Annotated in this window: 45 protein-coding genes (1 of these 45 running past the window's edge); 22 read left to right on the top strand and 23 right to left on the bottom strand. The window is 72.0% G+C overall.

Annotation, left to right across the window (positions count from 1 at the left end; translation table 11 throughout):
• The 4 genes from ND747_RS12370 to ND747_RS30085 all read left to right on the top strand — a co-directional run.
• On the top strand, positions 1-1,590 hold the 3' portion of the coding sequence (locus ND747_RS12370) for an ABC transporter permease (protein ID WP_251733672.1). Its footprint begins 708 nt before the window's first position; the window shows 1,590 of its 2,298 coding nt (coding positions 709-2,298); the start codon falls outside the window, past its left edge; the stop codon is at positions 1,588-1,590.
• Positions 1,587-2,435: an ABC transporter ATP-binding protein gene (locus ND747_RS12365; protein WP_251733671.1), complete on the top strand. Its 849-nt coding sequence runs from the start codon at positions 1,587-1,589 to the stop codon at positions 2,433-2,435. Before ND747_RS12370 ends, ND747_RS12365 begins: the two co-directional genes overlap by 4 nt.
• Positions 2,432-3,127, top strand: a complete 696-nt coding sequence (locus tag ND747_RS12360; RefSeq protein WP_251733670.1) for an ABC transporter ATP-binding protein — start codon at positions 2,432-2,434, stop codon at positions 3,125-3,127. Before ND747_RS12365 ends, ND747_RS12360 begins: the two co-directional genes overlap by 4 nt.
• A gap of 351 nt (positions 3,128-3,478) precedes the next feature.
• Positions 3,479-3,730 carry an AAA family ATPase gene (locus ND747_RS30085; protein WP_374216216.1) on the top strand — a complete coding sequence of 84 codons (252 nt, stop codon included), beginning with the start codon at positions 3,479-3,481 and terminating at the stop codon, positions 3,728-3,730.
• A gap of 235 nt (positions 3,731-3,965) precedes the next feature.
• On the opposite strand, the gene ND747_RS12355 is transcribed toward ND747_RS30085, so the two are convergent.
• Both ND747_RS12355 and ND747_RS12350 read right to left on the bottom strand, forming a co-directional pair.
• Positions 3,966-5,318, bottom strand: a complete 1,353-nt coding sequence (locus tag ND747_RS12355; protein ID WP_251733669.1) for an ABC transporter substrate-binding protein — start codon at positions 5,316-5,318, stop codon at positions 3,966-3,968.
• A gap of 115 nt (positions 5,319-5,433) precedes the next feature.
• A complete protein-coding gene (locus tag ND747_RS12350; RefSeq protein WP_251733668.1) occupies positions 5,434-7,185 on the bottom strand; it encodes a hypothetical protein in 1,752 nt (583 codons plus the stop codon).
• Positions 7,186-7,418: 233 nt separating this feature from the next.
• Between ND747_RS12350 and ND747_RS12345 the strand changes: the two genes are divergently transcribed.
• The 3 genes from ND747_RS12345 to ND747_RS12335 all read left to right on the top strand — a co-directional run bounded on the left by ND747_RS12345 (position 7,419) and on the right by ND747_RS12335 (position 11,495).
• Positions 7,419-8,915 (top strand): acyltransferase, encoded by a 1,497-nt coding sequence (locus ND747_RS12345; protein WP_251733667.1) that lies wholly within the window; start codon positions 7,419-7,421, stop codon positions 8,913-8,915.
• A 1,437-nt stretch (positions 8,916-10,352) separates the two neighbouring features.
• Positions 10,353-10,796: a hypothetical protein gene (locus tag ND747_RS12340; protein ID WP_251733666.1), complete on the top strand. Its 444-nt coding sequence runs from the start codon at positions 10,353-10,355 to the stop codon at positions 10,794-10,796.
• Between the two features lie 276 nt (positions 10,797-11,072).
• Positions 11,073-11,495 carry a DUF2752 domain-containing protein gene (locus ND747_RS12335; protein ID WP_251733665.1) on the top strand — a complete coding sequence of 141 codons (423 nt, stop codon included), beginning with the start codon at positions 11,073-11,075 and terminating at the stop codon, positions 11,493-11,495.
• A 33-nt stretch (positions 11,496-11,528) separates the two neighbouring features.
• On the opposite strand, the gene ND747_RS12330 is transcribed toward ND747_RS12335, so the two are convergent.
• Complete coding sequence (locus tag ND747_RS12330) at positions 11,529-12,437, bottom strand: RNA methyltransferase (protein WP_251733664.1); 909 nt, start codon at positions 12,435-12,437, stop codon at positions 11,529-11,531.
• A 374-nt stretch (positions 12,438-12,811) separates the two neighbouring features.
• Between ND747_RS12330 and ND747_RS12325 the strand changes: the two genes are divergently transcribed.
• Positions 12,812-14,206, top strand: coding sequence for an aldolase/citrate lyase family protein (locus ND747_RS12325; protein ID WP_251733663.1), 1,395 nt, complete (start codon positions 12,812-12,814; stop codon positions 14,204-14,206).
• Between the two features lie 28 nt (positions 14,207-14,234).
• Here ND747_RS12325 and ND747_RS12320 read toward each other — a convergent pair whose 3' ends face one another.
• Positions 14,235-14,795 (bottom strand): DUF5994 family protein, encoded by a 561-nt coding sequence (locus ND747_RS12320; RefSeq protein WP_251733662.1) that lies wholly within the window; start codon positions 14,793-14,795, stop codon positions 14,235-14,237.
• A gap of 341 nt (positions 14,796-15,136) precedes the next feature.
• Between ND747_RS12320 and ND747_RS12315 the strand changes: the two genes are divergently transcribed.
• From ND747_RS12315 to ND747_RS12300, 4 genes are all read left to right on the top strand, one after another.
• Complete coding sequence (locus tag ND747_RS12315) at positions 15,137-16,285, top strand: inorganic phosphate transporter (protein WP_251733661.1); 1,149 nt, start codon at positions 15,137-15,139, stop codon at positions 16,283-16,285.
• Positions 16,286-16,367: 82 nt separating this feature from the next.
• A complete protein-coding gene (locus tag ND747_RS12310; protein WP_251733660.1) occupies positions 16,368-16,634 on the top strand; it encodes a hypothetical protein in 267 nt (88 codons plus the stop codon).
• 19 nt (positions 16,635-16,653) lie between these two features.
• On the top strand, positions 16,654-16,959 hold the full coding sequence (locus ND747_RS12305) for a DUF3349 domain-containing protein (RefSeq protein WP_251733659.1): 306 nt from the start codon (positions 16,654-16,656) through the stop codon (positions 16,957-16,959).
• 104 nt (positions 16,960-17,063) lie between these two features.
• The gene (locus ND747_RS12300) at positions 17,064-17,795 is read left to right on the top strand and encodes an FMN-binding negative transcriptional regulator (protein ID WP_251733658.1); all 732 of its coding nucleotides are present in this window, start codon (positions 17,064-17,066) and stop codon (positions 17,793-17,795) included.
• A gap of 6 nt (positions 17,796-17,801) precedes the next feature.
• On the opposite strand, the gene ND747_RS12295 is transcribed toward ND747_RS12300, so the two are convergent.
• On the bottom strand, positions 17,802-18,737 hold the full coding sequence (locus tag ND747_RS12295) for a LysR family transcriptional regulator (protein ID WP_251733657.1): 936 nt from the start codon (positions 18,735-18,737) through the stop codon (positions 17,802-17,804).
• 109 nt (positions 18,738-18,846) lie between these two features.
• Between ND747_RS12295 and ND747_RS12290 the strand changes: the two genes are divergently transcribed.
• Entirely contained in the window at positions 18,847-19,230 is a 384-nt protein-coding gene (locus ND747_RS12290; RefSeq protein WP_251733656.1) for a nuclear transport factor 2 family protein, read from the top strand.
• 36 nt (positions 19,231-19,266) lie between these two features.
• Here the strand turns inward: ND747_RS12290 and uraH are convergent, their stop codons facing one another.
• The 3 genes from uraH to allB are packed head-to-tail and all read right to left on the bottom strand — an operon-like array spanning position 19,267 to position 22,564.
• Complete coding sequence (gene uraH / locus ND747_RS12285) at positions 19,267-19,578, bottom strand: hydroxyisourate hydrolase (protein ID WP_251733655.1); 312 nt, start codon at positions 19,576-19,578, stop codon at positions 19,267-19,269.
• 4 nt (positions 19,579-19,582) lie between these two features.
• Positions 19,583-21,133, bottom strand: coding sequence for an allantoicase (locus tag ND747_RS12280; protein ID WP_251733654.1), 1,551 nt, complete (start codon positions 21,131-21,133; stop codon positions 19,583-19,585).
• Between the two features lie 33 nt (positions 21,134-21,166).
• A complete protein-coding gene (gene allB, locus ND747_RS12275) occupies positions 21,167-22,564 on the bottom strand; it encodes an allantoinase AllB (RefSeq protein WP_251733653.1) in 1,398 nt (465 codons plus the stop codon).
• A gap of 197 nt (positions 22,565-22,761) precedes the next feature.
• Here allB and ND747_RS12270 point away from each other — a divergent pair, with 197 nt between their 5' ends.
• A complete protein-coding gene (locus ND747_RS12270; RefSeq protein ID WP_251733652.1) occupies positions 22,762-23,922 on the top strand; it encodes an aromatic ring-hydroxylating dioxygenase subunit alpha in 1,161 nt (386 codons plus the stop codon).
• A 219-nt stretch (positions 23,923-24,141) separates the two neighbouring features.
• On the opposite strand, the gene ND747_RS12265 is transcribed toward ND747_RS12270, so the two are convergent.
• Positions 24,142-24,543 (bottom strand): MarR family transcriptional regulator, encoded by a 402-nt coding sequence (locus tag ND747_RS12265; protein ID WP_251733651.1) that lies wholly within the window; start codon positions 24,541-24,543, stop codon positions 24,142-24,144.
• Positions 24,544-24,844: 301 nt separating this feature from the next.
• On the opposite strand from ND747_RS12265, the gene ND747_RS12260 reads away from it, so the two are divergent.
• Complete coding sequence (locus ND747_RS12260; RefSeq protein WP_251733650.1) at positions 24,845-26,002, top strand: hypothetical protein; 1,158 nt, start codon at positions 24,845-24,847, stop codon at positions 26,000-26,002.
• On the opposite strand, the gene ND747_RS29340 is transcribed toward ND747_RS12260, so the two are convergent.
• The 5 genes from ND747_RS29340 to ND747_RS12235 all read right to left on the bottom strand — a co-directional run bounded on the left by ND747_RS29340 (position 25,955) and on the right by ND747_RS12235 (position 31,322).
• Positions 25,955-27,403, bottom strand: a complete 1,449-nt coding sequence (locus tag ND747_RS29340) for an adenine deaminase C-terminal domain-containing protein (protein WP_308204611.1) — start codon at positions 27,401-27,403, stop codon at positions 25,955-25,957. The two genes, ND747_RS12260 and ND747_RS29340, sit on opposite strands and share 48 nt — an antisense overlap.
• A gap of 268 nt (positions 27,404-27,671) precedes the next feature.
• On the bottom strand, positions 27,672-28,493 hold the full coding sequence (locus ND747_RS12250; protein WP_251733649.1) for an ABC transporter permease subunit: 822 nt from the start codon (positions 28,491-28,493) through the stop codon (positions 27,672-27,674).
• Positions 28,490-29,338 carry an ABC transporter permease gene (locus ND747_RS12245; RefSeq protein WP_251733648.1) on the bottom strand — a complete coding sequence of 283 codons (849 nt, stop codon included), beginning with the start codon at positions 29,336-29,338 and terminating at the stop codon, positions 28,490-28,492. Before ND747_RS12245 ends, ND747_RS12250 begins: the two co-directional genes overlap by 4 nt.
• The gene (locus ND747_RS12240) at positions 29,335-30,291 is read right to left on the bottom strand and encodes an ABC transporter ATP-binding protein (protein ID WP_251733647.1); all 957 of its coding nucleotides are present in this window, start codon (positions 30,289-30,291) and stop codon (positions 29,335-29,337) included. Before ND747_RS12240 ends, ND747_RS12245 begins: the two co-directional genes overlap by 4 nt.
• On the bottom strand, positions 30,288-31,322 hold the full coding sequence (locus ND747_RS12235; RefSeq protein ID WP_374216215.1) for an ABC transporter substrate-binding protein: 1,035 nt from the start codon (positions 31,320-31,322) through the stop codon (positions 30,288-30,290). The genes ND747_RS12240 and ND747_RS12235 overlap by 4 nt, the downstream gene beginning before the upstream one ends.
• A gap of 259 nt (positions 31,323-31,581) precedes the next feature.
• On the opposite strand from ND747_RS12235, the gene ND747_RS12230 reads away from it, so the two are divergent.
• From ND747_RS12230 to ND747_RS12220, 3 genes are read left to right on the top strand one after another with little or no spacing between them, the layout of a single operon-like run.
• Entirely contained in the window at positions 31,582-31,884 is a 303-nt protein-coding gene (locus ND747_RS12230) for an urease subunit gamma (RefSeq protein ID WP_251733645.1), read from the top strand.
• Complete coding sequence (locus ND747_RS12225) at positions 31,881-32,240, top strand: urease subunit beta (protein WP_308204610.1); 360 nt, start codon at positions 31,881-31,883, stop codon at positions 32,238-32,240. Before ND747_RS12230 ends, ND747_RS12225 begins: the two co-directional genes overlap by 4 nt.
• The gene (locus tag ND747_RS12220) at positions 32,237-33,976 is read left to right on the top strand and encodes an urease subunit alpha (protein ID WP_251733644.1); all 1,740 of its coding nucleotides are present in this window, start codon (positions 32,237-32,239) and stop codon (positions 33,974-33,976) included. The genes ND747_RS12225 and ND747_RS12220 overlap by 4 nt, the downstream gene beginning before the upstream one ends.
• Before the next feature lie 97 nt (positions 33,977-34,073).
• Here the strand turns inward: ND747_RS12220 and ND747_RS12215 are convergent, their stop codons facing one another.
• Entirely contained in the window at positions 34,074-35,045 is a 972-nt protein-coding gene (locus ND747_RS12215; protein ID WP_251733643.1) for a zinc-binding dehydrogenase, read from the bottom strand.
• Positions 35,046-35,051: 6 nt separating this feature from the next.
• Positions 35,052-35,588 (bottom strand): nuclear transport factor 2 family protein, encoded by a 537-nt coding sequence (locus ND747_RS12210; RefSeq protein ID WP_251733642.1) that lies wholly within the window; start codon positions 35,586-35,588, stop codon positions 35,052-35,054.
• 109 nt (positions 35,589-35,697) lie between these two features.
• Between ND747_RS12210 and ND747_RS12205 the strand changes: the two genes are divergently transcribed.
• The gene (locus ND747_RS12205) at positions 35,698-36,177 is read left to right on the top strand and encodes a MarR family winged helix-turn-helix transcriptional regulator (protein WP_251733641.1); all 480 of its coding nucleotides are present in this window, start codon (positions 35,698-35,700) and stop codon (positions 36,175-36,177) included.
• Between the two features lie 550 nt (positions 36,178-36,727).
• On the opposite strand, the gene ND747_RS12200 is transcribed toward ND747_RS12205, so the two are convergent.
• From ND747_RS12200 to ND747_RS12185, 4 genes are all read right to left on the bottom strand, one after another.
• On the bottom strand, positions 36,728-37,648 hold the full coding sequence (locus ND747_RS12200) for a phytanoyl-CoA dioxygenase family protein (protein WP_251733694.1): 921 nt from the start codon (positions 37,646-37,648) through the stop codon (positions 36,728-36,730).
• 210 nt (positions 37,649-37,858) lie between these two features.
• Positions 37,859-38,428: a sigma-70 family RNA polymerase sigma factor gene (locus ND747_RS12195; RefSeq protein ID WP_251733640.1), complete on the bottom strand. Its 570-nt coding sequence runs from the start codon at positions 38,426-38,428 to the stop codon at positions 37,859-37,861.
• Positions 38,429-38,633: 205 nt separating this feature from the next.
• Positions 38,634-41,330 carry a right-handed parallel beta-helix repeat-containing protein gene (locus ND747_RS12190; protein WP_251733639.1) on the bottom strand — a complete coding sequence of 899 codons (2,697 nt, stop codon included), beginning with the start codon at positions 41,328-41,330 and terminating at the stop codon, positions 38,634-38,636.
• 103 nt (positions 41,331-41,433) lie between these two features.
• Complete coding sequence (locus ND747_RS12185) at positions 41,434-49,236, bottom strand: hypothetical protein (protein ID WP_251733638.1); 7,803 nt, start codon at positions 49,234-49,236, stop codon at positions 41,434-41,436.
• 221 nt (positions 49,237-49,457) lie between these two features.
• On the opposite strand from ND747_RS12185, the gene ND747_RS12180 reads away from it, so the two are divergent.
• From ND747_RS12180 to ND747_RS12170, 3 genes are all read left to right on the top strand, one after another.
• Positions 49,458-50,471, top strand: a complete 1,014-nt coding sequence (locus ND747_RS12180) for a hypothetical protein (protein WP_251733637.1) — start codon at positions 49,458-49,460, stop codon at positions 50,469-50,471.
• 63 nt (positions 50,472-50,534) lie between these two features.
• Positions 50,535-50,828, top strand: coding sequence for a hypothetical protein (locus ND747_RS12175; RefSeq protein WP_251733636.1), 294 nt, complete (start codon positions 50,535-50,537; stop codon positions 50,826-50,828).
• A gap of 16 nt (positions 50,829-50,844) precedes the next feature.
• The gene (locus tag ND747_RS12170) at positions 50,845-51,150 is read left to right on the top strand and encodes a WXG100 family type VII secretion target (RefSeq protein ID WP_251733635.1); all 306 of its coding nucleotides are present in this window, start codon (positions 50,845-50,847) and stop codon (positions 51,148-51,150) included.
• A gap of 91 nt (positions 51,151-51,241) precedes the next feature.
• Here ND747_RS12170 and ND747_RS12165 read toward each other — a convergent pair whose 3' ends face one another.
• The 3 genes from ND747_RS12165 to ND747_RS12155 form a co-directional block, all read right to left on the bottom strand.
• Complete coding sequence (locus ND747_RS12165) at positions 51,242-55,837, bottom strand: FtsK/SpoIIIE domain-containing protein (protein ID WP_251733634.1); 4,596 nt, start codon at positions 55,835-55,837, stop codon at positions 51,242-51,244.
• A complete protein-coding gene (locus tag ND747_RS12160) occupies positions 55,834-57,207 on the bottom strand; it encodes a hypothetical protein (RefSeq protein ID WP_251733633.1) in 1,374 nt (457 codons plus the stop codon). The genes ND747_RS12165 and ND747_RS12160 overlap by 4 nt, the downstream gene beginning before the upstream one ends.
• Positions 57,200-57,671, bottom strand: a 472-nt coding sequence (locus tag ND747_RS12155) for an RICIN domain-containing protein (protein ID WP_251733632.1), incomplete at its 5' end; no start/stop codon positions are given. The genes ND747_RS12155 and ND747_RS12160, both read right to left, overlap by 8 nt.

Genomic DNA, 57,671 nt, shown 5'->3' with positions numbered 1-57,671 from the left:
CGGCTGTCCAGCATGCCGGTCGCGGTGCTCACCGCCCTGGGCATCTCGATCCTGCAGAGCGAGCTGCGCCAGTTCACCCTGGACGGCGACGCCGGGCAGATCCTCACCGTCCTGCAGTCGAACCTGTTCATCGTCGCGCTGCTGATCCTGCTGCTGGCCGTGCCGAAACTGCGCGAGCTCGGCAGCGGCGACTCGGGCGCGACGTCGAGTTTCTCGAGCCGGGGTGCCCCGCCGTCCGGGCGGGTCGGCCAGACCCGGTTCCGCCGCGACTACCTCGGCAAGCTCGGCGGCTTCGCGCTGCTGCTCGCCCCGCTTACGTTCGCGCCCTCCGACCTGCGCTCGGCCTTCCAGGTGCCGGCGCTGGCCCTGATCTTCCTGTCGATGGTGATCGTAACCGGGTACAGCGGGCAGATCTCGCTCGGTGTCGCCGGATTCGCCGGGCTCGGCGCCCTGCTCTCACTCAAGCTCGCCAACGGCGACCTGTTCGGCCTGCCCGCGCTGCCGGGCATCTGGGCGATGCTGGTCGGCGCGCTGCTCGTGGCCCCGGTCGGCCTGATCACCGGCTACCCGGCCATCCGCCGCCGCGGGCTCACCCTGGCCCTGACCACCTTCGCGGTTGGCGCGGTCGTCAGCCGGTTCGTCTTCGAGCAGCCGACGTTCGCCAGCGGCCTGTACCTTGATCCGCTCACCGCGTTTGGCCACGCACTGTCGGAGAAGGCCTTCTACGTCCTCGAGTTGCTGTGCCTCGGACTCGGCCTGCTGGTGGTGCGCAACCTGCACCACGGCCGGCTCGGCCGGGCGCTGCTCGCGGTGCGCGACCACTCCGGCGGTGCGGCCGCGATCGGCGTCGACGTGCGCAACCTCAAGCTGCTCGCCTTCACCGTGTCCTCGGTGATCGCCGGGCTCGGCGGGGCGCTGCTGGTGCACTCCAGCTACTCCTTCGCCGCCGACGACTTCGCGCCGCTGCAGAGCCTGCTGTGGTTCACCGCAGTCGTGGTGTTCGGTGCCGACAGCGCCGCCGGCGCCATCGTCGCCGCCGCGTTCATGGTGACCATCGACGTGCTCGCCCCCGCCGGCACCTCGACGCTGGCGGTCGGCATCCTGGCGCTGGCACTGGGCTGGATGCCCGGTGGTCTGGCCTCCGCGGTGCGCGGCGTGCTGCGACTGCTCGCCCAGTACCTCGCCGACAGCTTCGTCGATCCCAACCAGCGCGCCCCCCGGCCGGTGCCGGTGCGCATCTCGGCCGTCGGCTATCTGCCGGCGACCACCGGCATCGTCGGCAACAGCGGGCTGCCCGGCATCGGGGCGACCCTGGGTGCGGCCCGCTCGGGCCACGTTCCGCGCTGGCCCGCCGTCTCCGGCTCCTATGGCCCCCTCGCGGGCGCGCCGGCACCCACCCCGTTCGGCGCCGCCCTCGTGGCCGCCGTCGCCCAGTACGCCGCCGGCCAGGCGGGCCAGGTGACCCACGCCGCCGCGCCGGCCGGCGGACCGGACCTGGTGGGAACGGCCGCCGGCACGGGCAGTTCAGGCGGGCCAGGCGAGCCGATATCAGGTCCGGGTCCGACGACGCAGGCGGGGGGTTGGCGATGAGCCGCGGAGTGCTGCAGGGCGTGGGCCTGGTACGCCGCTACGGCGGCCTGACGGCGGTCGACCATGTCGACCTCGTCGCCCCACCCGGAATGATCACCGGTCTGATCGGGCCGAACGGCGCCGGCAAGTCGACACTGTTCAGCCTGCTCACCGGGGTCGAGCAGCCCGACGAGGGCCAGGTGCTGCTGGGCACGACCGATATCACCCGGATGCGCCCGGACATCCGTTCCCGGCGTGGCCTGGTGCAGACCTTCCAGGTGCCGTCCCTGTTTCCCACCCTTACCGTGGCGGACAACCTCCTCGTCGGCGCCGAGAACCGTCGCCGCGACTACGCCGGCGGCCTGCTCGGCCTCTCAGCACAGGGCCGGGGCCGGATCAGCCGCACTGTGGCGGGCCTGCTGGAACGCACCGGGCTCGCGCCCAAGGGGCCGGTGGACCAGGTCGTCGAGGAGGTACTGGCCTCCCTCGGCCTGGCCGACCTCTGCGACACCATCGCCGGCACGCTGCCGACCGGCGCGCTGCGGCTGGTGGAGTTCGCCCGGGCCCTGTGCGCCCAGCCGGACATCCTCCTGCTCGACGAGCCGGCCAGCGGGCTCGACAACGCCGAGACCGCCAAGCTCTCCCAGCTCCTGCGCCAGACCGCCGATCGCGGGGTCGGCATCCTCATCGTCGACCACGACGTCGACCTGGTCTTCTCTGTCGTCGACCAGGTCTATGCCATGGTCGGCGGCAAGGTGGTCGCCTCGGGCGACCCGCAGACCGTCCGTGACAACCCGACCGTCCGGTCGGTGTACCTGGCCCAGGCACCGCTCGCCGCCGCCGGCCAGGCCCGGGAGGGATCATGACTTCGGTCACCGCGGAGCTGGAGCTCTCCGGCGCGCGCGCCGGCTACGGCACCGTCGAGGTGTTGCACGGCATCGACCTGGCCCTGCCCGCCGGCAAGGTGACGGCGCTGCTCGGCACCAACGGCGCCGGCAAGTCCACCACGCTGCGGGTACTGGCTGGTCTGATCCCACTGCGCTCGGGCACCCTGACCTGGCGCGGCGAGGACATCACCCGGATGTCCACCGTCGACCGGGCCCGGCGCGGGCTCATGCTGGTGCCCGATGAGCGGGCGGTGTTCGCCACCCTGTCCGTCCGCGACAACCTGCAGATCATCGCGGAGGCCAGCGGGCACCCGGACATCACCCCGGCGCTGGAGTCGTTTCCCCGGTTGAAGGAGCGGCTCTCCCAGCGGGCCGGTTCCATGTCCGGCGGTGAGCGCCGGATGCTGGCGCTGGCCCGGGCCCTGCTGGCCCGCCCGTCGGTGCTCATGGTGGACGAGCTGTCTCTCGGCCTGTCCCCCAAGGTCGCCGCCGACCTGTTCGGCTGGCTGGCAACGGTCGCCGCATCCGGCACGACCGTGCTGCTCGCCGACCAGTACACCGAGCAGGCGCTGGCCATGTCCGACCTGGTCTACGTCCTGCACCGCGGCGAACGCTCCTTTCTCGGTCCCCCCGCCGAGTTCGCCACCTACACCGCCGCCGCCTCGGTCTGATGCCCTCCTCGGTCCTGACTGGCCGCCCGCTGCTCGCGCTATCTGGCTGGCTGGCTCATCGGTCGGACCTGGCTGGCTGCTCGCTCCGACGTGGCGGTGGTGGCTGAGGCCAGATGGTCGCCGTGCCGCCGGTCAGACCGGCTGATCGTCGATCACGCGAAGGGTGGGCCGCGGATCGGATCCGGCTCCCCGCGTCTGGGGAGGTCAGGCCTGATGGGACGTAAGTTCTTGACCGCCGTGACCAGCCACGCCGATCGCACCATCGCCCTCTTCCACGGCTGATCCTGATGCATCCGACCGGGCCCGGTCTAGGGCCCGGTCTAGGGCCCGGTCTAGGGCCAAGCGGTACCCATCCGCCGGTACGTCCTCACTGGCGCCCCTGGTGCCGGCAAGACCACGCGTGGGCACCTGTTGGCGGCCCGCGGACACACCGTCATCCACGATGCTGCCACCGACGAACCGTCCGGTGGGAATCCGGCCGGGGCCCGTCCTGACCAGGACACCCAGACAGCCGGCGCTCCCCGTCCTGGTACGCGCAGTGCGCAGGAGATTCGGCGAAGGCCGCACCATCGCACGGCCGCGTGCCCGCCACATCGTGGGTGACGCGCACGGCCGTCGCGCTCCGTCCGATATCGCCGTGCCGGCGCGCCCGCGTTTGCTCCGTCGTCCCTGCCTGTCCGAGCAGGAGCCTGCCGTGCATGACAACGGGCCCCGACCTGGAGCCACCGCGCAGGTCGCGGGGTCCGATCGGGGCCCGGTTGTCAGGCCATCGCATACAGCTCTGCTGGTGCTCTCGGTGCGGTGGTTCTGGCAGTGCGGTGGTTCTGGCGGCGTGGGGTCAGCCGGCGGAGTAGGGCAGGTTGGGGACGTCGAAGCAGTTGGTGTTCATGTCCTTGACCTGGCTGACCCAGCCGCCCTTGCCACCGTTGGCCGAGTCCTGCCAACGGGTGACGTTCAGGCAGTTGTGCTCCTGCGTCGGGGGGGTCGCGTCGTGGGTGAACACGCGGTTGGTCGGGATGAGCAGACCGTGACCGTCATAGCCCTTGCCGTTGTTCATGAACGCCTCGACGCACTTGCGGGTCACGTCCGCACCGCAGGAACGGATGGCATCGGTCAGCCACTGGGCCGACGCGTAGCCCTCCAGCATCCACAGGTTCTCCTTGGCGACCCGGTCGGGTGCCGCGGCCTGCAGGTCCTTCTGGTACTGGGCGATTGCCGGAATCGAGGTGTCCGAGTAGTTCGCGGACCCGCTCGTCGCATAGATCGCGTTACGGCAGTTCGGCGACGCGCTGTAGATCTGGCCGATGTTGTTCGCCATGCCCTGGGCAGTGGCTACCTTGGCCTGCAGCGGCATCCGCTGACTTTCGATCGAGTTGCACAGCTGGGCGTTGCCGCCGTCATCCATCGCGTCGAAAACCACCTGGACGCCACGGCGCTTCAGGTCGAGCACGGCGGAGTCCCACGCCGGGGCGCCAAGGTTGATCTCCTCCTTGACGACCGTGTAGCCCTCCTTCTCCAGACCGTTCACGATCGACGTGGCATACCGCTGCGACTGGGCGACGTTGTAGTAGACGACACCGGCAACCTTGGAATGCAGGTTGTTCTTGAACCAGCGGTAGATCTCGGTGCCCGCGTACAGCGTTCCGTTGTAGCCGGGACGCGAACCGTTCCGCGGGTAGTAGCTGCCGTAGATCGAGTACAGGTGCGGGTACTGGTCGTAGGAGTTGTCGACGGGCTGGCCGCCGATGTCCGGGACGCCCTTGGAGTTGATGTACTGCGCGCCCCCGTAGCTGAAGGCCGTCACGCCCGCCAGCGCGAAGACCTTCTGGTCGTCCACGAGCTTGTGGGCACAGTTGGCGTTCTCCTCGCCCGAGCCCTTGTCGTCGCATTCGACGAGGTTGACCTGGCGACCGTTGACCCCGCCGGCGGCGTTGAGAGCCTTGAAGTAGGCTCGCGCCCCGTACAGCGACGCCGAGAACGTGTCCGGGCCGAAGCCACTGCTCAGGCCAGCGATCGACCCGACTTTTATCTCCGTGGGCGTCACTCCCACGTCAGATGCGGTGTTGTTCGACGCACTCGTCGGTGCGTTGGAGGCCGTCGTACCGGAGCCGGTGCTCCCAGCCCGGCTACCGCAGGCGACAAGCGCCAACGACGACAGGACGACGACGGCGACGAGCGGCTTCGCTCGCATGGACATGATCTCCCCTGGTAGATCGGTGACGCGCGACCTGCACAACCGGGTCGACGTCCTCGACACGTCGTCCTGACGGCGGCGCCGATGCCACCGTAGACTACGCACAGTTACATCATCCTGTGTTGCGGACAAACATGCGGCGCCACCAGCGTCGACGTACCGGGGGCACGCTCCCGTTGTCCACGGGCGTGCCCTGGCCGGACGAGGCGTCCGCCCCGGTGTCCGCCGGCCTGTCGTCTGCGGCCCCGGTCTCCCCGTACCCGGCGTCGCTGTTCACGGCGCCCTCGCTCCCGACGGGGCTGGTCCCGACGCCGGGCGGCCGAAGGCCGTTCGTCCCACCGTCGTTCGACCCGCTGCTGGTCGATCCGCTACCGCCCGACCCACCGTGGTTCGAGGCGGTACCGATCGATCCGGCACCGTTCGAGCCAACGTACGCCGGCCCACCGCCCACAGGCCCGACTTCACTGTCGGTGCCCGGGATCGATGGCTTGAACTCGGTCCGGTCGGCGGGCTCGGACACCGTACCGCCGACGTCGGTCATCCGTGCTGGCGCGGCACCCGACGGTGCCGAACCCGTGGCTGTCGTCACTGACGGTATCGCCGGCCCGGACGTCGCTGCGGTGTGCAACGCCCCCGTGGGTGCCGACCCAGGCGGAGCGGACGCGATGGTGCCAAGCTTCGCCATCGCCTCGTCAAGTGCTGCCAAGGCCTGCCCGATCGCGGCCACGGTGTCCTCGGATGGACCAGTCCCCGCCGCCCTGACCGGCAGAGCCACCACCCGGCCAGGCCCCGTTGCGACCGGCGCAGCCGGCTGTTCCTCGGCCGCCTCTGCCGCCGCTACCTGGTCCGTGACCGGCCCAGCCACGACGAGCTCGCTCGGCTCAGCAGCTGTGGCCTGGTCCACGATCGACTCGTCCGGTCCCGCGATGCCCGGCTCTGCCGCAACTGACTCAGCCGCGCCCGGCTCAGCCAGCGCTACCTCAGCCGGTTCCGCCTCAACCGGTTCCGCCTCAACCGGCAATCCCCTGGACGGCAGCGCCTCAGACCCCGATGTCTCCGCCTGCGCTGCCTCGACCGGCGGCACCCCGGGCTCCGGCACCTCGGGCTCCGGCACCTCGGGCTCCGGCACCTCGGGCTCCGGCACCTCGGACGACAGCGCCTTGAGGGAAGGCGCCTTGAGGGAAGGCGCTTCGAAGGACGGCAGCTCGGACCCCGCTGCCTCGACCAGTTCTACCTGGACCGGCGGAACCTCCGGCGCGAACGTCGCCGGTTGCGGTAGCTCGGCGGCGGCGGGGGCCGCTACCGGGTGATCGACAATGGGTTCGACCGACGCGGGGGGCAAGGGCGTGACGACTGCTTCGACCGGTGCAGCTTCCTCGGGTGCCTCGGCCAGGGCGAGAGCCTCGGGCAGCTCGGGTGCGGTGCGAGGCCTGTCATCTGGTTCGGCGGCCTGGGACGCGTCCGGAGCCGGGGTCAGGAGCACGCCCAAAGCCGGCGCGGCGAGCTCATCCGCAACCGGCGCAGCAGGGCCGTCCGAGACCGGCACGGCAAGCCCATCCGGGACGTGAGCCGCAAGCCCGTCCGGAGCCGGGAGCTGGTCTGACGCGGCGGCAGGGGGCGGAATCGTCGGGAGTACGGGTGCGGCCGGCGGGGCTGTGGGGGCCGTGGGGGCCGTGGCCAGGCGGTTCACGATCCGACCGCCGTCCCCGGGAGCGCGGCTGAGCTGGCCGGACTGGACGAGCCGGCGGCAGACCTGGTTCACCGTGCCCCGACTCGCCCCGATCGCGGCGGCCAGTCTGCCGTCGTCCATTCCCTCGGGGACCTGGGCAAGCTGGTCGAGGATCCGCTCAGCAACAGTAGCCACAAAACGGGACGCTATACGTCATCTGACGATCGTCCGCAATCGGGGTCACCACCACCGGCGGGGTGTCCGTCCCAGCGCGGTGGGCATCGGCCGCGCCAGGACCACACCCACGCCGCCATCGTTCACCTTCGATGACCGGTAGACCACGGAGAGCTATATTCCGCCGGGAGGTGCCGCTTGGCCGGTGACCCGGCCAGCTCTGCCGTGAACACGAACGCCAAGGGGATGCCTGTATGACCGTCTGTGATCCGCGGCCCACGCTCGAATCGAGCTTCGACCCGCAACGCAACTGCTTCGGGCTTCTGCGGATCATTTTCGCGCTCGTGGTTTTCCTGCAACACGGACTCATCGCAGGCGGGTTCGCATCGGTTCCCGGCGCGCACTCCCATTTCGACCCCGCGGCGGCCGCCGTCGACTGCTTCTTCGCGGTCAGCGGCTTCCTCATCACCCGCAGCCGGCTGCGCATCAGGTCGTCCTGGCGCTTCCTCTGGCATCGTTTTCTGCGCATTTTTCCGGCATTCTGGGCCTGCCTGGCGGTCACGGCGCTGGTCATCGCGCCGCTTGGCTGGCTGCATACCCACGGGACGCTGCACGGATATTTCACCGCCGACGCACACGGGCCGTTCGCCTACATTCGTGCCAACAGCATGCTGCTGATGCACTTCTACGACATCGCCGGTACACCCGACAACGTACCGATCACGGCGCTGCCCGATGGCCCGGTGGCCTGGGACGGATCGCTGTGGAGCCTGGTGTGGGAGGCGCTGTGCTACCTGGGGATCGCCGCGCTCGGGGCGACCGGTCTGCTGCGGCGCCGGCCCTCGGTGTTGTGGGCGCTTGCCGGTTCGCTGTGGCTGCTGTGGGTGCTGCGCTGGCTTGACCTCGCGGCGCTGCCGACGGCGCTGGACAACGAGTTCATCGGCGCGACCGTCCGGCTCGGTTCGCTGTTCCTGGCGGGCGCGGCCCTGTGCGTATATGCCGGGCGGATCCCGGATCGGACGTGGCTTGGGCTGCTCGCCGTCGCCGTCGCCGGCGCCGCGCTCGCGATTCCGGACGGGCACGCGCTGGCCAGCCTGCCGTTGGCCTATGCCTGCGTCTGGGCGGCACTGCGGGCGCCACAGGTGCGGCTGCCGGGTGACCGGATCCTTCCGCTGCACCGGGTCGGCGTCACCACGGATCTCTCCTACGGGGTCTACATCTACTCCGCGCCGGTGCAGCAGCTGCTGGCCGTCTATGGCCTGTACCGGCTGGGTTCGCTGCCGTGGGTCGCCGCGACCCTGACCGGCACCGTGCTGGTGGCGCTGGCCAGCTGGCGGTTCGTCGAGGCACCGGCCCTACGGCACAAGAACGACGTCCTTTCCGGGCAGGCCGCGCTGGCGGCGCTGCGGCGGGAGCTGGCACTCCCCCGGCCGGGACGGCACCGACGCCGGAGCGGCCGCGCCACCGGCACCTCGTCCAGCAGAGCCGTTCCTGCCAGCAGAGCCGTTCCCGCCGACTGCGGCACCGTTTCGGCGCAGACGACCGGTGCCATCCCCGTCCAACGCGACGGCGGGCCGCGGGAACGGGACGGTGGTCGGCAAGGCCCGGACGACGCCGCGTCCGACGGACGCCCCGGCGGCCAGTCGGTCGTCGCCGACCTGGCCATCGGTAACCGGATCGTCGGCGAACAGCAGCAGGGCCAGCAGAACCCACAGGAAAAGGCCGACCCGGTTGGCGGTCATCATGGGTAGTCCCATCGTCCCGACCACGCTCAGCACGGTGACGGACGTGGCGAAGCGGCGCTGCGCGGGCGGTCGCACCCGGCGCACCCGGCGCCACGAGGCGACCACCAGCGCCAGCACCACGGCCAGCAGGGCGACGCCGACCAGCCCACCGACGACGACCGCCTCCGCCCAGGCCGAGTCGTACGGGACGGCCAGCCCGCTGACGCCGTAGCCCAGCCAGGGCCGGCTGTCCAGGACGTAGGACCAGGCCCGTGCGGACGCGCCGACCGAGTGAAAGCGGTCGGCGGTGTACTGGGCGAACAGTCCGCTCGAACCCGCGCCGGGAATCAGCATCCGCAGCATCCAGGAACCGTTCCAGTGGGTGAGCCCGGCCTGGGCCGCGCCGAACGCGCCGACCACCAGCAGGGTGCCGAGCGTGCAGGCCCGGCGCAGTGGCCGGCCCAGCCGCGCGGCCTGCCACACGGCCATCGGCACCCCGCACAACAGAAAGATCTTCGAAACGCTCAGCACACCGCCGACCAGGATGGGTCCCGCCGTCAGCGCCAGCAGCGCCGGGCGGTCACCCCGGCCGGGCCGGGCGAACAGGTAGACGACGGCGAACAGGGCGAGGGAGTAGGCGACCCCGGCCTCCACCGGCTGGTTGAAGATTCCGGAGAGCCGACCGTTGTTCAGGGCCAGCAGCGCCACGCTCTGCCCGTCCAGCGCGACACCGCCCCAGAACGCGCCGAGCACCGGGGTCAGGTCGGTGACCAGGCCGAGCATCGCCACCACGGCATTGAGCACCATAAGTACGACGAACACCCGGCAGAAACGGTCGAGTGCCTCCGTCCGGTCGTAACCGCAGCCCATCCAGCGACCGACCATGAGCAGCACGGCGACCGGATAAAGGTAGTTGTCCATGCCGGCCAGCAGCGATCCCGGCTCGAAGTCACCGAGCACGGTCACCCCGATCGAGTCGAGTATGACGAACGCAGCGAAGGACGCCCAGACCACCAGCATCACGAGATGCCGCGAGGAGAGACCCCGATACATTCCTCCAGCTGGCAGGAAAAGGAGCATTCCGCCGTACACGACGACCTGCTCCGTACGTATTCCACCTGCCACATAGGGGCCGAAACCGGCCACCACAGCCAGATACATCCAGGCTTTTGCCGTACTGGTGGACGTGACATTCATGGGCTGCGGCACCGCCGCATCATGACACACGACAAGAGCGATTCCCCACGATTTCCCGGCCGGCGACGCACCTCGGCGGCCCCGCCCGGGACATCCTTTCCGCGGGATTGCCGACCGGACGGGCGTGCCGTCCACGGTCCGGGCAGGCCCGTGGTTGACCGGGCTGACCACGGGAAGGTGGACCAGCAGAGCGTGCCGGGAACGGCCCGGAACGCACCGACGCCGAAGCCGGGCCCGTGTGCAGGGTGGCCGGCCAAGGAGGCCGCCATGACGCCGCCAGCCGCAGAAACCGGACCCTGGAACACCGAGGACGCTCCGCTCGAGCCCGCGGAAATCCTCGACAGTGACGAGCTCGGCTCGACCGAGGCCGGCCGCGATCCGCTCGACGACACCTGGGACGCACCCGACCGGCCAAGCGAGAACCTGCGTTTCCCCGCGACACCGCGGGAGGAACGCCGAGGGGCCTCACTGGACCGGTTGCTGGCCGCCGAGCTGCCCGATCCTGACCCCTACCTGGAAGCCGAGCGTCGCGCGTCCGATCCCGAGGGCACCCGCGACGACTACACCGACGGGGACGGCCACCCCGGCGAGGGCAGCTATCCCGGCGACACCGGAAGCGATGACTACACCGGCCGGGACAGCCATGCCGACAGAGGCATGGCGGCCCGCCGGACCGGTACCGCCGAGGAACGTGCCCTCCACATCGAGTGACCGACCTGACCGTCCCGCGGCATCTGCCTCGGCGACCCGCGGGTGCCGGTCCCGGCCTCAGGTTCGGGGCCGGCCTCGCTTCGGGCCGGGAGCCGACGTCGGCTCGGGCCTGCCCGAGGAGGGCATGGGTTCGACCGGGCTACGCTTTCGCCCGTGGCATCTGACATGGCATCCGACGTGGACGGCGCGCAGCCGTGGGCGCCGCGGACCGGCGCCACGCAGCCCCCCGCTCGGACGACGCAGTCACGGGGTCGGGTGCCACCGCCGCCTGCCTGGATGACGCAGCCACGGATCTGGGCGCCGCGGGCTCGGCTGGTCGGTTTCGCCGCCGTCGGCGTCATCACGGCCGTCGCCGCGGCGCGGGTGTATCTGGTCGACCCAGCACATCCGGGGCACTATCCGGTCTGCCCGTTCCGCTGGGCCACGTCGCTGGACTGCCCGGGATGCGGATCGTTGCGCGCCGCGCATCAGCTGCTGCACGGCCATCCCGGCAAGGCGGCCAACTACAACCTGTTCTTTGTCGTGGTCGCCCCGATTCTCACCTTCGGATGGCTGGTGGCCATGGCCCGGGCTGGCGGGTGGCGGCGACCACTGCCCCGCATACCGGCCCGGGCACTGCCGGCGATTCCGGTTGTGGTGATTGCCTTCTGGGTGCTGCGTAACCTGCCGCTCCCCGGTTGTACCTGGCTCGCGGCCTGACCCGCGGCGCCCACAGCTCGGACGGCGGCCGAGTCAGCGGCGACCGAGCAGGTAGCAGGCGATGGCGGCGGTCGCGGCCACGTTCAGGGAGTCGACGCCGTGGGCCATCGGGATTCGCACCCGGGCGCTCGCCGTGGCCTGGGCCGACGTGGACAGCCCCGGCCCCTCGGTGCCGAGCAACAGCGCCACCCGGGCCGGGCCGTCCTCGGGAGTGTCCCCGGCGCCAGCCGGGCTGGGGGTGCCGGACCGGCGGGCGGCATAGGCGGCAAGGTCGTCGGCGTCCGCGGCGGGGGTGAGGGCGAGCAGGTCGAAGCCGGCCGCGCGCAGGTCGGCAAGGGCCGCGGGCCAGGGATCAAGCCGGGCGTAGGGGACGGCGAACACCTCCCCCATCGACACCCGCACCGACCGCCGGTAGAGCGGGTCGGCGCAGCGCGGGCTGAGCAGCACCGCGTCCATGCCAAGGCCGGCGGCAGACCGGAAGATCGCCCCCAGATTGGTGTGGCTGACGATGTCCTCACAGACCAGGATCCGGCGGGCGGTGGCGAGCACCTCCGCGGGCGTACGGGGTGGACGCCGGCACATCGACGCGAGCGCCCCGCGATGCACCTCGAATCCGGTGATGGCGGCGAGCACGTCCGGGCCGGCGACGTACACCGGCACGTCCGGGGGCAGGTCCGCCGGCACCGCGGCGAGCCGCGCCGGGGAGACCAGCACGGACCGCGGCCGGTAGCCGGCCCGCAGGGCCCGCACGATCACCCGCTCGCCCTCGGCGATGAACAGTCCGTCGGCCGGTTCCCGCCGACGGCGCAGTGCCACGTCGGTGAGCGCGACGAAGTCGTCCACCCGCGGGTCGGCCGCATCCTCGATGCGGACGGGATCACCGGCGACGGGTCGCGTGCCGTCAGCCGGGCGCACCCCGCGGCCCGACGCATCGGCGGCCATGGCCTCCTCCCCCATCCGCACTGTTCCTGTCCCCCTGATCTGCGGTCAGCATCCCGCTCGGCGAGGATTGCAACTCCTCCGTCACGGAAAGCTTAAGACTGTCCGCAATCCGCGCCGATTGGCCTCGATCGGGTATATCAGCGCCAGGATTTGGTACAAAGCAAGGGGGCGCCTCACCGGACCACTCAGCGCGGACCCCATAGTGGACTCGGCAGGTGCCGCAACGGCCCTCGACGGGCCAGCCGAACCGCCGCCGTCGGCGCCGTGCATCGACCCCCCCGATCGGTGCACCCAGCGTCGGCGGCGGCCTCGGCCTGTCCCGGCCCGGCCTGCCCCACACCTGATCGGGAGGCCGGCGTGATCCGGCGGACGACATGAACCGCACGACGCTGCCGCTCGAGACGATCGCGCGGCTGACCGCAGTGCTCGAACCGCTCGACGCGGCGCTGGCCGCTCGCCATCCCGGGGCGTCCGCCGACGGTGGGCGCCAGCCGGTGCACACCTGCTACCTGCCGGCCGACCAGATGCGGGCGGACGTCGTCCCAGCATGGGGCGCCCAGGCCGCCCAGCTGTTGCGTCGGCATGCACCGGACCCGGCGGCGCTCGCCGTCGCCACCGGTGGCGACCCGACCGACACCGTCGCCGCTGCCGTTCATGCCCACGTGAGCCGTACGCTCGCCACCGAACCGGTCCAGGACCTGCGGGTGGATCTTGAGGATGGTTACGGTCTGCGCGCCGACGACGTCGAGGACGCCGACGCCGTCCGGGCCGCCCAGGCGCTGCGGGCCGCGGCGGTTGCCGGTACCCTGCCCACTCGTTACGGTCTGCGACCAAAGTCCCTGGACCCGGCCGTGCGGGCCCGAGGCCTGCGCAGCCTCGACCTGTTCCTGACCACGCTGGTCGGGGACGACGGGCCGCCGCCGGGGCTGGTCCTCACCGTGCCGAAGGTAAGTGCGCCCGAACAGGTGCGGGTGTTCGTCGACGTGCTGGCCGCGCTGGCCGCCCGGCTCGGCCTGCCGGTGCCGATCGGCATCGAGATCCAGGTGGAGACCCCGGCGGCCGTGCTTGCCCTGCCCGACCTCGTCCGCGCCGGCCTGGACCTGGGACGTGACCCCAACCCCGAGGCCGGTCACCACCTCGGCCGCGAGCGCGGGCGCGCCCAAGGCGTCGTCCCGGCCACCGGTCCGGCGGGGCGGCTCATCGGGCTGCATGTCGGCACCTACGACTATTCCGCGGCACTCGGGATCAGCGGTGCGGACCAGGCCGGCGACCATCCGTCGGTCGAGTACGCGACGACGATGATGCAGCTCGTGACCGCGGGCACCGGCATCGACGTCGCCGACGGTTCGTCGAACCTGCTGCCCGTCGACGAACGGCCCGGGACGGGCGGCGCCGACGTCCGTCGGGCCTGGCGCCGGCATGCCGATCTCGTCCGCCGAGCCTGGCACCGCGGGCTCTACCAGGGCTGGGACCTGCATCCGGGGCAGCTGGTGAGCCGGCATGCCGCCGTCGCCGGCTGTCTGCTCGCCGGCCTCGACGACGCACTTGCCCGGCTCGGCGCGTATGTCAGCGCCCGGGATGCCAGCGCCGGTGCTGGCCCGGTCGCCGACGAGCCGGCGACCGGGCGGGCGCTCGCCGGGCAGATCCTGCGGGCCCTGGACGCCGGGCTGGTCGACGACGCCGGGCTCGGATCCGTCGGGCTGCGCCGTACACAGGTGCACAGCCTGGTGCGGCAGCCCACGCACCGACCGGACTCACCGGCACGCTGAACGGCTCCGGCAGCTGAACGCGCGACCCTCACCCTGCGGTGCGCGGGATCGCCTCCGCCGGGTCGGCCGGTGCTGCGGCGGCTGCCCGCCGGAGCACCTCACGCGCACGTGCGGGTGAGGTGCCGGGCGCAATGACCAGCAGGTCGATCCAGGGCCGGGTGCCGGCCCCCAGCGTGACGACCCGGGGATCGAGGGTCCGGTACCAGCTCACCCGCAGCGGGGGCAGGCCGGGCCGGGCGAACCGCGTCGGTATGTCGGTCCAGGCATCGCCGTTCACCGACATCCGGGCAACCGTCCTGCCGGCCCGGGCCAATGCCGCGAGCAGCTCGGGGAGCTCGGCGGCGAGGTTCAGTGATCGCGGCCACCAGCTTCCGTCGTAACGCGGAAGAGCCTGGCCTGGTGTGGTGCGGGCCAGGGACAGGCGTGTTTCGTTCCCCATCGGCGAGAACTGCGCGGCCGGGACCACCGGCCGGCTGCCCGGCGCCGGTGAGGCGGCAGACGGCTTCGGTCGGCCCAGCGCACCGCCGTCGTCATCGAACCGATCGAGATCGACGCGGTCGAAAGGAGAGAAAACCTGGAGTGCCGTCATGACGGCCGCCTCACTCCGGCGTGCCCCGCCGGATGGCAACGACCGGCAACCACATCGACATCGCGCCGATATTGTGAAGTCGTCAGCCTACCCACAGTCTACCACCAAGGCCCACTCGGGCATCCCGTGCCGCCGTGAATGCTCGTTGCAAAACGCCAGGGCACCGCCCCGACCGGCCGCGGGAAAACCACTACCCAACCGGGTCCGACAGCCCGTAAACCGAACGAGTCTCGTGCATATCGTGAACAGCAGGCAAAGGACGCAGGACATCATCGTTCCGCAGTAGGCAGACAGTAGGGGACGGGTCGACACCGGCGTCCTTTGCGACTACAACGGTCGATGTGAACGACGGTGTACTGGCCCTGGTGGTCGTAACGGCTCTGGCCTTCGACTTCACAAACGGATTCCATGACACCGGCAACGCGATGGCAACGTCCATCGCGACCGGAGCCCTACCGCCCAAAGTAGCCGTGGCACTCTCCGGCGCCCTGAACCTCGTCGGCGCCTTCCTGTCGCTGAGCGTGGCCGCCACGATCGCAAGTGGCCTGGTCAACACCGGCGACGTGACGCTCACCGTCGTCTTCGCCGGCCTGGTTGGCGGAATCACCTGGAATCTGCTCACCTGGTTCTTCGGAATTCCGTCGAGCTCCTCGCACGCGCTTATCGGCGGCGTGATCGGCTCGACCATCGCGGCGGCCGGCAGCGGCGGGGTCAAATGGCACGGAGTCGTCTCGAAAGTCATCATTCCGGCTGGCCTGTCGCCCATCATCGCGGCGCTCATCGCCACGGTCGGCACCTATCTCATCTACCGCCTGAGCCGCAGCGTTCCCGACGGCACCCGCAACCACGGGTTCCGCATCGGGCAGATTGGTTCCGCCTCACTGGTGTCGCTCGCCCACGGCACGAACGACGCGCAGAAGACCATGGGAATCATCACGCTGGCGCTCATCGCCAACGGCACCCTCCACGCCGGCGCCGAGGCTCCGACCTGGGTCATCATCTCCTGCGCGATCGCGATCAGCGCCGGCACGTATCTCGGTGGCTGGCGGGTCATCCGCACCCTGGGCAAGGGCCTGGTCGAGATCGACTCACCCCAGGGCATGGCCGCCGAGTCGTCCTCGGCCGCGACGATCCTGCTGTCCAGCCACTTCGGCTACTCCCTGTCGACCACCCACGTCGCCACCGGTTCGATTCTGGGCACCGGCCTCGGGCGGCGCGGCGCCGAGGTGCGCTGGAGCGTCGCCGGCCGGATGGCCACCGCCTGGCTGCTCACCCTGCCCGCCGCCGGCCTGGTCGGCGCCGCCTGCTACGGCATCGCCGCCGGCATCGGTGGGACGGCCGGCGTCGCGGTGGTCTTCGTGGTGCTGGTGCTCGCCTGCGTCGCCCTGTACTGGCAGGCCCGCAAGACCCCGGTCAGCCACCACAACGTCAACGAGGAGTGGGACGGCGGCCTGGTTCCGGCCGACACCCGCGAGCCCGTCGCCGCCTGATGCCCTGCTTGCCATGCTTGCCCTGCTGCCCGGTGCTCCACCACCCGCTCCGCAGCCGCTACCACGAGAGGACGGGCTGGCTGTGAACTCCTGGATCGACCTCGACGCCCTGTGGAAGATCGTTGTCCTCGGCCTGGTAGCCGGCGCCGGCCTGCCCGCGCTGTTCGCCGTCGGCCTGCACGCCATCAGCCTCTCCGGCCGGGAAGGCGCTGCCACCACGGACGCGACCGGGGACGACGCGCGGATCATCGGGTCGAACCCGGTGGGTATCGCCGCCGGAGCGTTGTGCTTCGCCATCGTGCTCGCCGGCATCGGCTGGGGCATCTACTCCGTTGTCGCCGGAACCTGAGACAGGAACCGCCATCATCATGAGCAGCAGGCCGCTACCCCCGTTCCTGGCCTCGATCGTCGGCTGGCTGCGCGCCGGCTACCCCCAGGGTGTCCCCGAACGCGACTACCTTCCCCTGTTCGCTCTGCTGCGCCGCAAGCTGACCGCCGACGAGGTGGATGAGCTCGCCGCGACCCTGAGCGAGGGCGACGACCCCGCCTCGGTGCGCGCGATCCGCGCGGCGATCACCGCACTCACCAACGACTCCGCGCTCGACCAGGACATCGCCCGGGTCAGCGCTCGGCTGGCCGCCGGCGGCTGGCCGTTGGCCGAGCCGAACCGGTAGCCGGTAGCCGGTAGCCGGTAGCCGGTAGCCGGTAGCGCATAGGTAGCTACCGAGGATGGTGTCCGGCGGTTCCGCGGAACCGCCGTCGGCATACGATCACAGCCGTGTACGTGCCGCGCCCGTTCGAGCTGACCGAGCTCGACCAGGTCGTCGGGATGGTCGAGCAGATCGGTGCCGTCGACCTGGTCACCTTCGACGGCGAGGGTCTGGTTGCCACCCTCGTCCCCGTGATCTGGGATCGCACCCCCGTCCAGGCCGACCCGACGGTCGCCCACTCCAGTGATGACGATCCAGACGATGCGGCACCCGAGCGCCCCTGGGCCCCGCACGGGCGGCTACTCGGGCACATCGCCCGAGCCAACGGGCAGTGGCGTGGCGCCGATCCGACTGTCGCGGCGCTGGCGATCCTGCGCGGGCCGCAGACCTACGTCTCACCGTCCTGGTATGCCACCAAGGCCGAGCACGGCCGGGTCGTGCCGACCTGGAACCACATGTCCGTTCATTTCACCGGCCCGGTCGTGTTCCACCATGAGCCCGCCTGGCTGCGTGAGGTCGTCGCCCGCCTCACCGATCACCACGAGCGGCACCGCGAGCAGCCCTGGTCGGTGGACGACGCCCCCGAGGATTTCGTCACCGGCCAGCTGCGCGCCATCGTCGGCGTCGAGATCGCCGTCCGGTCGATCGTTGCGCAGGCGAAACTCAGCCAGAACCGCTCCCCCGCCGACCGCGCCAGCGTCCTCGCCGGGCTGCGGGACGCGGGTGAGGCCACCTCGCCGACCGCCGCTGCCGTCGCCGACCTGATGAGACGCTTCGGTCCAGCGGGCACCACCGGCTGATCAGGATCACCTCACCCCGCCGTCCTGGCTGTTCAGGCCGTCTCGGCCGTCCAGGCGGGCATCCAGGGCGAAGGTGCGGCGGCAGTGGCGGAGCAGGGCCTGCAGGGCGGGGCTGGGGGTGGCGGCCCAGACGAGGGCGAGCAGCGCGTGGGCCGGGGCGTCCTCGATGGGCAGCGTGCGCAGGCTGTCGCCGAGGCCGGCGGTCATGGACGCGGACAGGACCGCGACGCCGAGGCCGCGGGCGGCCAGATCCGCAACGGCCGCCGGCGCAGCCGCCTGGACGGCGAAACGCGGTCGGACACCCGCGGCGGCGCAGGAGCGCTCGAACACGGTGCGGATGCCGGTTCCGAGGGGCAGGCAGGCCAGCGGATGGGCGGTCAGCTCCGCCAGGGTGACGCTGGACCGCGCGGCCAGCGGATGGCCAGGAGCGACCGCGGCGACCAGCGGTTCGCCGAGTACGGGCAGCATCTGGGGATCCCGGGCGGCGTCGTCCGCGGCGGTACCGACCAGCGCCAGTTCCAGGATGCCGGCACGGACCTGCCCGATCAGGCGGTCCGAGGCGTCCTCGACCACACGCAGGTCGATGCCGGGATGGGCCTCGTGGAAGGCCGCCAGTGCCTCGAACCAGGGCTCGATTAGGCAGGACGTGACCATGCCGACGGCCAGGCGACCCCGGACGAGCCCGCGCACCTCGTCCACGGCACCGCGCACCGCGGCGACGGCGGCCAGGGCCTGCCGGGCATGCTCGAGGGCGGCCACGCCCGCGGTGGTGAGGGTGACGGTGCGGCCCGTTCGGTCGAGCAGGGCGGCGCCGAGCTCGTGCTCCAGCGCGCGGATCTGCGCGCTGACCCCCGACTGGCTGATGTGCACCCGCTCGGCCGCCCGGGTGAAGTTTGCCTCCTCGGTGACGGCGACGAAGTACTCCAACTGCCGCAGCTCCATAAGCACTGATTCTAGTTTCCATCAGATCCAGCCGTTGGACTTCTGATCCGCTCCGACAGAAGGTGGACATGGATCAGAGCACCCCAGGGAGAAACCGAGGAGGAAGCCCATGGCTTCGCAGCCGAACATGACGACCGCCCGGGAACGCGCCCACGCGCCAGAGGACCTGACCAGGCTGTTCGTCGAGCGGGCCAACGCCGGGGACGCCGCCGGCATCGCCGAGCTCTACGAGCCGGACGCGGTGATGGCCTACCCGCCGGGCGGGCGGACGGTGGGCCGCGAGGCCATCCGCGTCCGGTGGGAGCAGGTGCTCACGCACGCACCCCGCTTCGAGCCGGAGGAGCCGCTGCCCACCCTGGTCAGCGGGGACATCGCGCTGACGTCCACCGCACCCCGCGACGGCGCCGGCGCCCGCGCGCAGGTCGTGCGCCGCCAGCCGGACGGCACCTGGCTGCGCCTGCTCGACCAGCCCGAGTTCACTCCCACCGACTGAGCCGCCACGGCCAGCCGGCGGGATCAGCCGGCGGGATCAGCTGCCGCGATAGGTCGAGTAGCCGTAGGGGGCGAGCAGCAGCGGGACGTGGTGGGGCTCGGCCGGGTCGCTGACCTCGAAGGCGATCGTGACCTCGGGGAAGAAGGCCGAACGGGCGCTGGTGTCGAACACCAGTCGCCAGCGTCCGGGAGAGGTCAGGGGCAGGCCGGTGATCCGGCCGTCGGGATCGGTGCTGGCCTCGGCGACCAGGATCCAGCCGGCCGTGGGTTCGCCGCGTTCGAGACGCACGCGGATCTCGGCGGCCGGCTGGCCGAGCGCCGTGTCCAGCACATGGGTGGACAGGCCCATCCCGCTACGCCCCGGTGATCAGGTGGCGGATCCGCAGCGCCGTGATCTCCGCCTGCTGGCCGGCGGCGACGCGCAGTTCCTCAGCGGGATCGTGGGCCATCCGCTCCTGGAGCAGGTCCAGCATCTCCAGTGCGGTGCGGCCGGCCGCGCGGACCAGAAAGATATAGCCGAAGCGCTCCTCGTAGGCGGCGTTGCCGGCGACGAACGCGGCCTTGGTCTCCTCGGACGCCTCGTCCATCGCCGCCTGCTCCCGACGGGGGGCGTCAAGAGAGACGATGGAGGCCCGGGCGGTCGTCGGCGGCGCCGGAGTGCGGGGCGGACGCTCCCCGATCCGGGGATGCGCGGTGAACGCCTCGAACCAGGACGACTCAGGCACCTGCCACCATTCCTGCTCGGCAGCGGGCAGCAGGGCGGCGAGGGTACCGAAGGGGCGGCGGGCCACGACTGCCTCGGCCCAGTCCTCCGAGCCGCAGCAGGCCAGCAGTTCCTCGCGGGCGGCGTCCGGAGACAGCGCGTCGAACCAGCGCATGGCCAGCGCCTCCCGGCCGACGAGCGTCAGCGCGCCGGTCAGGCGCAGCCGGGCCAGACCGCCGTCAGGGATGGCGTCGAGGCGCACATGCGTGGCCTGGACGGGCACCTCCAGGTCGAACAGGTGGCGGGTGTTGGGCTGGACGCGGGTGCGGGGCAGCAGGGGGAACCAGCCGGTGACGGACTCGACATCGTCGGGATCGACCAGGTCGGGGCAGTCGGCCGCCCACAGTTCGACGGCGCGCGGGGCGTTGCCGCGAAAGTGGCGGGTATCGACCTCGGCCCGCACGATCTGGCCCTGGGTGGCCAGCCGGACCGTGGCCCAGTCGTGCCCGGTGCCACGGCGACGGCGGGTCTCCCAGCCCTCGCCCATGGCGCGGGCGTCGCCGGAGGCGTTGAGGTTGTGCCGGTCACCGTAGTGCATGTCACTGGCCGCGACGACGACCCCACCCAGATAGGCGGCGGCCAGATCGGAGGTGACCCGGTCGAACAGGCGGGGATCTGGCACGACCGTGCCATGCACCCGCAGCCGGGCGATGCCGCCGTCGGGGTGGATCGTCAGGCGCAGGTGGGTGATGCGGGTCTGGCCCTGTTCGGCCACGGGCAGCACGTTCACCGCATCCGCGGCGATGGGCGTGTGACCGACCAGCTCCACCCACTCCACCGCGGGGTCGGTGGCCTCGGCCGCGGACGGATAGCCGGCGAGCGTCGCCCCGTGGATCTCGACCGCCTCGGGGGCGTTGCCGGTGAAGTGCGTGGTGTCGACGGTGATCGCCCGGGCGATACCCGGTGCGCCGAGCCGGACCACAGCCCAGTCGGCCCCGGGCAGGTCACGGCGGCGCCGGGTCTCCCAGCCGTCGGTCCACTGGCCGCGTTCGGTGAACACCCCCGGCCGGATGATCGGCGGTTCGGACAGCAGCATCCGTTCGGCGAACGCGAAGAACTCGTCGTTGACGGCCACGACCGTACCGCCGAAACGGGCCGCGGCCAGATCGACGAGGTTGGTCAGATCGGGCTCGTCACTCATCAGGTTTCCCTCTTTCCGGGTCGACCGGGGCCGTCACCGTGCCAGCAGACGCCCCCGCGGTGGGCGGTCGCCGTCGGCGCGCACCCCCCGCAGGTAGGTCGCCCGGACCAGTCCGTCCAGGCTACGACCAGCGTAGGGGGTCAGCGGGTGACGGTGGCGCAGCATGGCGGGCTCCACCAGGTAGGACCCGTCGGGATCGAGGACGACGAGGTCCGCGTCGGCACCCACCTGGATACGCCCCTTGGCCGTCAGCCCGGCCAGATCCGCGGGTCCCGCGCACATCCAGGCGACCACGTCGGCGAGGCCGTGTCCGCGGGTACGGGCCTGGGTCCACACGGCGGACAGGCCGAGCTGCACGGATGCGATGCCGCCCCAGGCCGTGGCGAAGTCACCGGTGTCGATCCGCTTGACCTCGGGAGTCGACGGGGAGTGATCGCTGACGACCCCGGCGAGCAGGCCCTCGGCCAGCGCGTCCCACATCCGGTCCAGATTCTCTCTCCCCCGAATGGGTGGTGCGCATTTGAAGACAGTGGCCCCGTCGGGGACTTCCTCGGCGGTGAAGGTCAGGTAGTGCGGGCAGGTCTCCGCCGACAGCGCCAGCCCCTCCACCCGGGCGGCGAGCAGGTCGTCCAGGGCGTCGGCGGCCGACAGGTGCAGCACGTGCAGGCGCGCGCCGGTCGCCGCGGACAGCGCCGCCAGGCCCGCCACCGCCTGCTGTTCGGCGGCGGGGGGACGGGAGGCGAGCCAGCTCGCGAACGCCCGGCCGACCACCGGCGGCGCTGCCGCGAGCACCGCCGGGGACTCCGCATGCACCACGGTGAGGGCGTCCATCCGGGCGGTGTGGCGGGTGGCGGCGGCCAGCACGTCCATCGACACGTGCGGGAACTCCGCCACCCCCGAGGGGGCCAGGAACGCCTTGAAGCCGAACACCCCGGCGTCGTGCAGCGCGGCCAGGTCGTCGAGGTTGCGGGTGTCGGCGCCGATGATGCCGCCCCAGAACCCGACGTCCACGGCGATCTGCCCGGCGGCCACCGCCCGCTTGGTCTCCAGCGCCGCGAGCGACGTGGTCGGCGGGATGGCGTTCAGCGGCATGTCGATGATCGTGGTGACCCCGCCGGCGGCTGCCGCCCGGGTCGCGGTGGCGAACCCCTCCCACTCGGTGCGGCCGGGCTCGTTGACGTGCACGTGGCTGTCCACCACACCGGGCAGCAACGCCAGCGTGCCGAGGTCGGTGACCGGCGCGTTCGCGGGCACCTCGTCGAACGCGGTGATCGCGGCGATCCGCCCGGCCACGACGTGCACCGCCGCGGGCCGTTCGCCGTCCGGCAGGACCACCCGGCGCGAGCGCAGGACCCCGGCCCGTTCGGGGAGATCCTCCCCCGGACCGATGGTGGCCCGCTCGGGCGGTGCCGGCCGGTTCGGATCAGACATGACGGGCCTCCTTCTCAGAACGGGCCTCCCGGTAGGTCGACCGCCAGCAGGCCCGTCTCCGACACTCCGCCGCCGGCACCACCACCCCAGTATCGTCACCGAGTGTTACATGTTGACGGTCCACTCGAAACACCGGACGGTTTTGCTCAGGCGGGGCCAGGCGGGGCCAGCCCGAGACGAGCGCGAGGTGAACGGTGATGGCACGGTTGCTGCGCAACACCGAGCCGGCGCTACGGCACGGCTGGCATCCGGTGGCCCTCGCCGCCGAGGTCGGGGGCGTTCCCCTGCAGGTCCGGCTGCTGGGTGAACCCTGGGTCGTGGCCCGGTTGGGCGAAGCGCTGGTAGCGTTCGCCGACCGCTGCCCGCACCGGTTCGCACCGCTGTCCACCGGCCGGGTCGACGACGGTGAACTCGTCTGTGGCTATCACGGTTGGCGATTCGGCTCGGCTGGTGTGTGCACGGTGATCCCCGCACTCGGCGCCGGCGTCCCACCCCCCAGACGGGCCAGGGCCACCCCCGCCTGGGGGGTGGCCGAACGTCATGGCCTGGTCTGGATCGCCCCGGCGCAGCCGGTGGCCGACCTGATCGACCTGCCCGATGCGGACATGCCCGGTTTCGACGCGATGTGGCTGCCGCCCACACTCAGCACCGCCTGCGCTGGCCTGCTCGCCGACAACTTTCTGGACACGGCGCACTTCCCGTTCGTGCACGCCGCGACGATCGGTGCCGGCGAGGACACCCGGGTCGCTCCCTATCGGGTGCAGCCCGACGGCCCGGGTTTTGTGGTCCGGATGGACCAGGAGGTGGCCAATCCGGAGGATCCGCTGGTCGCCACCGGGGAGCATCCACGTGTGCAGCGACGCCGGTCGACCTACGCCTACCAGCCGCCGTTCATGCTGCGGCTCCGGCTGGAATATCCCGATGCCGCGACGACCAGCACCATCCTGTTCTGCCTGCAGCCGCAGGACGAGCACGCCACCCGGATCTTCACTCTGCTGCTGCGCGACGACCTCGGTGGTGACCCCGCCCGGATGGCCGAAGCCATCGCGTTCGAACAAGCCGTGCTCGACGAGGATCTCGCCCTGCTGGAACGCTTCGACCTCGCGGGCCTACCCCTGCCCGGCACGGACGACGCGTCCGGCGATGGCCGCACACCTGGCCGGAGGCGGAGGTGCGCGGACGGAGGGTGGACAGGCGGCGAAGGGTGGGCAGGCGAGGATGTGAGCATTCGGGCCGACGCCGCCGGCGTAGCGCTGCGTCGCGCACTCGCGGAGCTGGTCGCTCGCCGGGGAAGCCTCGACGGGGCCGACGCGCCGCCTGACCAGGCGACGACACTGCCGGCAGCTACCAGGAGCTAGTGCGCCGTCCATGAACGTCGCCGGTTGTGGCCGGGGCGCCGGGGTGCTGGGGTGACCGCGGGCGCATCCTCCGGGGCCGGAGGCAGCCACCCGGCCCGCCGAAGCCGACAACAGCCCGTGACGGCGGCGAGATCGGCCGTCGACACCAGCCCCGCGGGGCCATGGTGACCGGGAAGCACCGGAGAGTGCCGACGGACGGCAGTGGAGGCCAGCCAGTAGCTACCAGGAGCTGGAGATCTCGTCCAGCAGCTCGGCGATCCGCTCCAGCAGCACCGCACCCTCCTGGTGCTGCTGGGGGGTGAGGCTGGCGATGAACCGCGCCTCGGAGGTGCGCACCACGCGCTGCTTGGCCGCCAGTGCCTGCTCGCCCGCCGCGGTCAGATGAACCGCGACCTGACGGCGGTCATACTCGGAGGCCACCCGCTCGACCAGGCCCGATCGGACCAGGTTCGTCACCGCGCGGGTGGCCGTCGGGCCGCTCACGCCGGCGCTGATCGCGAGGTCCGACATCGTCAGCGAGCCGCCCCGCAGCGGTGCCATGATGATGAACTGCGCGATCGACAGACCACTGCCGTCCTGCCGCTGGGTGGCGCGACCGCGGGCGCGCTGCACCGCGCGCACCAGTTCCCGCCAGGCCGCGAGGAAGTTCTCGCCGTCGTCCTGCTCCTCGGCGCCCGTGTGCTGCTCGATGGCTCTGTTCCCTCGCTCACCCGTAGAAGGGCGAGCTTAGGACATCTGTCCACCAGAAGTCCCCTTGATGGCCGCGCGGCAGCGTGTTCGCAACCGCGGATATCCGACACCTCACGTCGACGATCGCACCCCCGAACGGCCTGGTACCACGCCTACGATGAGATCTCCGCGGCCACGACCTGAGATCGGTGGGGCGGGACCAGGAGGCGCGGGGCCAGGAGGCGCGGGCGGCATGGCGGGCTGGGGTGTACCGGTGATTGCCGGGGCCACATGGTCGGATCTGGACCCACGGGAGTTCGCCCGGCTGCGCCGCCTGGTCAGCGCCGCGGGTCGGCGTGCCGATGCCACGCTGGCCGCGTTGTCGGACCGTGAGATCGCCGAGGCGCTCGGCGTGGTGCGCCCCCGGCCGACCGATTCCGCCAGCAGCGGCTCCGCGGCGCAGACCGCGGCGGCGGCGGAGCTGCGGCCGGAGGCGCTGTTGCTGTTCGGTCGTCCGGACGCGATCCGCTGGTTCCTGCCGCAGCATGAGGCGGCGATACAGGTGCTGCGCGGCGACGTGGTGGAGGCGAACGACTTCTTTCACTGGCCGCTGTTCCGGCTGGCCGAGGAACTGCTCGCCCGGTGCCGGGCCCGCAGCACCACCCGGGTCATCCGGTACGAACTGGTCCGGTTGGGGGTGCCGGACTGGTCCGAAGCGGCATTGCGGGAGCTGCTCACCAACGCCCTGATCCATCGGGACTATGCAGTTCCCGGGGTGGTGTACGTCCGGTGCGGTGACAGCGGCATCGCGATCACCAATCCGGTGGATCCGGCTGCCACGGCCCGGCCCGGGGCAGCCCTGACCGGCGTGCCACAGGCCCCGAACGCCCTGCTCGTGGATGCCTTCCGGCGCGCTGGAATCGCCGGTCGCACCGGTGGTGGCATCGGGCGTGCCGTCGCCGACCAGCTGCGACTCGGGCTCGCCGCCCCCCGCTTCGACCACCCGGACGCGCGGTCGGTTGTCGCCGAGCTGCCCGCGCAGCCAGCGGACCTGGCCTTCGCCCGGTTCGTCGTCGCCCGGGAACGCCTCGGCCACCCCCTTGACCGCGCCGACCTGCAGCTGCTCACCGCGGTGCTGCACCGGGCCCCGCTACGCACCGCGGACGCGGCGGCACTGCTCACCACGGACCGGGGCCGGGCCCGGGCGAAACTGTTCGGCCTGCTGTGCGCGGGCCTGGTCACCGTCCACTCCGACGCCTCGGGACGCACCTGGCATCCCACCGCGAAGCTGCGCAGCGACCTGCACGACAGCGCCACCCACGTCCGCGCCCAGCTCGCACCGGCCCGCCCGGACGGCGGCCGGTCAGGGACGGGTGTGCAGCAGGCAGCCGAAGCCGGCCAGGGTTCGTAGCGGTCGCGGCAGGCGGCAGCCCAGGTCGGCGGCGGCGGCGTCGGCGGCGGCCAGTTCGCCGAGCACCGCCTCCCAGGGTGCGTCACTCATGAGGCCGAGCAGCGGCAGCGGGCACGCCGCCCGCACCCAGCCCTGATCGACCACGACGAAGCCACCGCCCATCCCCTCGACGGCCCGCGCCGCGGTGAGCATGTCGTCATCACTCGTCCCGATGACGATGACCTGCCCGGGCGCCTGCGCCGTGGTGAACCCGAGCGCGCCGCGGACCAGCCCACAGCCGCGGACCAGGCCCACCTCCACCGTGATCGCCTCCGCCGGACCGCCGATGACGGCGACCTTCTGCAGGTCGCGGGACGGGTCGGCGACCGGCCGCCCACCGCGGGCGGTCGGGGCCAGCCGGACGATCCGCAGCCCATGGCGGGCCAGCGACCCCGACCCGCCGGACTCGATGCTCACCGCGGCGGCACCGCCCAGAGCCGCACCCTCCAGGACTGCACCCAGGCGGGCGGAACCGTCCGCGACGGGCCAGGCCGGAACCGGACAGGGAAAGGAGCCGGCGTGCAGGGTCTCCGGCAGCCGGATCCGCCCGATCGCCCAGGCCGGCGTGGGGTCGAGGTTGTCGAACAGGGGGCGGCCGGCCTCGGCGGCGATGCGACCGCCGACGACCACGACGTCGGGTGGGGTGGCACTGGCCAGGTCGGCGACGACCTGCAGGTCGGCGAGCCGGGTCGGGGCAAGCGAGCCGAGGATGTGGTCCACCCCATGCTGGCGGGCGGGGCGCAGGGTGACCCGACGGATCGCGTCCAGGGGATTCGTTCCCCGTTGGACGGCCTGGTGGACCTCGTGGTCGAGATGGCCGCGGGCGGCGAGCTCGGCGACCGTCCTGGGCTCGGCGTCCACCGCCTCGGTTGCGTCCCTCGAACGGGCCGTGTCCCCCGGAAGGGCCGTGTCCCCCGGAAGGGCCAGGATCCGCAGCGGAGTCGTCGATCCGGTCGCGAAGTGGGCGCCGGCCGACCCGCCGAAGGCGGCCAGTGCCGTCGGGTCGACGAGCAGGGTGCCGGTGCCGCGCGGCACGAGCAGGCGGGCCAGTTCGCCCGGGCGCAGCAGGGTGTCCTCGATCCGCAGGCCCGCATCGACGTAGGCGGGCAGGACATACCGGCCCTCGGCGTCCAGCGAACGCCGGCCGCCGAGGGCTCCCGGCCTGGTCACGGCAGCGATGTGCCGTCCGACGATGAGGATGTCGCGTTCGAGGACGGTCTGGTCGTGCACCACCACGACGAGACCGCCACGCACGACCAGGTCGGCGTCCTCGTCCCCGGCGGCCACCCGGAGCAGCCGCGCGACCTGGGCCGCCGACGGAACGAGCCGGTCGACGCCGAGGGCCGGTGCTGCCGACCGCACGGGCGGCTCCCCCGGTCGGGCGGGGGGATCATCCCGGTCGGCCCCCGGCATCACCGTTGGTGACTGGGTGCGTGCCGGGGCGTGCGGGGGTGTCGACATCAGCCGGGGTCCGCGGCTGGTGCGTACGACGTTCACATGCCGTCCCTCACTACGGGGGCCACAACAACAGGGGCTGCGACGATCAGGGCCACAACGGTTGGGATGACAACGGTTGGGATGGGTCGAAGAAGCGTGGGATCGAAGGGTCGGGAAGCTGGGAGGATGCCGGTCAGCGTCCGGGGCGGCTCCCGGCGGGGTTCGGTCCGTACCGGGCGAGGACGATCGCCTCGACGAAGCCGACGACGGCGTACAGCACGACGCTGGCCACGGTCACCACCACGACGGACGCCCACACCCCGCCGTAGTCGAAGGTCTGCTGGGCGCGCTGCATGTAGTAGCCGAGGCCCTGCCCGGTGGCCAGCCATTCGGCGAGCAGCGCGCCGATGATCGCTCCCGGGACGGCGATCCGGGCCGAGACGAACAACGCCGGCAGGGCGCTGGGCAGTGACACCTTGCGCAGCACCGTCGCCGGACCGCCGCCGTAGGCGCGGACGAGGTCGGCGGCGGCCGGCGGCCCGGAGCGCAGGCCGAAGGTCAGGTTGACCAGCGACGGGAAGAACACGATGATCCCCGCGATCACCCCGACGGCCGTGGGGCCACGGCCGAACACCAGGGTGAGCAGCGGGATCATCGCGACCAGCGGCACCGAGCGCAGCATCATCGCGACCGGCATCAGCGCCCGTTCCACCGGGCGGGCCAGCACGAACGTCACGGCCACGACGATCGCCGCCACCGTTCCGAACAGGTAGCCGAGTCCGGCGTCGCCGAGGGTGTGCCACAGCCCGTCCAGGATGACCTTACGGCTCGCCGGTGCCCGCCGGGCGGTGAACAGGTACTCCCACACCGCCTGCGGGTCCTTCGCGACCAGCGAGTCGAGGTCGAACACGGAGATGAACGCGTACCACAGTCCGATGATCACCGCGGCCGAGGCGACGACGGCCAGCACCGTACGTCCCACCCGGACGAGGGCGGCGGCGAGCAGGCCGTTCACCGCCCACCGCCCGGGTTCCCCCGGGGCGCCCACGGGGTGAGCAGCCGCGCGGCAAGCGACGTGGCCGCGTAGCCCAGGCCCGCGACCGCGGCGGCGACGACAGCCAGTGCCCAGGTCCGCGGCACCTCCAGGGCCTGCTGGGAGTGGACCATGGCCACGCCCAGACCCCGGTCGGCGCCGAGGAACTCGCCGATGATGGCGCCGAGCACCGCGGCGGGCGCGGCGATCTGCAGCCCGGCGAAGGTGCTCGGCAGCGCCGAGCGCAGGCGCACCAGGCGCAGCTGCGCCCACGTCCCGCCACCGCTGGCCCGGACCAGGTCGAGGCTGGCCGGGTCGGCGGCGCGCAGGCCCAGCAGGGTGGCGACCAGGGTGGTGAAGAACACCGAGATGCCGGCCAGCGCGATCTGCGGGGTACGCCCGTCGAAGACGGTGGTCAGAATCGGGCCGATGGCGATGACCGGCAGGCAGTAGGACGCCACCCCGATCTGCAGCAGCACCCGTTCCACGATCGGCACGCCGAACACCAGCACGGCGAGTCCGATCGCGAGCCCGTTGCCGATGAGCCAGCCCTGCAGCGCGATGCCGCCGGTGGAACGGGCGGAGGTCCACATCAGCCGGTGGTCGTCCCACAGTGCCCGCACGACCTGCCAGGGCGTGGGCACCGCGCCGCCGTCGTCGAGCACGGTCACCGCCAGCAGCCACCACAGCGCGAGCAGACCGATCATGCCGGCCGCGGCCGTCGCCCACGAGCGCAGGTCGAGGCGGCCGGGCACGCCACCCCGCCCGCCGCCATCCGGTGCCGTGCCGGTGGCGGCGCCGAGCACGGCGTCCTGCACCGTCGTCATGCGCCGCTGCCGACCGGGTCCGCCAGCAGCGCGCCCGGCTGGTCACCGCCGGCGAACAGCAGGGCGGACAGCTCGTCGTGCAGGGCGTGGAAACGCGGCGAGCGCAGCATCTGCGGGGTGCGCGGGCGGGGCAGGTCGATGTCGACGAGCGCGGCGATCCGGCCCGGCCGCGACGTCATCACGGCGACGGTGTCCGAGAGGATCACCGCCTCCGGGATGGAGTGGGTGACCAGCACCGTCGTCGTCGACCGGGCGCTCCAGATCCGCAGCAGCTCGAAGTTCAGCCGCTGGCGGGTCATGTCGTCCAGTGCCCCGAACGGCTCGTCGAGCAGCAGGATCCGCGGTTCGACGACGAGGGCGCGCGCGATCGCGACCCGCTGACGCATCCCGCCGGACAGCTGGGCCGGGCGGGCCTTCTCGAACCCGGTGAGTCCCACCAGCTCGATCAGGTCCGCGATCACCGAGCGGTCCGCCTTCACCCCGCCGACCTCGAGCGGCAGGCGGATGTTGGCCTCGACCGACCGCCAGGGCAGCAGCGCCGCGTCCTGGAAGGCGATGCCGAGATGGTGCCCGCGCCGGGCGGTGGCCGGCGGCTCGCCGTGCACGAGCACCTCGCCGCCGCTGGGCGTCTCGAGGTCCGCGAGGATGCGCAGCACCGTCGACTTCCCGCAGCCGGACGGGCCGATCAGGGTGAGGAACGAGCCCTGCGCGGTGGCGAGGTTGACGTCGTCCAGGGCCAGCACGCCGCGGCGCCCAAGCCGGAACTCCTTGCGCAGCCCCACCACCCGCACGCCGGAACCCGCGCCGGGCTCACCCACGCCCTCGGACGGTTCCGCGGAACCGGATCCGGCCGCGGACGGGGGCGCGGGGACGGTACCGGGCCCGGGTTCGGGAGCGGGCGGAACCGGCGGTCCGTCGACCGGCTTCGGCGAGGGTGCGGCGGCGGCGCTCATACGAGTTCCGGCTTCTCCTTGTACAGCTCGGCGAGGATGGACAGGTCGAACAGTTCCTCCGCGGTGATGTCGACGCCACCGATCTTCAGGGTGGCGATGTTCTCCTCGACCAGCTGGTCGGTGACGGTGAACAGGCCGTTCTTCGTCGTGACCTCGGTGCGGATGAGCTTGTTCTGGTCGGCGCTCTCGAGCTTCTGTTCGGCCTCGTCGAGGCCGAGGTCCTTGCCGTAGACGGTGGTGGCGAGCCGCGCGCCGAGCGCCGCGTCGGCGGTGGCGTCCTTCCAGCCGCGGATCTCCGCGGTGAGGGCGGCCTTCACCTTGTCCCGGTTCCTGGCGATGGACTCGTTACTGACCATGAATGTCTCGGATACCAGCGGATAGTTGTGGTCGGCGAGCATGAACGTGGTGACGTCATAGCCCTTCACCCGCAACGAGTTCGGTTCGTTCGTCACAAAAGAAAACCAGCCGTCGACCGTGCCCGTGGTCAACGGCAGCGGGTCGAACTCGACCGGCACCTTCGTGATCGAGGACGGATCGAGCTTGTTCGCCTTGAGGAAGGCCGACCACACGGACTCGTTGGTGGCCTGCACACCGATCTTCTTGCCGATCATCGCCTGCGGGGTGGTGATGGGCGACTTCGACAGCGACATGATGGCGAACGGGTTCTTCTGGTACTGCGCCCCGACGATCTTCAGTGGCGCACCCTGCGTGATCGCGTTCGCGGTGATGTCCGGCGAGGAGATGCCGATGAAGGCCTTGCCGGTGGCGACGTCGGTGTCCTGCGGAGTCGCCGAGGCCCCGCCGGCCATCAGGTTGACGCCGGAGAAGCCGGCCGCCTTGTAGTAGCCGCGCTGGTCGGCGATGTACTCGCCGGCGAACTCGACGTTCTTGATCCACGACAGCCGGACGGCCAGCAGGCCGAACGAGCCGGCGCTCGCGCTCGTGTCACCGCCGTCGCTGTCGCTGCCACACGCCGCGAGCAGCCCCCCACCGCCCACGCCCAGCAGCGTCGCCCCGGCGGTCACGCCCACACCCCGACGGAGAAAACCCCGCCGATCCAGACCTGTTCGCACCAAACCCCCAACGTCGTCCGGCTCACCGACCCGACGGGCGGCCCTCCGGACGCTAGAAAGGAGGAGTATCGATCGAGTCGCGTCCGTGTGAATTGCCAGTAACTCCATTCTCGCCGGCCCCCGGTCATCGTCCACCAGGCCCCCCGGTAATACCACCAAACGAAACACGGACGAAACCTGACCGGCCTGCGCCCGCCGGCTGCTAGGCTTCGCCTTCGTGCTGCTGAGCCCCCATGAACAGGAACGGCTGCTCATCCATGTCGCAGCCGGACTCGCCCGGGAACGACGTGCCCGCGGGCTACGTCTCAATCATCCCGAGGCCACCGCCCTCCTCACCTCCTTCCTGCTCGAGGGCGCCCGCGACGGCCGCAGCGTCGCCGACCTGATGCACGCCGGGCGGACCGTGCTGACCCGCGAGGACGTGATGGAGGGGGTGCCGGAGATGCTGGCCGAGGTCCAGGTCGAGGCGACCTTCCCGGACGGCACCAAGCTCGTCACCGTCCACCAGCCGATCCCGTGATCCCCGGGGAGATCGTGCCGGGCACCGGCGTCATCGAGACGAACCCGGGGCGCCCGGTGCTGACCGTGGTCGTGCGCAACACTGGCGACCGGCCGGTGCAGGTCGGCTCGCACTACCACTTCGCGGCGGCGAACCCGGCGCTGTGCTTCGACCGGGAGGCAGCCTGGGGCCACCGCCTGGCCGTCCCCGCCGGCACCGCGGTGCGCTTCGAGCCCGGCGTCGAACGCGAGGTCGACCTCGTCCCGCTCGCCGGCGCCCGGATCGTCCCAGGCCTGCGTCCGGAGTCCGCCGGCCCGTTGGACGGCCATGCCGGCAGTGCTGGTGACCACAGCGACGAACCGCAGGAGCGCCCGTGAACCGGCTGGACCGTTCCCGTTACGCCTCGTTGTACGGGCCGACGGTGGGTGACCGGATCCGGCTGGCCGACACCGACCTGTTCATCGAGGTCACCGAGGATCGCAGCCGTGGCCCCGAGCTTGCCGGCACCGGGGACGAGGCGGTGTTCGGCGGCGGCAAGGTGATCCGCGAGTCGATGGGACAGGCGCTGGCCACCCGCGCGCAGGGTGCCCCCGACCTGGTCATCACCGGGGCCGTCGTGCTCGACCACTGGGGGGTGGTCAAGGCCGACGTCGGCGTGCGCGACGGGCGGATCGTCGCACTCGGCAAGGCCGGCAACCCCGATACCATGGACGGTGTCCACCCCGATCTCGTCATCGGCCCCGGCACCGAGATCATCGCCGGGAACGGGAAGATCCTCACCGCGGGCGCGGTCGACTGCCACGTCCACCTGATCTGCCCGCAGCAGATCCCCGAGGCGCTCGGCGCCGGCATCACCACGCTCATCGGCGGCGGCACCGGCCCCGCCGAGGGCACGAAGGCCACCACGGTGACCCCCGGCGCGTGGAACCTCGCCCGGGTGCTGTCCGCGATGGACGACCACCCCGTCAACATCGTCCTGCTCGGCAAGGGCAACACGGTCAGCGACGACTCACTGTGGGAGCAGCTGCGGGCCGGTGCCGCCGGGTTCAAGCTGCACGAGGACTGGGGCACCACGCCCGCCGCGATCGACGCCTGCCTGCGCGTCGCCGACGCCTCCGGCGTGCAGGTCGCGCTGCACTCGGACACGCTCAACGAGGCCGGTTTCGTCGAGGACACCCTGGCCGCCATCGCCGGGCGGGCCATCCACGCCTACCACACCGAGGGTGCCGGCGGCGGCCATGCGCCCGACATCATCACCGTGGCCGCGGCCGGCAACGTGCTGCCCAGCTCGACGAACCCGACCCGCCCGCACACCGTCAACACCCTCGACGAGCACCTCGACATGCTGATGGTCTGCCACCATCTCAACCCCGCCGTGCCCGAGGACCTCGCCTTCGCCGAGAGCCGGATCCGCCCGTCGACGATCGCCGCCGAGGACATCCTGCACGACCTCGGCGCCATCTCGATGATCGGCTCCGACTCGCAGGCCATGGGCCGCATCGGCGAGGTGGTCCTGCGCACCTGGCAGACCGCGCACGTCATGAAGCGCCGCCGCGGCGCCCTGCCCGGCGACGGCGGCAGCAGCGGGGCCGCCGACAACCTGCGCGCCCGCCGGTACGTCGCCAAGTACACGATCTGCCCCGCGGTCGCCCACGGCCTGGACGCCCACGTCGGCTCGGTCGAACCCGGCAAGCTCGCCGACCTGGTCCTCTACGACCCGGCGTTCTTCGGCGTCCGCCCGTCGCTGGTACTCAAGGGGGGCTTCATCGCCTGGGCCGCGATGGGCGACGCCAACGCCTCCATCCCCACCCCGCAGCCGGTGCTGCCCCGCCCGATGTGGGGCGCGGCGCGCGGCCCGGCGGCGGCGACGTCGCTGACGTTCGTCGCCCCCGCGGCGATCGAGGACGGCCTGCCCGAACGCCTGGGTCTGGCCACCCCGGTCGTCCCGGTCGCCGACGTGCGCCGCCGCGGCAAGGCCGACCTGCCGGAGAACACCGCCACCCCCGACATCCGCGTCGACCCCGACACCTTCACCGTCTTCATCGACGGCGACCCCGTGGACGCCGACCCCGCCACCGAACTCCCCATGGCCCAGCGCTACTTCCTGTTCTGACCCGACGTGCCGCGCGGACCAGGTGGACGGCCGGCCCGAGCGCCCCGGCCTGGCCTGGCCTGGCCTGATCGTCCCGGCGGACGAGGCCCCCTGGGGGTCACTGGTCGCAGCGTAGGACGATTTTGCCGAACTGCTGGCCGGCGAAGGCCCGGGCGATACCCGGGCGGGCATCGGTGAGGGGCCAGACACTGTCGATCACGGGCACGGCGCCGGTGGTGGCGCACAGCCGGGCGAGTGCTCGCAGCTCGGCGGGGGTGCCCATCGCGCTGCCGTGCAGGGAGACCGACCGGACGAACAGGTCGGCCAGGTCGATGCCGACGGTCGCGCCGGTCACGGCGCCGGCGGTCACGACACGTCCGCCGGGGCGGACCGAGCGCAACGAGTGCGCCAGCGTCGCCTGACCGATGCAGTCCAGAGCCGCGTCCACGGGTTCGGGCAACGCGGCGTCGAACGGGAAAGCGGCATGTGCTCCGAGCTGCTCGACCGCGCGGCGACCGCGGTCCGGATCGCGGCTGGTCACCCACACCCGCAGTCCGGCGGCCACCGCCTGGCGAATCAGCGCGGTCGGGACGCCGCCGCCGGCGCCCTGCACGAGGATCGTCTCCCCCGGCGTGAGACAGGCGCGGCCGAACAGCATCCGGTAGGCGGTCAGCCAGGCGGTACCCAGGCACGCGGCCTGCTCCCAGGTCAGTTCCGGCGGTTTCGGCACCAGGTTGGCGTAGGGCACCTGGACCCGCTCGGCCCAGGTGCCGTCGATGCCCTGCGACAGCATCCGCAGGCCGGGATCGAGCATCGGGTCGGGGTACCGCGCCGCCGCCAGGATGGGATGGACGATGACCTCGTTGCCGTCCGGGTCGAGGCCCGCACCGTCCGAGCCGAGCACTCGCGGCGGCCCGGCCGGATCGAACCCGTACCCGCGGATGGCGGCCAGGTCGCTGTGGTTGACCGACGCGCATCGCAGTGTCACGGTCACCCACCCGTCCGGGGGTGGCGGCTGGTCGCGGTCGTCGATCCGGATGCCGGTGAGCAGCCCGTCGGGGTCGGGTGCCGTCCGGCGGACAGCTCGCATCGGGGCTCAGCCCCGGGGGAACGCGTAGGGCAGGTCGTGGCTGATCACATGCCTGGCGATCAGCCATCGGCCCTCGACGCGGCGCAGCGTGGACCGGTTGTAGCCGGACTCGATCGCAGTGATGGTCCCCTGCGCGCCCACCGCGTCCGGCGGCCAGCCGCCCGCGGGCTCGGCGCGGCCGACCACGTTGTGGACCAGGAACTGGACGTCGATGGTGGCGGTGTCACCGTCGACGTCGACGATGTGGTTGAACGTGGTGTGGTGGCTCCAGCCGCGCGGCGGGTGCGGGGCCATCATGCCCGCGACCGCCTGCCCGATCTGGGCCGCTGTCCGCACGCTGCCGAGCGGGGTGCGACCGCCGTCGCCGGTGTAGTAGATCTCGACCACCGCATCCTCGGTGAACAGGGCGGCCATCGCCGATCCGTCCCGGTGGTCGGCGGCGCGCACGTAGGCGGCCACCACCTCCTCGATCTGTCGCTCGACACTCTTGCCAACCACGTCCGACGCCGACCGCGGCGGCCTGGAGGACGACTCTGTGATCATGAAAAACCCCTTCGTCGAGGCCTCACCCGGAGACCAACCACATGAGAGTCTCAAGTAATTACCTGAGAGCGTCAAGTAGTTGATGGAGGGTCTCAGGTATCGTGGGCGGGTGGGTACGCGGCCGTCCTTCACCGGGGAGACGCTGACCGGCGAGATCGCCCGCGGTCGCTTTCCCGAGATCCGCCGGGCGATGCTCGACTTCGTCGGCGCCTACCTGCTCGACTTCGAGACCGCCGCCCAGCGGGCCGGGCTGACCCTCGCCCAGGCCCGGGTCCTGGGGTTCGCGGCGATCAGACCGTCGTCGATGAAGGACCTCGCCGCACAGTTCGGCTGCGATCCGTCCAACCTCACCGCCAAGGTCGACCGCCTCATCGAGCTCGGCCTGGTCGAACGCCGCTCCGATCCCACCGACGGGCGCGTCAAGCTGATCGTGGCCACCGCCGACGGCATCGCCGCATCGGCCGCGCTCTGCCACAGCCGCGACTGGCTGGCCGACGTGCTCGGCGCCCTCACCCCCGACGAGGCCCGCGCCGTCCAGACCGCCTTCGACCTGCTGGTCAACCGCACCGCTCCCGACCAGAACGGCTAGTGCGCCGTCCATGAACGTTTCCGGTTGTGGCCGGGCGCTGGGGCGCCGGGCGCTGGGGTGCCGGGTGCCGGGTGCCGGGTGCCGGGTGCGGGGGTGCGGGGGTGACTGCGGGTGCATCCTCCGGGGCCGGAGGTAGCCACCCGGCACCGGCGACCAGCATCCGGCGACCAGCGTGACACAACGTGACCAGAATGGCTCGGCAGGTCGAGACAATCCCGGGCGTGTCGATCAACGTGGTCCTTCTACAGGGGTCAAACCGAAATTTTGTCTGTTTCATTCCTGTAGAAGGACCCATCCGCCCCACCAGGCCCGCCGACGCCGGCAACGGCCCGTGACGGCGACGAGATCGGCCGTCGAAACCAGCGGTCTCCGGCCGCCCCGGACATCGACAAATCGCACCGTCTTGCCGCCATGTGCGCGTCTCGCGGCCTGGTTGCTGCCGGGTTCGGGGTCACCTGGTGAAGCTCGGTCGCTCAGCCCGACTGTGACCGCGCCCAGCGACCAGGCTTCGGACCCTGCCGGCGGCAGGCCCCCGATCCACGAAAGCTCGCTAGCGGGCGGCGTTCTTGACGAACTGCTCGCGGTAGCTGGTGCGGTCGCCGGCGTAGTAGCCGGAACGGACGTGGCGGCGAATCGTGGTGTCGTCGGTGGCGCGGGCGGCGGCATGCCACAGGTAGGCGTCGTGCAGCAGAACGTCGCCGCGGTCGACGTAGAGGGCGAGTTCGCCGGGGACCTTCTCAAAACCCAGCGGCATCGGGAACGGCGGAGGTGTGTCGGTGTAGCCGCCGGCCGGGCGGGCGTCCGCGGGTACCGGGGCATTGTTGATGTTGCGGTAGGGCGGCGGCGTCGCCCAGCGGTGCGAGCCCGGGACGACCCGCAGGAAGCCGTTGGCGGGGCTGGTCTCGTCCACGTGGATGGTGAAGGCAGCGCCGGGCCAGACGTCCAGGCTCGGCATGGCCTGCCAGTCGGAGTGCCAGCCGATCCGGGTGTAGCCGGACTCGCGGCCGGGCCGGGCGTCCTGGTAGATCACGCCGGAGCCGGCGTCGCCGAGGGTCCAGACCTCACCGCCGAGCAGTGCCCGCAGGGCTGTGACCAGCAGCGGATGTGATGCGGCCGTGCGCACCGCGGGCGAGAGCTCCTCGACGTGCTCGACGTAGTTCACGTACGGCTCTGACCCCGCCGGACTGCCGGCTGACCCCGCCGGGCTGCCGTCCGGAGCCGCCGCCTCGACGAAGCGCGCGTCCAGGTACTGGGTGGAGCCGTACCGTTCGGGCACCGTGCCCTCGAGCACCGCCCGCTGCGCCCGGGTGCATTCGACCTCGATCCGGTCGACGAGATCCACCGGCAGCAGGCCGCGCAGCACCACGAACCCGTACTGGCGGTAGAACGCGACGAGGTTGTGCACATCCAGCGTGTCCGACTGTTCCGCGTCGACCGAGAAGACCCCGAACTCGGCTGGCAGCGGCGGCACGGGCCGGGTGGAGGCGGGCCGGACCTCGGGGACCTGGACGGGCCGGGCACTGCTCACGGTCACAACCTCCATCCTGGCGGCGGGCTCGGCCAGCCGCACGCTCCCTCGGATCTGCGCCCTGCCACCGTATGGCCCGTGGGTTTCGTCCCCGTTGCCCTCGACTCGGCCGCACCCTCCGCGAACCGCCGGTGGGCTCCCGCGAACTGCAGGTCAGCTGCCGTCGATTCCGCCCAGGCCGCGCTGGACGAGTTGCCCGCGCATCTCCCGCACGGCGACGTGCCGGCGGGACTTGACCGTGCCCAGCGGCACGCCGAGCAGGCCGGCGGTCTCCAGCTGGGTGCGGTCGAGACAGTGCAGGTGGACGAGGGTCTCGCGGTGGGCATCGGACAGCGTGCGCAACGCCTGGACCAGCTCCACCCGCAGCAGCACGGCATGGAGAGCATCCGCCACCGCCGAATCGGCCAGCAGCGCGTCGTCGCCGGGCGCCAGGCGCTGTTCGCTGGGCCGCGCCGCCTGCCGGCGGTGCCAGTCGACGGAGAGGTTGCGCGCGACCCGGAACAACCAGGCACGCGCGTTGCCGTGGGCGGCGAGCTCCTCGCGGTGCCGCCAGGCCCGCAGGAACGTCTCCTGTACCAGGTCCTCCGCGCGACCCGCATCGTCAGGACCTATCCGCCGGGCGTAGCGGTGCAGATCGGCGGCACATTCGTCGAACAGCGCCCGCACGATGGCGACAGCCCGCTCGCCCGATGGGGTCTCGCTGGCGGTGAGTGGGTCCGCCATCTCCAGGACCTCCTCACCGGGGACCAACCTCGACCGCCTGGCGTGCCCGCTCCGCGACACAGCGGCAGAATACGCGATTCGCGCAATGCTTGATATAAGCGATATTTCATGCCTCGATACGTTCAGGGGCGCCACATCGGCCGGACAGGTCCCGTTCATTCCCTCGTTTCCGGCTGGTCGTGATCGTGGTTTCGCAGCCCGGCCCTCAGGCGTCGGCCGCCGCCGTGGGCAGATCCGCCGGGTCAAGCCGCAACAGGTCATCCGTGGTCGGCGCGTCGAGTTCGGCGACCCGCTGGGCCTGGTTCTCCGTCATCTGCTGGAACAGCTGCCGGGCCAGCCGGCCGTTACCGAAGCCGCGGCTGCGGGGCAGGGCCGCGAAATAGGCCTCAAGGGCCGAGGTAGTCGGGTCGGGCAGCTCGTACTGGTGCTGACGACACTGCGCGGCCACGATCCGGGTGAGCTCCGCGCCGGTGTAGTCCTCGAAGGTGATGACCCGGGAGAACCGGGAGGCAAGACCAGGATTGGACGTGACGAAACGGCCCATCTCCGCCGGATAACCGGCTACGATCACCACCACCCGGTCCCGGTGGTCCTCCATCAGTTTGACCAGGGTGGCGATCGCCTCCTGGCCGAAGTCGTTGCCGGCATGTGACGGGACGAGCGAGTAGGCCTCGTCGACGAAGAGCACGCCGCCGAGCGCCCGTTGGAAGACCGCCTGGGTCTTCGGCGCGGTGTGGCCCACATACTCGCCCACCATCGTCGAACGGTCGGCCTCGACGAGATGCCCGCGTTCGAGGACGCCGAGCGCGGCGAGAAGGCGTCCGTAGAGCCGCGCCACCGTTGTCTTTCCCGTCCCCGGGTTGCCCGCGAACACCAGATGCCGGCTCAGCGGCGGTGCGGGCAGGCCGGCCTCCTGCCGGCGCCGGACCATGCGCATGAGTTTGACCTGGGCGCCGACGTCCTGCTTGACCCGTTCCAGGCCGACCAGCTCGGCGAGCTCGGCGAGCAGGTCCTCGAGACGCTCCGCCGGCTGTTCGCCCTCCTCGGTCCTCGCACCAGGATCGGCCTCCTTCGCGCCGGCGCCGGCGCCGGGCAGGCGTGCGTCGCGCACGCCGTGGACCTCGCAGCGGTCGAACACCGGCTCGGCGCCGTCGGCCAGGCTCAGGTCCGTCTCGCAGTCCAGCACCCGGCACCCGGTCAGCCGCGGCCGAGCTCCCTCGCCCACATGCACGGCCGGGAACGCGGAACCGGAGATCTCGCAGTCGGTGAACGTGCCGGCCCCGCCGGCCCCGACGAACAGGCCGTTCTTCGCCGACCGGCGCAGCCTCGTGGCGCGGACCTGCGGATCCGCACCGGTCCACACCACCAGGGCCGAGCCGGCGGCATCCGTGATCTCACAGTCGTCCAGACTCGCCCTGGCGTCGCGGGCCAGCACCACCCCAGCCGCCCCGGTCCGTCCGATCCGGCAGGCCCGCAGGTTCACCTCGGCACCCGCGGCGATCTGGACGCCGACCCCGTCAGCGCCAGTGATCTTACAATCCGAACACCGCGCGGACGCCCCGGTGGCCACCGACAGCCCGATGCCGCCGTGGTCGAGCGCGCAGCCATCGGCGACCAGTGACGCCGTACCGTCCACCTGGATGCCGGACATGGCGCTGCCGTCGACGGTCACCTCGGACAGCCGTGCGACGGCGGCGCCCGCGACGTGCAGGCCGTGTTCGGGGGTCCCCCGCAGCCGACCGCCGGACAGCGTGGCGTGGGCGTCCGCGCCGAGATGGACGTTGCTGAACCCGCTGTCCTCGACGACGAGACCGGTCAGCTCGGCCGACGCCGCGTCGGTCACGAACACCCCGTTCGCCGCGCTGGCCCGCACCGCCCCGCCGCTGCCCCACAGCCGGGCATCGCCCCGGGCGACCAGGCCACTCGTGCCGGCGGCGTCGATCTCGCAGTCCGCAAGCCGCGCCTCGGCCTCGCCGAGGACGACCACGCCGGCCTGGCCGGACCGCCGGATCCGGCACCGGGTGAGCGTCACGCCGGAGCCGCCCTCCACCAGCACCCCGTCGGTACCCGCGCGCACGATCTCGCACGCCACCAGCCGGACGCGACCGGCCTGCTCCGGCTCCCCTGCCGCGGTGGGAGACGCGGCGCCCAGGATCCGGGCCCCTTCACCACCGGGTTGCCACACCAGGCAGTCGAGCAGGTCCGCGGTGGCCTCCTCCTCGATCAGCAGGCCGCTGCGCTCGGCCTGCGCGATCTCGCAGTCCCGGGCTCGCAGTGTCGCGTGGGACCGCAGCCGCAGTCCCGAGCCGCTGACCCGGCTGACCCGCGTGCCGGTCAGGTCGAGGACGGCGGTTCCCGCGGCGACGATCCCCGTGCCGTCCACGGCCTCGATCACGCAGTCCTCGAGCGAGGCCACCCCGTCGCCCAGCACGTGCAGGCCGGCCAGGGACGCCCCGGAAAGCCGGCAGGTACGCAGGCGGGCGGTGCCACCGGCGATCTCGATCCGACCGCCGACGAAGGCGCAGTCGGTCAGCTCGGCCACGCCGTCGACGACGGCCAGAACGGCCTCGGCGGGGTCGGCGCCGAGCAGCCCGATCCCGCGCATCGAGACGGCGGCGCGCACGATCGCCGGACCGTCCCCCGACAGCCAGACCGTGCCCGGTCCGTTCTCGGCGCTCAGGTGCACGTCCCGGTCGAGCACCAGCCGCTCCGGATCACGGCGGGGGGCGATCGACAGCGCGGTGCCGGCCGGCACCGCCCGCAGCGCCGCGGCGATGGACGCGAATCCGCCCGCCCCGACCCGCACTTCCGCCGGTCCCGCCGGGGCCGCGGGTCCCGCCGGGGCCAGACCGGCCTCCCCGGCCGCCAGGCCGCCCCGCTGGCCGTCCCGCACCCTGCGCATCCGCTCTCCCACTCGTCCCGCTCATCCCGCCCGACACCTCGAGGCCCCTGGCGCACCCGCACACTCGCACCCGGCTCGCACCGCCCCGCGCAGCCGCTCCCGCTCAGCCGTCCCCTCCGGCCCCGGCCGGCAGGGGAAGCGGAGCCAGGACCGTCGTCGGGGAGAGAACACGATGAATCGTCGCGGATTCCGGTGCAGGCACGTTGTCCTGCGGACGCAGGCCCGTCGCCTTGAGCAGCAGGGCCGCTCCCACCGTCCGTTCGATGAACCGTTCGGTGAACTGCAGGAAGAGGTCGGGAACTCCGCCCTTGTGGAAGTAGCGCCCGGAGCCGAGGAGGTGACCGAAGGTACGGATGCTACCGAAGGCCGAACCGGTGATCAGTGAACCGGCGGCACCCCACCCGCCGGCGAGCGCGGCCTGGCCGCCGTGCAGGGGAATGTAGTCGTGCGGCAGGCCGAAGACCGCGGCGTTGACGGCGTTGGCGACGAACGAGGAGAGGGAACCCACCGCGATGGTGCCCACGAAGTAGTCGTAGGTGGCCTGCCGCCACCGGGTCGGGTTCTCGGTGGACGCCCAGTCGTTGTCCCAGAACTTGTCGTGGTTGTAGGGATTGCGGTTGAAGTCCTTACCGCTGTCGACGTTGGCCAACCCGTCCTTTTTCCCCTTGAGCCCAAGCCCCGGCCGGTCGTGCGCGAGACCGCTGAGGCCCTTGACTCCGCTGGCGACACCCGCGCCGAGCAGCGCGCGGTACCAGTCCTGCGGGTTGAGGTCGCCGTTGTTGAAGGCGAGGGCGACCAGGGCCTGGACGGTGAAGTCCATGACAAAGTCCTGGGCGAAGTCGAGCGAGATCTTCTGCGCCGTCTGCACCCACGAACTCTGGAAGGTACCGATCAGACCGTCGGTGGCCGTGTACTGCAGGCGGTTCGACTCCCGCCACATCCGGTTTCTGCCACGGAACTCACTGGCCCAGCCCCGGTACTCGAACTCCCGGCCCACCTGGGTGAAATGCGCGTGCTGGATCGACCAACGGACCGGCCCACGTTCCCACACCGCGCCGGACAGGGAGCGGAAACGCAGCAGCCGGCCGCCCGCGTCGGTCTCGCGCCACTGCTTGTGGAAGGACTCCGACTCCCGGTACACGTCGTTTCCCTTGTGCACCCGCTCACGGAAGACGCCGCCCTGGTCGTACTCCTTCCACTCGCCGCTGCCCAGCGGCAGGTCCTTCGGGCGCTCGGTGACGTACACCCGGACCCGGCCGTCGGCCAGTTCGCGCAGGATGCGGCCGGTGGTGGTGCTGACGTCGCGCCAGCGGACGCGATCGGTTCCGGCCGGGGGCCGCTCCCGCCACTGGCCGCCATGGCGGAACTCCCGCTTGGCGGTGCTGCCGCCGACCCTCTCCCCCTTGGCGTCGCGGATTTCGGAATGCCAGGTCCCATCGTCCTGGCGCCCCGCGAACACCGCCCGACCCTTGTCCAGCGCCCGCAGGTCGCGGATGGGCGTCTGGCCGTTGGGCTCGAGGTGGAAGTCCTGATAGGAGTCGTCCCACGCCCCGGTCCACCGGGTGTTGCGCCCGCTGCGGCGGATTCCGCTCCGGCCGGCCTCGTCCGTCCACCGCCAGTCACCGGAACGGGAGTCGCCGGTGGCCTGCACCGTGATGTCCGCCGGGTTTGCCTGGCCGTTCGTGGGTGGCCGGTCGGCCCACCAGCGCTCCTGCCGGCTGACGATCTGGCCCATCGTGTTCCGCGTGATCGTCGCGCCGGTGACCGCCGGGGTGAACGGCTGTGCCTGCAGCTGGGCCTGCTCGAAGGGCGGCCGATCCGTCGGACGGACGATCTGCGTCACGTTGCCGTCCGCGTGGGTGTAGCGCGCGGTCTGTGGTGGCACGGGGACGTTGCCTGCTTCGTGCGTCTGGACGTCGACCCAGTTCCGTCCGTCGGGGAGGAAGTACCGGGTGCCGCCCTGGGCGAACGTCTTGTTGGAGTCGATCTCCCGCCAGTTCAGCTCCCGAGCCCCGGTGGGGTTCGGGTTGTCGACCAGGGAGGCCCATGCCCCGTTCGCATCACGGCCGATCTCCACCGTGTTGCCGTTCTCGAGCTTGACTGCCCCTCGGACGAAGTCACCCTGCCGGGTGAAGTCGGAGAACGATCCGTCGGGAGTGACCGCCCGGATCCCATCGGCCACCCGAACGTCGTTGGCGGTTCGCTCCGTCCAGTGGAAGACCTGGTACCGGCTGTCGCCGAGGATCTGGCCCGACGTGTGGAAGTCGACCCTACCCAGACTCTTCCAGAGAAACTGCGGCGGCCGCTGCTCGGCCCACCGTACGGTTTCCAGCGTGTGGTTGTTCTGGACAGTCTCGCGGGTCCCGGTGTCCTTGATCTGCGGCGAGAACTCCTTGTAGGCGGCGGTCGCCTCGAAGCCGCCGTTCTCTGCACGACCGACGGCGTGCTCCCGGTAGTGCAACGCGTCCGGGAAGAGATTGGCCGCGGACCAGTACCGCTGGGCGACACCGCCGGCGTTCGGGGCGGTCGGGATGTCCTGCCAACCCCGCCCCAGGCTCAGCCGGTCGCGCGTCCCCTCGACGGTGAGCGCACCGCTCTTGTCATAACGGAACCACCGCCACGACCCGTCGGGCCGGCTCTCGGCCCGGATTATTCCGCCGTCGGCGGCCTTGCGGTACTCCCGCACCGCCGGATCCCACGGCGTGCGGTGCCGGTAGTCCTTCCACAGCCGGCCCTCCGGAAGGTCCTCGAAACGCCTGGTTCCCCGGGCGGTGTGGGCGCCGAGCTGGCCATGGTCGGCGCCGGTCCACTGGTGCCAGTATCTCCCGCCCTGCTCGTCCCGGAAGACCTCCAGGACGGGGTGCCCGCCGGCTCCGTCGGGCCCGAGATGTTCCCGCCAGTAGAACGGCGTCCCGTCGGCGCCGACGAGCTGGAGGTCGCCGTTCGGCTTCACCGTCACGGAGCCGCCGCTGTTGTAGCCGTGCGGCGTCGGCTGTGCGGCCCGAGCTGTTGCAGCCTGGGCCTCGGCCTGGCCCGCGAGCCGGACGTCCTGGGCGTTCGTCCGCGTCCAGGTGTGCGTGGCGTGATCGACCTGCAGGTAGGTGTGGTCGCTGGTCCCCTTCCTGGTCAGGTAGGCGATCTTCTCCGACAGCAGCGTTCCATCCAGGTCGAACACCTGGTGGTCGGTGCCGTGAGCCGTCGTGTTGGTGTGGCTGACGCGGTAGCCGTTGTCGTCCCACCGGACGCTGGTGTTCGGCACCTGGCTGTTCCCGTCGGCGTTCAGGAGCTGCATCGTGACGGTGCCGTGCTCGTCCCGCCGGGCGTGGATCCGGGTGGTGTCGAGATATCCGCGCGCATCTCGCAGTGTGAAGGACTCCTCGATGATCCTGCCGTCGCTGGTGATCCGCTGCCAGTCGCCCGCTGCGTTGCCAAGCCGGAAGACACCGTCTTCCTCCGCGGCCAGTGTGTTCCACGCACGCTGGCCGCCACCGGCGTGCATGTGGTTACCGGTCTGCGCCGCCAGGTTGATCTCCGCCGTACCGTCCGCTGCGCCGTGGAGGCTGGTGGCCCTGGTTCGCCATGCGGCCAGATCCCCCTGTGCATCGAACCGGGACCACACACCGTTCACCTGATCGGTCATCACCTGATGACCGTCCTGCCACACATAACCGAGCTCCTCGCCCCGCACACCGTCACGGTGCAACCATGCGCGCGCCCCCTCCTCCGTGAAATCCACCTCCAACCGACCGGCCGCCACCCCCGCCGCATTCCGCACCGGCATCTCGAAACCAGCCGCATCACCAACGCCGCCGAACCGCCACCACGAGCCATCCCCACCCGGGCCCGTGATCAGATGGCCCTCATCCCGCCACACATAACCGAACTCCTCACCCCGCACACCGTCACGGTGCAGCCACGCCCGCGGCTCCTGCCCCGTGAAATCCACCTCCAACCGACCGGCCGCCACCCCCGGCAGATTCCGCACCGGCATCTCGAAACCAGTCAGACCGCCATCCTCACCAAAACGCAGCCACGCATCGTTCGCACCCATGAACCAATGCGCACCGTCTCGCCACTCATAGCCAAAATCCTGAATATCATCCCCGGCCCGGCGCAGCGTGGCCGACTCATCCGCCATGTTCACCTCAAACCGGCTGTCCGGAGCCCACGGCACATTTCGCGCCGGCATCACGAAACCAGTCAGAGCACCATCCTCACCAAAACGCCACTGCGTACCGTCGCCACCCAGACTCGTGATCAGGTGGCTGCCGTTGTCCGGCACGTAGTCGACCTGCCGGCTCTCTCCTCCCGGCAGGTGCAGCGTCGCCGGCGCGGCGTCGACGTCGAGGCGGCCGTGGGGGCTGCGGGGGCTGTGTGGGCCCTGCGGGCCGACGAGATCGATCCCGCCTCCGTACGCGACCAGGGCCCCTTCGTCGTCGTACTCGCGAAACCTGGCCGGATTCTGCTGGTCCGTGACGCGGAACCCCCCATGGCCGGGATAGGTGATCGGCCCTTCCAGACTCCTGCCGTTCGGCTGACCGGCGAGCCGGCCCCAGAGCTCACCGGGGTTGGTGGATTCGAACCGCAGCCCGTCGGAGAGAGGAAGATTCGCGAGGCTCTCCGGGCGCCGGGCGCCGCCGGGCAGCCGGGGGTGCTCGATCAGGGAAAGTCGCAGCGCCTCGTTGTCCGCCGCCCGCAGCCGGCTGACGTCGAGCTCCAGGTCGTGCAGGCGGTGCTCCGCGGCCGTGAAGCCGGCGAGGGCGTCCCGCAGCCTGCTCTCGGACGCCAGCTGAGCCGAGGTGCCGCTCGGCTTTCCCTTGGCCGCGGGTGATGCCTGCGCGCCGAGCGGACGGGTGCCCGGGTGGAGAACCTGATAGTCCGCCCGGGCTTCGGCGAGCCGGGTCTCGGCGATCCGGAACTGCGCCCAGGCGTGCTCGCCGGCCGCGGCGACCGGGTCGGACACGCCCCGTGCCTGCAGGTCGGCGATGGTCCGCTGGTGGAACGACTCGGCGGCCCGCAGGCTGCGCTCGGCCCGGGCCACGTTCAGCGCCTTCTCGGCCGGGCTGGCGGCGCTGGTGAACGGGGCGGCAGCCAGGTGCTCCCGCGCGTTGCGCACCGCCGCCGTGTTGCGGACGACCGCGTCGAACGCCGCGTCGAGCCCGTGGCCGCCGGCCTGCTCGGCGTGCTCGGCCAGCGGCACCGACGACGCCGCCCCGGCCGTCTCCGGATCGGGCCGCACCACCGCCGGTGACAGCGCCGCTTGCGATGACCGCGCTGTCGACACACCGGCCGTGTCGAGCCGTGACTGCGGGCCACGAATCCCGGCCCCGGACGGTTCGGTCAGTCTGGCGCTCACCCCGTCCGGGACCGCGGTGACGGCCGAGCGCCCCGCGGAGGGCGGTGGCACGGCCAGCAGGGCAAGGGCGTCGCGCGTCGACTGGCCCGCGGGCCCGCCGCGGGACACCAGGCCACCGGCCTGAGCCGTGCCACCGGACGCAGTCTCCCGGCCGAGTGGAGCTGCCCCGCCGACCTGGTCGGTGGGCACGCCACGGCCGCCGCCTGACGTGAGCGGCGACGGCGCCGCCGCCTGGCCGCGGATCTCCACACCGCCAGCACCGATGATCAGCTCGACCGGTGCGTCACTCGGTACCGGGCCGGCCGTCGCCGCCCGGGTGCCCAGGAGCGCCCCCGACCCGGCCACCGATGTGGGCGCGGCCGAGCCGGCGCCAGCGTCGGCGACCACCGTCGTCGGAGGGTGGGCCGAGGCCCGTGCGGAGGCTGATCCCGGCAGCGAAACCGAGCCGGCGGCATCGTGCACCGCGCCGCCCGGCGTCAGGCTGCCCGGTATGTGGTGACCCGGTGTTAGGTGGCCCGGTGTCAGGGGGTCCGGTGTCAGGTGGGTGGCCCCCGACAGGTCCGCGTGACTGGCCCCGGCGGCGGACGGGTGCGCTGTGGCCAGCTGCCCCCCGTGGCCGACGCCACCGAGGCCCCCAATGGCCGAGGAGGAGACCGAGGTGGAGACCGAGGAGGCGGCCGGCAGGTTCACGGCACCGGAGCCGATCACGATCCGGCCGTCGTCGCCCGCGCCGAGGTTGAACGCGACCCGGCTGTCGGTCAGCTTCACCGCGGTGATGTCGCCGCCCAGCGCCGCGCGCAGTTCGGGCAGGCCGGTGGCCGGCAGATCACCGGCGTGGTGCGTGGCGAGCCGGGCCGGTGAGGACAGATCACCGAGGCCGGAGTGCGCCCCCGTGACACTCACCTGGGCCAGGTCACCGCCGGCGGTGACGAGGCCGCCCGGGTGCGCCGCCGGCGCGCTCCCCAGGTTCGCGGCCAGGGACATGCCATGTGGCAGCGCGGTGGTGGCCGGCAGGCCCGTGGCCAGCGCACCGGCGTGCGGCGCCAGGGTGTGTCCCGCGGCGAGGCCGGCGCCCTCGGTCAGCTGGGCTGCCGAAACGCCATCGCCGAGATGCGTCTGGACGGCAGAGACCCCCGCTTCGGGGTGCGGGACGAGCAGGCCGGACTCGGTGTGGGTCAGGCCGGACTCGGGCGGGTTGACCCCGTGCAGGATGCCGTCGCTGACCCGCAGCGACCCACCGGCGAGCTGTGCCAGCTTCACCTGGTCGACGAGGCCCGCGTAATGCCCGGTACGTGCCAGACCGCGACCGAGCACCGCGAGGCGGAAGGCGTCGTGCACTCCGAGCACGCCGATCTCCGTGCCGTCCAGTGGAAGAAAGATCTTCAACCATTTCCACTGGCCGAACTCGTTGCTCAGCACTCGGGGCACCGCCCGCAGCCCGCGGCCGGCCAGGTCGACGACATCGCGCGCGAACCCGGGGATGGCCTGCACGCTGGTGGCGAGTGCGGCCGGCAGCGTGCCGCCCGCCTTCGCGATCGAACGCAGCAGATCCACGGAGGCCGCCGGCGCGGACACGACAAAGTCGCGCAGCGTGATTACGCCCCTCACAGCGAGGCCGTCAGCGGTGGTGAAAGCACGGAACACCCACAGGCCGCCATCACGGATCGTGCTGGCCACCGTGGTCGCGATGTCGACGACGCCTGCGACCACCGCACGGACGTTCATCGTTGAAGCGATCTCCCAGAAACCGGCGCCGATCTTCGCGACCGAGGTACCCACCGAACGCAGGCCGTCTTTGATCACTTTGGCGGTGGCGCTGGCGATGCTCTTCAGGGTGGACAGCGCGATGAGCGGCTTGGTCGACGGGCCGAGCATGCCGAGCAGGCCCAGCAGCAGCCCGGCGATGTTGGTCTTGCCCTCGACGAAGTCGACCACGGCCTTGACCGCCATGATCGCGCCGAGTCCGAGAGCGATCAGGCCGATCGGTCCGCCGGTGAAGATGGCCACGACCGAGATCGCCAGCACGATCCAGCCGAAGATCTCCCAGAACCGCTCGCACGCGGACTTCTTCGGGTTCGGCGAGTGGATGTGGTCGCGGGCCGAGCGGATCGTCCCGGCGGCGGAGCGGGCGGCCGTGGTGAGATCCGAGCCGGCCCGGGTCGCGTCGTCCGCGAGGGTGGCCCGGCGGGAGGTGTCGTCCGCGGCCAGCCCGGCGGCCTCACCCAGTGCCTGGTCGGCGCGGGACTGCGCCTCGCGCAGCGTCACGATGTAACTGCGCACGGCCGGCTCGGTCTGCCCGAAGGCGTCACTCACCCCGCCGATGAAGTCCCGGATCGCGGTGGAGACGGTGTCCCGCAGCCAGTCCGCGGTCTTCCCGACGAAGGCACCGTCCCCGGTCGACGAGACGACCTGCTCAAGCCCGGTCCTGGCAGTGTCGGCATTGGCGGCCATGGCGTGCATGAAGTCGGCGACGGCGACCAGGGCCTCCGGGTCGCCGGGAGTGGGATCACCCTGCAGTCCCAACGGTGACCAGTCGGTCGGTCGTGGCATCGTCGCCTCCCGGCATCCTCCGCGGCACCAACCCCACCGGCACCAACCCCACCGGCACAGGCCCCACCGGCACAGGCCCCCCTCTGGCAGACGCATCCGCGCCGCGGCAGGGTTCATCGCCCGGTGCGCAGGCGAACCGTCCGGGGCTCCCGGCACGTAGTAGGTGGTGGAAGCCGGACGGCCAGTACCGGAGCGGGACGTCATCGCGGACAGGAGCGGCCATGGCCGATCTCGTGATCGACTACGGGCTGCTGAACCGGCTGGCGACCAGCCTGCGCAGCCTGCGCGGCCAGATCGAGACGGACGTCAACGTCGTCAGTGGACGTTCCGTGGTCAGCACCAACGGCGAGGTCGGCTCGGATGCCGTCGGGGACCCGACGCTGTTCGCCGCACTGAGCGCGTTCTACGCCACCTGCCACAAGCCGTTCCAGGACGCGATGCAGAAGCTGGACGACCTGGCGGACCTGCTCGGCAGCGTCGCCACGGTGTTCTCCGAAGGGGACTCCGACCTCGCCACCAAGGTGAACGCCGCCCGACTGCAGGCCAAGATCGACCAGTGGCAGGCCGAGGAGAACGCCTGGAAGCAGTACCAGGACTCCAAGGACAAGGTCATCACCTACCAGTACTACGACGAGAACGGGGTGCTGCGGACCGCCACCATCCCGTTGTGGGGCCCCGACCGACCCCCGCCGAAGGACCCCGGCGCGGCGCCCACCAGCGTGACCTCACCGGACGGAACCATCACGTCAGGCACCCAGCAGGTCGACGGGGCCGGACGGGTCGTCACCGAGACAAGCACCGTCCACACCGCGGACGGTCTGTCCTACTCGGAGACGACCACCTACACCTACCAGGACTACAACGGCGACGGAAAGATCGACAACGTCGACTACACGACCACCGTCACCCACGCGGACGGCAGCAAGGAGGTGATCCACAAGGCCACCAGCGATGACCACACGACCGTGGTGACCAGCACCACCGACGCCGGCACCACCATGACGACGGTCACCCCCGGCCAGAACGGTGCCTACCACAGCGTCACCGTAGATCCCCAGGGGGACACGACCACCACCGACGTGACCGTGAACCCCGACGGCACCGGCACGAAGACCGTCACCGGACCGAAGGGCACGGACGTCTACACCGGCGACCCGAACAAGGACCGGTGGACGAAGTCCTCCCACGAGGACCCGCCGCCGCCGGACGACCCCTACACCCCCGTCAACGAGTGACCTGACCGCCGTCGGACCCGCGCCGTCCGGCCCACGCCGGACCCCGAACGCAAGGAGCGGCCCATGGCCGACATCTCGATCGACTACGCCAGCATCGACGCCGTCGCCGCGTCGCTGAACGCCGCCGTCGCCGAGACGGTCCCGAAGCTCACCTCGCTGCAGTCGGCGGTGACGGCGCTGCTGACCAGCGGCGGCGGCCTGTGGCTGGTGAAGTCCAGCCCGGTCCTGCAGAAGCAGTACCTCGACTTCAACACCTCCGTCACCGCAGCCGTGAACAACATCACCAGCTTCGCCAACCAGTTCAACAACATCGTCTCGCAGCTGCAGGCGATGGACGCGGCGATCAGCAGCTCCTGAAGGGAGACCACCGCTCATGCCCGATATCGACGTCGACTACGCGCAGGTCAACACGGTCGCGGCCCGGCTCACCAACGAGGGCACCGAGATCACCGCGACCCTCACCCGACTGCAGGGCCAGGTGACGGAGCTGCTCACCAGCGCGGGCGGCCTGTGGATGCGGCAGGCAAGCCCGGTGATGACCGCCCAGTACACCGAGTTCAACGCCTCGCTGACCAGCGCGATCGAGAACATTCCGAAGTTCGCCCAGAGCTTCCAGGCCATCGCGCAGAACCTGCAGGTGATGGACTCCAGCCTGGCCAAGCCGCCCGCCGACGCGTAAGCGGGCCCGGTCCGGGTGCCGGCCGGGCCCCCTCCCCGGCCGGCACCGGCCGGCACCAGGCACCAGGCACCAGGCACCAGGCACCAGGCGGCTACTTGAGCACCGTGTGCGGGATGGTGATGGCGCGCAGCGTCCCGGTCTGGTCGGCGACGTAGCCACGCCCCGGGCGGACCCCGCCGCGCAGCAGGCTCACCGGTATGCGGGTGCCCACCAGGTCGCCCTCCAGGGACGTCTGCGGGGCGAGCAGCACCCCCTGCCGGGAGCGCCGGGCCTCCCCCAGCCAGCCGCTGATCGACTGGGACAGCACCTCGCCACTGCCCGCGTAGGCGAGCCCCACCCCGCGGTCACGCCCGGACGCGACGATGGCACGCAGGGCGGGTTCGAGCGGGGAGGTGAACCCGAACAGGTCCACGTCGTCGACGAGCAGGACGCCCGGCCCCTCGACGACCAGCGGCTGCTCGCCGGAGAGAACCTCCGGGCCGGTCAGGGTGACCTGCGGGTGCGCGGCCAGCCGGCGCAACGGGGACTCCCGCGGGGTGAGCACGACCAGGCTGGTGCCCCCGGCCAGCAGCGACACCGCGAGCGTGGCCAGGGTGTTGCTGCGCCCGGACCCGGGCGGGCCGGCGACGAGAAAGGTGTGCGCCCGGCCGGCGAAGTCGAGCAGCAGCGGCGCCGCCTCGTCACCGCCGAGCCCGAGCAGTGCCCGCAGCGGACGCCGGTCGGTCTCGGGCACGCGAGCGATCGCGTCGGCGAAGGTCAGCGCGCCCGGCAGCGCGGCGACGGGGGCCGGGCGCCGCTCGGCGGAGAGCTCCCGGTCGCGCGCCGCGGCCCGCACGGCGATCTGACGTAGCGCGGCAGCCTGCGCCTGGCCGGACGGGTCGGGGTCGAGCAGGGCGATCTGGAGCTCGGCCTGGTTCACCGACCGCCAGCCGCGTCCGGGCGGCACCTGGGCGGGGATGCGCTGCGCCGGAATGCGGATCGTGCTGTAGTCGGTGCGCTCGCCCATCCGCAGCAGGATGCGGTGGTCGTTCAGCCCGCCGGCGCGCCCGGCGAGCAGACCCCGGTCAGAGGTGGCGACCACGTGGATGCCGGCGCCGGTGCCCTCACGCAGCACGGTGAGCAGCGCCTCGTAGCGCCAGCCCCCGTCGCTTTCGGGCAGGGTCGCGGCCAGCGAGTCCCAGCCGTCGACCAGCAGCACCAGATGGGCGGGCCGCTCGGCGGCGGGCATGGCGACGCGCAGCTCGGCGAGATCCGCGCACGAGTACCGGGCCAGCAGCTCCTGGCGGCGGGAGAGCTCCGAGGTCAGACGGTCGCACAGCCGGCCGAGGCGTTCCAGGTCGGAACCCGTCACCACGGCGCCGCAGTGCGGCAGCTCGGTGAGCACGGCCAGTGCCCCGCCGGCCGCGTCGATGCCGTACAGGTGGACGTCGGCGCAGGAATGGGCGCGCGCGAGCCCGCCGGCGAGGGTACGCAGCACCTGGGACCGTCCGGACCGCTGTGCCCCGACGACGAACAGGTGCCCGAAGCTCGTCAGGTCGCAGCACACCGGTCGTTGGGCCTGCCGGTGCGGCACGTCCTCCAGCGCATAGGGCACCGCGTGCGGGCCGCAGCGCTCGAGCAGCTCGTCGAGCAGCACCCGCTGCCCCAGCGCGGGCAGCCAGGGACTCGGCTGGGCCTGGTAGTCCGTGCGCTCGGCAGCCGCGCGGATCAGGTCGACGAGCACGTCGAGATCGGTGGGGGCCAGCTCGTCCTCGCTGGACGGGTCGGTGGACACCAGGTCGCCGGGGTTCGCCCTCGGCGGCACCGGGCGGCCCAACGACGTCCAGGTCAGGGCGACGGCCGTCACCGGTTCGCCGGGGTTGCCGGGCTGCGGCCCCGGCCCGTCGGTGTCCTGCGCCGGCGCGCCGCAGTAGGCGGTCTGGAACAGCACCGTCGACCGGTGGGCGAGCCGGGCCAGCGCCCGTCCCGGCGTGGACGCTGCGATGAACGCCGCGTCCCGGGTGTCGATGACATCGGTGCTTTCCATCGGGTCGGTCACCCGCAGGGCGATGCGCAGGTTGGTGTTGGCCCGGATGTCCGCGGTCACCACCCCGGCGGGCCGCTGGGTCGCCAGCACCAGGTGGATGCCCAGCGACCGGCCGCGTTGCGCGAGGCTGACCAGCCCGGGGATGAAGTCGGGGACCTCCCGGGCCAGTGTGGCGAACTCGTCGATCACCAGCATCAGTCGGGGCAGCGCGGGCAGCTGCGGATCGCGGGTGCGTAGCGCGCGGTAGTGGACGATGTCCTTGGCCGCGGCGGCGGCGAGCAGTTCCTCACGCCGGCGCAGCTCCGCGGCCAGCGACTCCAGCGCCCGCACCGCGAGCGCCGGGTCGAGGTCGGTGACCATCCCCAGGGTGTGCGGCAGCCGGGCGCAGCCTCGAAAGGCGCTGCCACCCTTGTAGTCGACCAGGACGAACACCAGCTCGTCCGGACGATTGTGGGCGGCGAGCGCGCCGACGAGCGTCTGCAGCAGCTCCGACTTGCCCGCGCCGGTCGTGCCTGCGACCAGCGCATGGGGGCCGTCGCGGACCAGATCGAGCAGGACCGGCCCGTCGAAGCCGACACCCACCGGAAAGCGGGTCGAGGCCGGCCGGGCCAGCCAGGACTCGGCGATCAGCGCGGGGTCGGGTGGGGCAGGCCGGTCGGGAGCCGTAAGGCCCAGAACCTCCAGCAGGCGCACCTGGTCGGGCAGGCCGTCGGCGGCGACCGGGGTGATGTCACGCAGCGGGGCGAGCGCCCGGGCGACCTGGTCGCACCAGTCGGCCCTGACCAGATCCGGGCGCACCCCGACCAGCTCGGGCACGTCGCTACGGCGCACCGCGAGCCCGTCCGGCTCGCAGACGACGACGCTCGCGCACTCCTCGGGCAGCAGCCGGGTCTCGGTGTCGAGGCAGATCGCGAACACCCGCACGGCCGGCCCGTCGGTCAACACCCCGATCATGCCCGGCACGTCCCGTAGCCGCCGCGCCCCATCCACGAGGACGACGATGTCCGGCTGGGCGAACATCACCGGCCCGAGCGCCGAACCGCGCGCCTCGGTGCGGGCCCGGATCTGCGCCTGCAGCTCGGCGACCCGGTGCGCGACCGTCTCGGGGTCGTTACCGATCAGCACCGGCGGCGCGCCGACCAGATCCTCCCCCGGACGCATATGCGGCAGCCAGCGCACCCACTCCCAGCTCGACCGGCCCGCCGGGTCCGTGAGAACGACGATCTGCAGGTCCCGTGGACTGTGCAGCACGGCGCACTGGGACAGCAGCCAGCACCCGAGCGCGTGGACGATGGACCGTGCACCGGCCACACCGACCACGCCGAGGGCGGCGAGATCCAGCGCGAGCGGCACCTCGGGGACGTTCCAGCGCAGCCGGTGGTCGTGGTGGTCGAGTGCGGGGTCGTCCACCTCGATCAGGGACGGCTGGTCGAGTGTGCCCACCCGCAGCACGAGATGGTCCGGGTCGGTCCGCCGTCGTTCCCACAGCCGCCGGCCGGGGCCGGTCGCGGTGAGCCCGACGATCGCGGGGTCGGGAGACGCGTCGCAGCGGGCGCGGCGCTCGGCGCGGACCGCGGCACCGTGCTCCGCTTCGGCCGCGGCGCGGCTCGTCCGGTACCGCGCGGCTTCCGCCCGGTAGCGACGTCGGCCGCTGCGCCGGTCCTGACTCCAGTTCGCGAACGCCATCAGCGGGCTGAACAGCATGATGACCAGGAAGAAATAGGAGTGGAAGAACCAGACGAACGCCAGGCCCAGCACCATCGGCGCCAGCATGAGCAGCAGCGGGACGGGCCGGCGGGCCGGCGGCGTCGGCGGACCGGGGAAACGCTGGCGGGAGGTGAGCAGCGGCGGCACGATCCGCGGCGGCCGGTTGAAGTCCAGCCCCAGCACGTCCTCGGACGGCGTGATGGCGGCGTCCGGCTCGAAGCGTTCGGCCAGGCGCAGCAGCACCGGCCCCACCACCAGATCCTCGCCGACCCCCCACTGGACCGATCCCGGCGCCTGCGGGCCGAACGGCGGCCAGTCCGGGGCCGGCGAGGGCCACGGCTGGTCGCGTCGCTCCACCTTCGTCGCCGCGCGATGATGGTCGGTGACGCCAAGCTGCGGAGGTCGCGGCCGCGTCGGGTCGACGCCCTGAGCCGCCGGCTCGGTCAGCCAGGTGTCACCGCCGCGCCCGATGTGCAGCACCCCCGCGAGGGCGGGGACCCCGGGATCGGTGAGCCTGATCGCGCAGCCCAGGCCGGCACCGATGTCGTGGGCGCCGACACCGATCCGCCAGATCCGCCCCGCGTCCGGACCACCGACGACCCGCACCTCGAACAGCCTGGCGGGACGCGCGGGTGGGGCCAGCGGGGCGACCGGTGGTGCCGGGGCACCGAGACCGATCCGCTGGCCACCCGTGATCCCGCTATCACGTACCGTGGCGTCCGGGTCGAGGGGTGACGTGCCCAGAAAGCAGACGGGGGCCGGATCGGCCAGGCCGGCGGCAAGGTCCCCGACGGAGGTGGTGGGCCGCACGCGCACCAGCACGTCACCGACGCCCTCCGCATCGGTGCCGAGGCGGCCCGGGACCTCGGCGGACGGCAGGAGCGGGTACGAGTGCGGCGGGCCGGCCGGACCGTCGCCGCCGACCTGCACTGTCAGCGCGACGTCCGCTGTCATCCATCCGCCTTCACGTGTCCGCCACCCGTCGTTCCGCCGCCCGCCATCCCCGCCCCCGACATCCCCGCATTCGGCGTCGAGATGGCACCCGTGCTCGCGCCCGCGACCACCGCGGCCGACCGACCATCGCCTGCCGCTGCGGCCTGCCGGCCGTGGCTCCCGGCCGGCTCCGGCTCGGCGAGTTCGCCGGGATCCGTCGGTGCCCAGCCACCCGGACTGCCCGGGCCGCTCGGACTGTGCGGGCCGCTCGGACTGTGCGGGCCGCTCGGACTGTGCGGGCCACTCGGGCTGCCCGGGCCGGCGGAGCGGTCATCGGGTCCGTCAGGGTCGGGCGAGGCACAGGGCTCATTCCGGCCAGCCGGGTTGCGCCGGCTGCTGTCGCCGTCGTCCGGGCCCGGGGGGAACGGCTCGTCCGGATCTGCGGGGTCTGCGGGGTCTGCGGGGCCTACAGGGTCTACGGGCGAGATGGTGCTCGCCACTGTGGGCACCGGGGATGCCGGTCGCCGCCGGAGCCGTTCGCGTTGTTTCAGGGCACGACCGAGGCCGCGTTCGAGCGGGGCACCGTCCGCCTGCAGACCCAGCTCGGGAGCCGTGATCCGCCCGTAGTCGTCGAGTTCGAGACGCCAGCGAGAACCCGGGTGCCGGCCCACGACGATGACGCGCAGGTCGTCCAGTCGCTCGGTGAGGTCGCTCACCCGGGTCATTTCCTCGGAATACGTCGCCGCACAGATCAGCACGGTCCGCACGGTGGGCAGGTTCGCACCGTCCGGGCGCACCGGGGCCGGGGCCGGCGGTGCGGTCCGGTCGAGCAGATCGAGCGCGTCGCCCAGCGTCGGACCGCCGAAGCCGGGCAGGACGGTGTCCGCGACGAGCACCCGGACGCCGGTCGGGGCCGGCACGCCGGCGGCGAGCTGGGCAGCGATCGCCGCGGCGAGCCGCCGGGACGGCCCAGGCGGTCCGTCGATCGTGCCCACGGCCGAAAGCGCGGCCAGGTCCAGGAGCGCCAGAACGCCTCCCGTCCCGTGGCTCAGGCCGATCGCGACCGGGCAGTACGCCGAGGCGGGCGGATCATCCCGGTCCTGGAACCCGTCCGAGAGCGGGACCGCGGCCCACGGATCCTCGTCGAGTCCGGGGTCCGCGAGCAGCCTGGCGACGACACGGACGTCCCGGCGGTAGCGGTACGGGCCGGCGGCCAGCCGGCCGAGGTCACCGAGGCCGCCCGCGAACTGCCGGCACCGGTGGGCGATGGTCCGCCGCCAGCCCCGGGTTCGGGAGAACCACTGCCCGAACACGACCAGCAGGACGAGCGCCACCAGACCGGACAGGACCAGTACAACGGCGGTGCGGTGCTCCCGGAGAAGATCAACCACGGGCCCACCGCTGATACGAGCCGCCGTTGCAGGCAAGTGTGTAGAGGCTGCCGTCGGAACCGCTGTCAAGGCAACGTCCGGTGGCGACGTTGGTGAAGGTCACCGTGCCGTAGCCGGCGTCGGCCGTCCGCCACTGCTGGCTGGTCGTGTTCTGGCAGCCGCGGGTGTAGGCGTTTCCCACCGCGTTGCTGTCCAGGCAGTAGCCGGTCGCCAGGTCGGTCAACGCGACCTGGCCGTAGCCGTACGTCTTCCACCGCTGGTAGTCGGTGCCGTTGCAGGTCAGCGCATAGCCGGACTGGCTGCTGTTGCTGTCGAGGCAGAAGCCCGTCGCCAGGTTGGTGAAGGTCGCCGCAGTCGACGCGGGCGCGGGCTGGGCCGGCGGGGCGGCGGCCTGTTGCGGAGTGGCGGCCTGTTGCGGAGTGGCAGGTGGCGCGGCCGGGACGACCGCTCGCGCGACGGGCGGG

Source organism: Frankia sp. R82 (assembly GCF_023716925.1).
Lineage (GTDB): Bacteria > Actinomycetota > Actinomycetes > Frankiales > Frankiaceae > Frankia.
Note: the sequence above shows the minus strand (reverse complement) of the source record. Positions and strands in the feature narration are given on the sequence as shown.

What these genes read in the sequence shown, in the direction of transcription:
- ND747_RS12180 (WP_251733637.1), top strand. Translation starts at nt 49,458, where the DNA reads ATGGCCGATCTCGTGATCGACTACGGGCTGCTGAACCGGCTGGCGACC.
- ND747_RS12360 (WP_251733670.1), top strand. Translation starts at nt 2,432, where the DNA reads ATGACTTCGGTCACCGCGGAGCTGGAGCTCTCCGGCGCGCGCGCCGGC.
- ND747_RS12290 (WP_251733656.1), top strand. Translation starts at nt 18,847, where the DNA reads ATGGCTTCGCAGCCGAACATGACGACCGCCCGGGAACGCGCCCACGCG.
- uraH (WP_251733655.1), bottom strand. Translation starts at nt 19,578, where the DNA reads ATGGGCCTGTCCACCCATGTGCTGGACACGGCGCTCGGCCAGCCGGCC.
- ND747_RS12355 (WP_251733669.1), bottom strand. Translation starts at nt 5,318, where the DNA reads ATGCGAGCGAAGCCGCTCGTCGCCGTCGTCGTCCTGTCGTCGTTGGCG.
- ND747_RS12170 (WP_251733635.1), top strand. Translation starts at nt 50,845, where the DNA reads ATGCCCGATATCGACGTCGACTACGCGCAGGTCAACACGGTCGCGGCC.
- allB (WP_251733653.1), bottom strand. Translation starts at nt 22,564, where the DNA reads ATGTCTGATCCGAACCGGCCGGCACCGCCCGAGCGGGCCACCATCGGT.
- ND747_RS12340 (WP_251733666.1), top strand. Translation starts at nt 10,353, where the DNA reads ATGACGCCGCCAGCCGCAGAAACCGGACCCTGGAACACCGAGGACGCT.
- ND747_RS12325 (WP_251733663.1), top strand. Translation starts at nt 12,812, where the DNA reads ATGAACCGCACGACGCTGCCGCTCGAGACGATCGCGCGGCTGACCGCA.
- ND747_RS12165 (WP_251733634.1), bottom strand. Translation starts at nt 55,837, where the DNA reads ATGACAGCGGACGTCGCGCTGACAGTGCAGGTCGGCGGCGACGGTCCG.
- ND747_RS12345 (WP_251733667.1), top strand. Translation starts at nt 7,419, where the DNA reads ATGACCGTCTGTGATCCGCGGCCCACGCTCGAATCGAGCTTCGACCCG.
- ND747_RS12320 (WP_251733662.1), bottom strand. Translation starts at nt 14,795, where the DNA reads ATGACGGCACTCCAGGTTTTCTCTCCTTTCGACCGCGTCGATCTCGAT.
- ND747_RS12365 (WP_251733671.1), top strand. Translation starts at nt 1,587, where the DNA reads ATGAGCCGCGGAGTGCTGCAGGGCGTGGGCCTGGTACGCCGCTACGGC.
- ND747_RS12335 (WP_251733665.1), top strand. Translation starts at nt 11,073, where the DNA reads ATGACGCAGCCACGGATCTGGGCGCCGCGGGCTCGGCTGGTCGGTTTC.
- ND747_RS12195 (WP_251733640.1), bottom strand. Translation starts at nt 38,428, where the DNA reads ATGGCGGACCCACTCACCGCCAGCGAGACCCCATCGGGCGAGCGGGCT.
- ND747_RS12210 (WP_251733642.1), bottom strand. Translation starts at nt 35,588, where the DNA reads ATGATCACAGAGTCGTCCTCCAGGCCGCCGCGGTCGGCGTCGGACGTG.
- ND747_RS12330 (WP_251733664.1), bottom strand. Translation starts at nt 12,437, where the DNA reads ATGGCCGCCGATGCGTCGGGCCGCGGGGTGCGCCCGGCTGACGGCACG.
- ND747_RS12240 (WP_251733647.1), bottom strand. Translation starts at nt 30,291, where the DNA reads ATGAGCGCCGCCGCCGCACCCTCGCCGAAGCCGGTCGACGGACCGCCG.
- ND747_RS12175 (WP_251733636.1), top strand. Translation starts at nt 50,535, where the DNA reads ATGGCCGACATCTCGATCGACTACGCCAGCATCGACGCCGTCGCCGCG.
- ND747_RS12270 (WP_251733652.1), top strand. Translation starts at nt 22,762, where the DNA reads ATGGCACGGTTGCTGCGCAACACCGAGCCGGCGCTACGGCACGGCTGG.
- ND747_RS12305 (WP_251733659.1), top strand. Translation starts at nt 16,654, where the DNA reads ATGAGCAGCAGGCCGCTACCCCCGTTCCTGGCCTCGATCGTCGGCTGG.
- ND747_RS12280 (WP_251733654.1), bottom strand. Translation starts at nt 21,133, where the DNA reads ATGAGTGACGAGCCCGATCTGACCAACCTCGTCGATCTGGCCGCGGCC.
- ND747_RS12295 (WP_251733657.1), bottom strand. Translation starts at nt 18,737, where the DNA reads ATGGAGCTGCGGCAGTTGGAGTACTTCGTCGCCGTCACCGAGGAGGCA.
- ND747_RS12245 (WP_251733648.1), bottom strand. Translation starts at nt 29,338, where the DNA reads ATGACGACGGTGCAGGACGCCGTGCTCGGCGCCGCCACCGGCACGGCA.
- ND747_RS12215 (WP_251733643.1), bottom strand. Translation starts at nt 35,045, where the DNA reads ATGCGAGCTGTCCGCCGGACGGCACCCGACCCCGACGGGCTGCTCACC.
- ND747_RS12185 (WP_251733638.1), bottom strand. Translation starts at nt 49,236, where the DNA reads ATGCCACGACCGACCGACTGGTCACCGTTGGGACTGCAGGGTGATCCC.
- ND747_RS12190 (WP_251733639.1), bottom strand. Translation starts at nt 41,330, where the DNA reads ATGCGCAGGGTGCGGGACGGCCAGCGGGGCGGCCTGGCGGCCGGGGAG.
- ND747_RS12260 (WP_251733650.1), top strand. Translation starts at nt 24,845, where the DNA reads ATGGCGGGCTGGGGTGTACCGGTGATTGCCGGGGCCACATGGTCGGAT.